The 57,671-nt window shown below is 62.6% G+C and carries 8 protein-coding genes (1 of these 8 running past the window's edge); all 8 read left to right on the top strand.

Annotation, left to right across the window (positions count from 1 at the left end):
• A protein-coding gene (locus VL688_11115) for a hypothetical protein (GenBank protein HTL48597.1) crosses the window boundary here: on the top strand, positions 1 to 39,259 show its 3' portion. The gene continues 32,621 nt to the left of window position 1, outside the view; 39,259 of the gene's 71,880 nt are visible here — the last part of the coding sequence; its start codon lies off the left edge, out of view; its stop codon occupies positions 39,257 to 39,259.
• 250 nt (positions 39,260 to 39,509) lie between these two features.
• Complete coding sequence (locus VL688_11110; GenBank protein HTL48596.1) at positions 39,510 to 52,730, top strand: hypothetical protein; 13,221 nt, start codon at positions 39,510 to 39,512, stop codon at positions 52,728 to 52,730.
• Between the two features lie 211 nt (positions 52,731 to 52,941).
• Positions 52,942 to 53,883: a GAF domain-containing protein gene (locus VL688_11105; GenBank protein ID HTL48595.1), complete on the top strand. Its 942-nt coding sequence runs from the start codon at positions 52,942 to 52,944 to the stop codon at positions 53,881 to 53,883.
• Positions 53,884 to 54,073: 190 nt separating this feature from the next.
• The gene (locus tag VL688_11100) at positions 54,074 to 54,466 is read left to right on the top strand and encodes a hypothetical protein (GenBank protein HTL48594.1); all 393 of its coding nucleotides are present in this window, start codon (positions 54,074 to 54,076) and stop codon (positions 54,464 to 54,466) included.
• Between the two features lie 27 nt (positions 54,467 to 54,493).
• Entirely contained in the window at positions 54,494 to 55,276 is a 783-nt protein-coding gene (locus tag VL688_11095) for an SDR family NAD(P)-dependent oxidoreductase (protein HTL48593.1), read from the top strand.
• Between the two features lie 12 nt (positions 55,277 to 55,288).
• Positions 55,289 to 55,960, top strand: coding sequence for an RluA family pseudouridine synthase (locus tag VL688_11090; protein HTL48592.1), 672 nt, complete (start codon positions 55,289 to 55,291; stop codon positions 55,958 to 55,960).
• A gap of 96 nt (positions 55,961 to 56,056) precedes the next feature.
• Entirely contained in the window at positions 56,057 to 57,172 is a 1,116-nt protein-coding gene (rfbB, locus tag VL688_11085) for a dTDP-glucose 4,6-dehydratase (GenBank protein ID HTL48591.1), read from the top strand.
• On the top strand, positions 57,169 to 57,671 hold a 503-nt coding region (locus tag VL688_11080), incomplete at its 3' end, for a sugar phosphate nucleotidyltransferase (GenBank protein HTL48590.1). The genes rfbB and VL688_11080, both read left to right, overlap by 4 nt.

The raw sequence follows: 57,671 nt of genomic DNA, 5'->3' as shown, positions 1-57,671 counted from the left end.
GGTGGAGCGCATCTACCGCCAGGTCTATAACCTGCCCCGCGACCCGCGGGAACGCCTGCCGCTTTATCACCGCTCGCGCATCACTGCTTTTTCGCAGCGCCTTTACGACACGTGGGGATTCACCGATCCCGATCAGCGCCAGCAGGTCGTCAACCGCCTGGGTTTCAGCGTGGACGCGGTCATCCTGCGCGACGTGCAGGACCTGCAGATCGTGCTCGACAGCGCGCGTCAGCTCCAGACCGCGCTCAACGAAGCCGGCTATCCGGTCACCGACGACCAGGCCTACCGGATGGCGGACAATACCCGCAACGCCGGCGTCAGGCTCGAGGATTTGCTGGCGTGGGTAAGGATGGCGCGCGAAATTCAGCAGCTCAGCACGCAGCGGCTGCGGCAGATCGCGCGGGACAACCATCAAACCGTTCCGATCCAGGTCATCAATGCCGAACGCACGCGCCTTCAGGCCGAAGTCACGCGTCTCACGCCGCTCGCGGCCGCGGACGCATCGCTGCGTCCCCAGCTCGAAGCGGCCCAGAGGGCGGTCACGGATTTCGAGCGCAATCCCGCGGATTTCATCATCCGGCAGGAACGCGCGAAGCGGGAAGCGGCCGTTACCCAGGCCATCGCGGTATCGCTCGTCGATCCGACGGTCGGCGGCGTCCTGCTTCAGCGGGCCCGCGCCGATCTCGCGGACTTCAACCGCGATCCCATTGTCGCCATGCACTGGTACGAATTCCCGATCGATCACGCGCTTTATCTCGCGGACGTGTGGCTGAAGATTGGTCTGGCCGAGCGGCCCGTGACTCCTTACGTGACCGACCGCGAACTGAACGAAATGGTGACCCAGCAGCTCACGCGCATCGTCAGCCAGCAGCTTTCGCGGCTGGATACCGAGAATCTCGGCCGCGCCCGCTACTGGCTCGGCGGCCGCTCGTTGACCGACCCGGCCATCGTGGCCGCGCTGGTCGACAGAATCCGCCGCGGCGAACTCCTGCCCAACGACATCCGGCTGCTTGTCGATGACGTGATGGAAGCGCACCAGCGTCTGCGCATCGTGAGCGCCCAGGCCCAGATCAACATTCTTTATCCGGGCCGTTACTTCCAGCAGGCGACCGATCCGACGACGGTTCCCGACTCGATTCCCGCGCTCACGCAGACCGAACTCCTGCTGCTGATGGACATCCGCGGCGACGTGCGCCGCAGGGTGGGTATCCTGCAGGTGCTGCGCGAGACCCGCGGCGACCTGCCTCCGGGCGAGGAAATGCGTTCGGACGCCGAAGAACTTTTCATTACGTATGCCGAGCGCAGCGTCAACAAAGCGCACCGGCAGGAGATCGAACGCCGCCTGCAGCGCTTCCTGCCCGAAGAAGAACGTTCGGGCGTCTGGGGCTTTTTCCGCAGCCTGTACGACCTGAACAAGCCGGGGACACTGGCCACGCATGCGCTGGTCATCCTGGGGCTTGTGCTCGCGCGCTTTGTGATGCAGCTCTTCAGCCTTTCCACGCTGCGCAAGCCGTTCTACCGCGTGGGCGTGGCCTGGCGCGAAGCCGCCAAAAATAATCCGTACGCGAACATCGGCAAGCGCCTTACGGTCATGGGCGTGCTCACCGGGCTCACACTGGGCCTCATCGGTTATTTCGCCGCGCAATTCCTGGTGCCGGCTGTCCTTCTGCTCGGAGGCCTGTTGTCCGCGGCCTTCCTGGCCTACCGGCTGCTTTCGGTCATCGACGCGGATTACCGGCCGCAGGTCGCGAAATTTTCGATCATCGGCATCACGGGCGCCGCGGTCCTGATCATTCAACTCCTGCTGCCCGCCTTCCTGCCGCTGGCCGCCATCGTGTATGGCCTGGCGATCCTGCTCGCGGGCGAAATGGTTTCCGCGGGATTTATCCCGACGCTTACCGGCGCGCTCATCGACCTGCTGGTCCCGCAGTCGATCTGGGGCAGGACCAACGACTTTCCGGGCCCGAACGTGGAAAGAAGGATCTCGATTTTCGGCTGGCACCTGTTCACGCTGCACGTCCCGGCCTCCGTGGGCAAGTTCGGCAAGGCCACGCTCTGGCAGCTCTTCCATTCCGGCATTCTCTTCGGCACGCTGTGGTACGTGTTCGGTTACATGTTCAGCCAGAACCCGCTCGTCATCGACACGGCGCTGACGCTGATCAAGGGCGGCATTTTCTCCGGCTACCTGATCCTGGGCGCCAACCTCTTTTCCGTGATCGCGACCTTCTATCTTCTGCGCATCATCATCACGCTGGGCTTCAGCCTCGTGACCTGGATGTTCTCGTTCGGCAGCATGGAGCGCGGGCTGCCTGAAGTCGGCAAAAAAGAAATCGACCAGAGCGCGATCACCTACGTCGCGCGCATCACCGAACTCGATATCGTGATGGACAGCGCGCGCAAGAGCATGCAGGGCATTCTCGACACCGCGGACCCGGACGATCCGGACCCGCTTCACAACATGCGCGTCATTTTCGACGGCGGTACTTCCGACGGCCAGTGGCCGCAGATCCAGCGCATCCTGGACGCGGGCTGGGCCGCGGCCAACGGCGACATGTCGCGCCTCCTCGCGCTCAGCGACCCGCGCGAGCAGCGCACGGCGCGCCTGGCCTACGAGTTGTGGCGCGATTTCGGCAAAGACAAGTTCTACGTGTTCCCGCGCCAGTCGCAGGTGAGAAAGCCGTGGTCGTATTACAACCTGAACCGCTACCTCACGCACGGCGACACGGGGCCGGACATGACCGGCCGCGATTACTTCCGCCGCAATGCCCACGGCCAGCTCTATTACGGCGAATACCGCGGCAATCCGCTGAACATCGGCGACCCGGTCAACAGCATCAAGAACCACCTGATCTCGGACAAAGACAACGTGTGGCCGCGCGATACGGCGCTGCGCACGGTGCAGAAGATGTCGCACTCGGAAAACAACGCGAAGTACAAAATGTACCAGCCGTGGATCGAGTACTCGAACTGGGGCGACGCGCAGTACACCTTCCTGAAGGGCGTGGCCCAGGCCACCCTGCGTTTCTTCCAGGTGGTCCTGTTCGCGACCGAAGGACGCGGCCGCGCGTTCGGTAAATTCGGCATGCGTTCCGACGTCATGGACGGCCTCATCCCGGAAATGATGAAAGACTATCCCGCGGACCCGGAAATCTGGGAATCGCACGACGAAAAAGAATCGTCCGCGAACATCTACGAAGCCGAGCCCGACACCGAGCGCAACGTCATGCTGCCGGTCGCGGCCACGCTGCTCACCGACGTTCCGATCACCGAAGGCACGCCCGCGCACTTCCCGGACGAACACAAACGCGAAGTCAGCATCTGGAAACGTTTCGACGTGACGAACGTGGCGCTGCGTTTCCTCGGCCACTGGAACACGAGTGAATACTCGCGCTACCCGAACAACCTCGTCATGCGCGGCATCATCGGCGAGCCGATCTGGAAGCGGCTGCTCTTCATCGGCTTCATCAGCGTCATGATCCCGGGCGTTTCCGAAGTCTTCTACGCCCTTTACGCCGTCACGATCTTCCTCCAGGTCATGATCACGCTCATTGCGCCGAAATTTGTCGCGCCGCTCTGGGAACGCCTCATGAACCAGTTCGTGGATGCGAACGCCGAAGACGCGCCGGCGCATATCCGGCTGCAGGACCAGGAAGAGATGCGTTCGGAAGCGGACCGGATTTTCGACCGCCGCTATGGCAGCCTCTACAACGGGCTCGGCATCATGTTCTCGATCGGCGGCATGATCGCCGCGCTCATCGTCGGATTTAAATTCCTGAGCGCGGCTACGCTGACGCTCGGCATCTTTGCTTCAGTCACGCTGCCGCTTCTGTTTTTCGCCCTGTTCTTCGGCGCCGCCATCTTCTTCTGGGCGGTGCGCAACGGCCCGCGGCCGATCACGGTGCGGCTCCCGTTCCTGAGGACGTTCCGGCTGCCCGGGTTCTTGAGATACCTGGCGCTCGCCGTGCCCATTCTCCTTGCCTTCGTGCCGTTTATGGGGCTGTCGCTCACCGCGCTCCTGTGGACCGCGCCGATCCTGGGCGTTGTCGCGACGCTCATCCTGATTTACCTGGGCATCCGCGATAGGACCTTCGGCATCCCGAAACACGTGTGGCGCGCGTTCGTCGCAATCCCGCTCGCGATCGGGCTTCTGCCCATCACGCCGGCCGTCTTCCTGCCGGCGCTCGCAGTACTCGTCGTCTCGACCGTGATGTTCCGCGAATGGCGCAATTACCTTTTCACGGACGTGCCCATCGAAGTGGCCGAGACCGTGATGTCCACGCTGATTTATCTGAACAAGTTGTTCCTCACCGAAGACGCGAATGCCGAAGGCTTCCGCCAGTTCTATGCCAACTATACGCTCGTGTCCCATTACAAGCAGCAGGCGCGCCTGGCCCGCATCCGCGGCGACCACGCCAACGCCGTGCGTTTCGAAATGCTGGCCGCGCAGGCCAAGCCGGTCTGGAAATCGACGGGCACGGAATCGCCGGAACTGCCGCTCGCGCATTACTTCGAAGAGTTCGGCACCTCGTTCGCGTTCGGCCTGGGTCTCTTCTCGGTCTTCCTCATCGGGCATTTCCTCCTCGGCTTCGGCGCGCTCGCGGTCTTCGGCGCCGCGCTGCTGACGGGCATTCTTTCCGCGATCCTGACCGGCTTCTGGGGCGCGCGCTATTTCCGCCACGAGATCGATCCCACGAAAGAAACCACGCCCGAAAAACAGGCGGAGACGATGATCGAGCGCGACACGAAAGTCCGGCAGGCGGCGCGGACCGGCTGGTACCGCCTCGTCCTTCACGCCATGCTCGGCATCCTGATGATCGGCGCCATTCCGGGCGTCTCGCAATGGATCGTCGCCAAAGTGGGCATGGCCGCGTTTTTCTCCACGGTCCTGCCGTTCGGATGGTTCATCGGCCTCGGGGTCGGCATTGTTTTCGTGGTGATGCGCGCGCTCATGGAATGGTACGGGCCGGAGCCTGTCTTGCGGGCCATGCACCTCATGTGGGCGGTGGACCTCTTACGCGGATTTTTCAGGCTCATTGATTTCCGGATCAACTTGTACTTTTTTACCATCCCCATTAGCCTGAGAGGACTGGCGGACAATTTCTTCGTGACGCGCGGCATCCGCGAAACCTACGACGAAGCCCTGCGCCTGACGCCGGGCCGCGCGGACCTGATCCGCCGCGACATTTCCCGCGAGCGGGGAAGGCTGCTCTGGTGGTCGGTCACGACCGCCTTCCGCATTGCCGCGGTCGGCGCTCTCGGGCCGATCCTGCCGCTGCTTCTCGACTATCACTGGTTCCTGTGGTTCTTCCCGATCGGCGTGGCCTTCATGATGGGCCCTCTCGCATCCTGGTTCTCGGGCATCCTGTGGAAAAATAAATCCTGGACCAAAGGCGTCAGCATCGCCATGGGCCTTATCACCATGGGCCTGACCGTCGTCTTCCTTATCTATGGCATCCCGCCGTTCGCGATGAGCCCGGTGGGATCCGCGATTTCCATCGGTGACGGCATGGTGACCGCGCTGCCGCCGCCCGGCTTTGCCTTTTCCAACGAAGTCCGCTTCCCGTGGTACTTCATGGCGTTCCATACCATGATGGTGGCGGGCACGCTGACCGTGCTTCTTTTTGTCCTGTCTGCAAAGGCTATCCGCTGGGCCGCCCGCCGTTACGCGCCCGCGACCACCGGCCTCACGCCGGAAGCGCTGCCGGAAGTCGAAGAAACGCCGGGCCTGGACGCCGACGCGGTCGGCGCCGTGCACGAAGTCATCGACGCCATGGACACCGCGCGCGAATTCGGCGACGAGGAAGACGAGACGCGCCGCGAATGGAGTTTCGCGCGCACGGAACTGCGCGTGCACGATCCCGCGGTGCTCCGCGACGATTTCTTTGGCAGCTATTTCAATCCGGGCACCCGGCGCTACGTGGACAATGTGGATCTTCTCATCGCCGCGCTCGCGGAAGTGCCTCCCACACCGGAAGCGGCGGACGCGCTTCTCAAGGAAGTGGACGAGGTCCTGGCCGCGCTCCTGAAAGAACAGACCGAACCGGCGACCGCCGCGGATTTTGCCGAAAAGCTGAAAGCCCTCGAAAGGGCCGGGCTCAACGGACGCGAAGCCTTGGTCACGGAAATCGCGAGCCGCCGCGGCCTTGCCGCCGGCGATACCGCCCGCCGCGCGGCCGCACTCATCGGCATCCGCAGGAGCAGCACGAAAGTCTGGTCGCTCGCGCCTTTTGTCGCGGATGAAGCCCAGCGCGGCCAAATCCTGGGAACGACGCTGCGCACGTATCTCGTGGGCGTTGCCGCCGAAGAAGAAGTGCCTGAAGTGGAAGCGCACGCGGCGCCGTCAGTGGTGCCGTCCCGTGACGAGATCATTCCCGTGGAAGTGAAGCTCGAAGAGCCAGTTGTCTACGCCTGGAAAAATTATCCCGGCTACAAGGTCACGGTCGCGCAGGTGGATGCCAAGACCGTCCGTGTGCGGTTCGAAACCTCTCCCAAGCACAAGCCGGCCGAGATCAAGGCCATCTTCCAGTTCGACCGCGGCCTCATCGGCCCGGACACGGACCTGGGCACGTACATGACCGACGGCTTCGACCAGCTCTTCCATAAGAGCGAAGAATACGCGGGCGTTCCGATCATCGGAGGCCTGCTGCGCAATTTCGGAAAAGGCGAGAAGTTCCCCGAGACGTTCCAGCGGTTTTACGAGGGTTTCGTGAAGAAGGTCCCGGCCGCGTCGAAACTCGAAAAGGTTCCGGAAAAAGCGCCCGCGGCGCCCGAACTGCCGCCGGTTTATGCGACGGTGCGCAAAATCCTGATCGCGGTGCAGGCAGCCCAGGACCGTGACTTGATGCGCGAACAAATGATCGAGAGCGTCCGCCGCGAGGCCAAAGACGTGCTCTTCCGCGAAGCCGTAATCGCGATCGTGGAAGAAGCCGGCCACTACGATCTGCCGCCGCGCATCGTGGCTGAATTGCTTAATCTCCATGTTCGCCGCATGCTTACCCGCCGGCCCATGCTGCTGAACGACAGGCTTGACAACGCCGTCACGAATTTCCGCCGCGTCTACGAAGAAGGCTCGCGCTACGGCAAGACGCCGCTCGAACGCGCGATCACGCGGATCTTCGACGCGGTGGCCGGCACCGGCTTTGGTGCGCCGGGGGACTTGGGCCCGGAGGTCCGCAGAGAACGCATCGAGGCCGTCGGAAAAGACCTGGGCGACGAAACCTATCACGCCGCGCTGGCCGCCATCCTTGCCGGCGACGCTTATTTCCGCGGCGCGCTGGACGCCATTCTCGAAGACCGGGTCAAGAGCTTTGCTCCCGTGCTGTACCAGAGGCTCGAAGAAGAACACCTGCGTCCCTTGCTTGCGCGGCGTCCCGATCTCGCGGACAAGCCCGTGCCGGCCGAGCTCACGGCCGAAACGCCGGACACGCATCTTGCCGCGGCCGCGAAAAAGCTGGCGGACGGCATCCGGGACCGCTCCTTTTATCCTGACTTTGAGTATGACGCGGCCTGGAAATTCGTGGATGATTTCCGCAAGGACATGGGCGACCTGGCCTTTATGCAGACGGTGCAGCTCATGCTCGAAGAGCCGCGGCTCCACAATCTTCCAGACGCGAAGCTGAGCTTCATCGTGAAACATCTGAAAAAACTGATCCAGAGCCGCCCGGAGCTCGGAAGCGAGAGGCTGACGCGGGCGCTGAAGCCGCTCCAAGATCGGGAAGCGTTCCGCGATGTGGTGTCGCGGATCGAAAGCGGCCTCACGCCTTTCTCGAGCCTCAGCACGGAAATTATTCCAGACGCGCCGGTGCAAAGCATCAACGACGTCCGCGCCGCCGTGGGCGACGCTTATTTCGCAAACGCGGCGCTTACGGTCGTGGAAGATGCCCTCAGCGGCGCGCGCCGGTTCAAGCCGGTCGCGCTCCGGGAACTCGGCATTTTCGTCCGCCATCACGTGGTTCCGCTTCTCCGTGACGCGCCCGAATTGAACAACCCGCGGCTGGCCGCGGCCGTGACGGCCGTGCAGCAAAGGGCGGAGCTTCGCGAGACTCTGGCCCCGAACCAGCTCACGCAGAACGGGGCGCTCCGCGCGTTCCTCGACGGGGTCAACAATCCCGCGGTCGTGGCGTTCGGCGGCATCGTGCGTAACGAGCTCGGAGGGCAGGAAAAGCGCAGCGACGAAGTCGACGTGCTGCTCCAGGTCCGCCTCGACGACGCAGCCGTCGCCCGGCTCAATGCCCGCGAGACGGAGCTGGCCTGGCTGAAAGAACTTCCGCAGGATGCCAAGCTCATCGGCGAGATCAAGCACGCCAATCACGTCGAGATCAAGGAAGACCAGCAGCGCCTGTACGAAAAAATCCTGGAAGAGTATCCGGACTACAAGCGTTACAAAGAAGCCTATGAAGCGGCCAAGGCCTCGGACCCGGCCTTCAATCTCAAGCTGCGCCGGCAGATCCGCGACGTCTACGAATCCCAGCGTCAGGCGAAGAGCCCGCTGACGCGCGAAGACGCGGACAAGATCGTGATGCTGGCCTTCCGCGCTTACCTCATCAACCAGTTCCGCGAGCGGCTGCTGTTTGACGCGGCCATGCCCGCGGCAGGCGTCCTGGCCCAGAAATTCAAGGGCCGCGCGCTCGACGGCACGATTTCGCAGGACCTCACCGCGCAGGAAGTGCTCGAAGGCCGCGCGGTCATGGTCCACACGGACGGGCGCCGGCTGCCCATCCACGTGACGGGCGTCATCGACGCCACGACGGGCCGCGTCCATGAAACGCCGCCCAACGTCGGGGCCCTTACCGAAGTGCCGGAACTGACCATCAACCGTCTTGCGCTGTGGAAAGAAGGAAGCGACTACATTATCCACGACAGCTTCTCGGGCCGCGAAGATCTCCGCGAAGGCGTCCTGCGGGTCAATTATCCGGATGCGGGCCATGCGGACCTGAACCCGCGCCTGGCGCTCAGAATCCTGCGCTTCATGCTGCAATTTGATTTCGAGATCGAAGGCGACCTCGGCAGGGGCGGGCGCAAACTCAAGACCTTCTTCGAAGGCGCCAAGCCCGCGGCCGGCCTCCGGCACCTGGTGGAAGACCTTTATCTTTACGCCGAATCGTTCGAAGCCGCGGACCGGCTTTTGGACAAGTACGGCGCGCGCCGTTTCCTGGCCAACAGCCAGATCAACCTGGATCAGATCAAGCGCGGCGTGCGCGCGATCCAGCTGCTGCGCGAAAAAGAACCGAATGCCAACTTGGGCGAGATCCGGTCCCTCGACGCGGTCGCTTACCAGGCGACGCTGGACCTGGCGGATGAAGTTTCCAGGCTGGGCTTCCTTCCTATTATAGAGAGGGAAGTCAGGGCGGGGGCCGCGAGAGCCGCGGCCGCCACTCCCGGTTACGGAGCGGCCACGTCCGAGCCGATAGAAGGCGCGCCTGTGGGCGGTTATGCCGCCGCAGGGGCACAGCCCCAGGCAGGCGGCCAGGCTGCCGCGCCCGGATACGGCGCGCCCCAGGCGGAAGGCGGGGCCCCGGCTGCGGCGGGCGGATACGGCGTTCAGGCCGCCGGAGGTTACGGCGCTCCTCAGGCCGCGACGGGCGGCGGGCAGCAAGTGGTCACGCGCGACCGCACCCTGGCCGAAGTCGTGCTGGACATGATGGATCTTTTCCTCGGCAACCTGGACAAAGTCGAGAGCGTGGACGCCCCGCATTACGAACCCGGAAACAGGACCCAGATGCTTCTGACGCAGGTGCCCGGAGACTATCGTCCCGGCGCGCCGATCACGGATTTTGTCACCGCCGACGCGAGAATGGACGATTTCCTCGACGCGGCTCTGGACGCGCGCGGCATCCAGAACGAAGCGACGCGCACTTACGTGAAAGATTTTGCCGCCCGCGTGCGCCAGTGGAAGCCGCCTTTCCTGGGCGGCCGTGAATTCCGCACCACGCTCAGCGCTCCGGAATACGTGACGCTGCACAACCGCATCGTGGAAATGGCGCTCAAAGAAGCCGGACATGACGAAGCCGCGAACGCGCAGGCGCAGGCGATCACCGCGGTGCTGGACGCGCCGGCTCCGGCGATCACGGCGATTCCGCAGCTTTCAAGCTTCGCCAAGGCGACTTTTGTTTTCGGAAACGTGAACCCGCGCGATCCTAAAGGCGTGCAGGACCTCCTCGCGGTGCAGAAATGGCTCGACGACAACCAGGGCCTGACGATTTTCGGCGTGGCCAAAGCCGTGCCCGTGGGCCGCGCCCTCACGGTCCGCGACATCGAGACCGCTCTCGAACATCCGGCGCTCGCGCACCTGCGCCGCCACAAGCTGGAAGGCCGCTTCGTGCTGTCCGATCACGGCCCGGCCACTTACGGCCTCGATCTCCGCAACATTTCCGGCACCGAGCGCCACGACGGGGACCGCGGTATCGCGGGCGACGTGGCCGATGCCTTCCTCAACTCCGAAATGATTCTCGTCCGCGGGCAGGAAAACTACGATACGCTGGGCTTGTGGGACGCGGCCGGCAACCGCCGTTATTCCGAATTGCCCCCGGTTTATTTCCTGGATGCCACGAAGCTGGAACAGCGCGAGACCTGGAGAACCGCCACCGAAATCAGCGACGATACGCCGATCATGACGACTTCCGAAGCGGCCATGGGGCAGCGCGACGGCGAACGCCTCATCGGGCAGCTGATCGAGCAGAACACACAGTTCGCGCTGGCCACCGTCGACATCGACTTCCTCACGCAGTACCACACGGCCTTCGAAGGCCGCACGTACAAGTTCGCCGGCATGGTGCGCATCGTCATGAACCGCGCGATCGACGACATCCTGAAAGAAGATGTTTTCCGCGACGCGGACGGTCCCAAGCTCGCGGCCCGCCAGATCCGCCGCGGCCCCGACGAATCCTGGCTGCTGATCACCGGCACGAATGACCGGCCGCTCGACAAGGCGCTTGCCGCCCGTTTCCTCGAAAGGCTGCGCGCCGAAATTTCGTTCGGCACGCACGGCCGTTTCGGCCTTGCCGAGAGCGCGCAGGATTTCCGCTCGCTCGACGACAAGACGCGTGACTTGATCAAGACCACCGTGGGTTATCCGATCGCGGTCAACCGCGGCCGCGCGCTCATCGTTTTCGACAAAGGCAAGAACGTGCCGCTCGCGGCCGCGCTCGCCCGCAAGCTGGAAGACTGGAACAGGGAACTCAAGGTGCAGGGAAGATACCTGCGCGCCGAGCCGCTGCAGAACATGCCGGAGTTCACGATTTCCGTGGGCGCCGCTTTCCGTACGGACCAGGATTTCCCGACGCTGCGGGGCCTGGCGTCCACCTCGCTCAAACAGGTCAAGACGCTGGACAACCGCAACGGCGTGCGCTGGGCCGATGGCACCAAGGGCGACAAGACGCGGGGAACCGTGCCGGCTCCGGCTCCCAAGCCCCTCAAGACCGAAGCCCCGTCGACGCTGCCGCTGCTTCTCGTCCTGAAAGGCGATTTGCCCTGGCCCGTGCGCAAACAGGTCCTCGACCAGGTGGAACTGCATTTCGACATCATTGCCGGACGCGTGACCGGCCACACGGACAGGGAAAATCCAAGCCCCGAATTCCAGAACGACGTCATGGCGATCTGGGGCAATTCGGGACTGCGCCTTCGCACCGAAATGCTGCGCGGCACCGGCATCCCGGTCGAGCCCGCGATCGAAGCGATCGACGAGCGTAACGGCCCCGCGTTCTACGAGTGGCTGACCGAAACGCTCCATGCCACGAACCGCCCGGCAGGCGAAGCCGGCCCGAGATATCCCGACGACCCGCGCCTGCGCGCGCTCGCATTCCTGTGGAACTACCTGAACGAAGGCCTGCAGCCCGTCGCGCTGCAGCTGAAACCCGGCGTCACGCGCGCTCAGATCGTGAGAGATTACGGCCTGTCCGACGAGCAGGCGAGAGCGCTGCTCGGCGGCCGCGATTACAACGCCGTGGGCATGCAGGAATTCCTGAGCACCATCGTCGTCGGCCCCGCGTCGACCGAAAAGGCGTACGGCACGCAGTACGGTTCGCTCCGCAGCCTGATCTATCGCGCGCTGATTTCCGGCAGTATGAGAAAGACGCTCGACCTCGGCCGTTCCTGGCAGTCGCCGGACCGCGCCACGTTCGCGGCCGCCAACGGCGTGCACGCGCCGAGCAGCCAGGAAGAACAGTTCGACAACTACCGCACGCTGCGCCGCGCCAATGCCGCGTTCGTGAACCAGGCCGCGGCCAAGAGATTCACGCGCCGCGGGCCTCCGGCGCAGGAGATCGATTTGTCCGGCCCCGTCCTGCGTCCCGAAATGCGCCTCAATGCCTTTTACAAGCCCACCGCTGAAGTTCAAGCCTACGATGCAAACGAAATCCTGAAAAAGCTCGATGAGAAAGCCGCGGAGCTCAAAGCTCAAATCGCGGGGACCGGCGCTTCCGAAGACGTCCGCCGCTACCTGCTGGATTCCAGGATCTCTTACCTGAAGAACGCGATCCGCGAGGCCTATGACCCGGCGAACAGGGGCAAGTACACCTTCTACCACGCCCTGGTGGCGATCAACCGCCTGCTGCCTTACGTCGTGGATCAGATCGACGACAAGAAGGTCAATGTTTATCTCGCCCGCGACGGCGCAAACTATTGGATCACGAAGCAGATGATGCAGGGCGCGGAATTCGACGAGTCGAAAAACGTCCTCATCCAGGTGTCGCGTGAAAAGCTCGGCAACGCGTACCCGGTCATGGAACGCATGGTGGGCGAAGTGCGCGGCCTCTTCCGCGAGGACGAGGAACGCGAGAATCGGGCGGGCACGGCGGACGCCGCGGTGCGCGAACGCCGCTTCTACGACGCGCTGCTGCCGTATTTCGAAGAACGCATGCGCACGGATCCGGAATTCAACCGGATCGCCGAGGGCATTTATGCGGAAGTCCTGGCCGCGGGCATCGATCCCAAGACCGACATCCGCTTCGTGGACAGCGTTTCCGGCGGTATCATCACCGGCTTCCTGAAAGCCCTCATGCTCAGCAAGACACGCGGCGCGGCCAAAGTCGAAGAATTTCTCGTGGCGTCCAAGACCGCCCCGTACAAAGGCGAAAGCCAGTTCCAGTGGTCGAAAACGCGCGGGCCCGTTCCCGCGGCTCCGGCTCCGGCGACGCCGGCGGCCGAAGGCGCTCCCGCTCCGGCCGCTCCTGTTGCCGGCCCGCTCACCGAAGACGACGTGAGGCGCTGGTTCGAAGAGGAAGGCCTGACGCCGCCTGAGCGGATCGTGTTCGACGAAGTCTCGGAAACCGCGCAGCCCGAACAAACCACGTTCGATCCGAACGCGCTTCTCCGCACCGCGATCGAAGGTATGGTGTACCACCTGCACTTCCCGTACAGCGAAGTCAACCTGGGCCATAAGACGGACTATGACGGCAGGACCAACCAGATCCGGCGCGCGAGCGAACCCAAGCTTCTCGGCTCTTACCTGCGCGAGCTTCTGATCGCCAACAGCATCTCGCGCCGCGCGGAAGACTTGTCCCGCACCGCGGAAGCGCCCGGGCCGATCACGATCACGCAGGCGGACCCCGCGATCCTCGACCGCCTTTACCAAGGCATGACCGCCAAGCAGCGCCAGCAATTCAACACCTTCCTCTTCCGCCACAACGAAGTGATTATCACGGGCTCGGACGTGCGCCTGGCGAGTTCCCTGATCACGCTCGCGGAATTCATCGTCAATGCCGGCGAGGCCGCGATCGACCGCGTGCTGGAAGCCGAACTTGCGGACGACCGCTACCGCTTCCAGGTCGAACGTTTCATCTACGAAATCAAGCAGATCGATCTCGACGACTTCCGCCGCGTGTACTCGGATTGGCTGAACGGCAAGCCGGGCGCGGAGCTTTTGGGCACGACCGAAGACGCGGAAGCGCCGGGCGGCCGCTACTACAACATCGAAAACGTGATCGCGCTCATGCGCGCCGTGCGCCGCGGCCCCGAACTTTACCAGCGCGTCGTGCGCGCGGTCGGCGACGAGCTGCGCCGCGGCATGGCGTTCCTGCGCTCGGCCGCTTACGGCCGCGACACGGTCAAGCTGTTCGAGCAGGCGGTGGGCGCGGCCGCGGTGAGCTACACCTCGAGCAACCAGGTTCCGGAAATGCTCGACGCCTCGTCGTTCGTGCGGTACTGGCAGAAAAACATCACGCGCATCCCGCCCGCGGATACGCCGGACGTGCTGGCGCTGTTCCCGCATTTCACGGACGCGCGCGGACGCGAATGGACCATGAAAACTACCAAGCTCGGACAGGAGCAGGCCGAAGCCGCGTTCCTGCCGTTCCAGCGCGCGATCCTTTACGCGCTGACGCAGTCCGGCCTCGTGCTTCAGCTGGAAAACCGGCCCGCGCTCGGGCTGCGCGGTTCCGTTACCGAGGCGCTTCTCGAGAATACGGTTTCCGACGACGACCTGGCTTACTATCTTGACCGGCTTTCGCTGCACCTCAAACTGATGACCACGCAGATCGCGATCCGCGGGCTCCTGCCGCGCCTCGAACGCGCGAGAGAAGCTTTCCGGGACGCCCAGGAAGCGCAGGGACGCGCCAAGGGCGAAGCCGCGCAGTCCACGGCCTCGATCGCCCTTCGCCGCGCCTCGACCGAACGGCGCCTTCTGCTCCGCCAGATGCGGCGCCTGATCGAGCAGATCAATCCGGAAGATTACGCAAGGGTGGTCACGCTTCCTTCGATGGCCAGCCTGACCAACATCTATGAGATTTACAAGACGCGCGGCCCGCTGGCGGAGAACATCGCCTCGGTCGCGGGCGTGATTCGGGATATCGAATACCGCGATCCTGAATATGTCGCCGGACTGCGGCCGCATGTCGAGGCGATCGCGGCCGCGGGCATGGCTTCGGTGAATTTCAGCGCTTTCGTGGTCCAGTCGCCGCGCACGGCGTTCGCCATCGAAGACCTGCACGATGGGCTTTTGAACGTGCCGGGACTTCCGTCCACCAAGGAATCCGCCGACGGCCACTTGATCGCTCGCGTTTCCGCCGCCGAAGTCCTGGAAGGCGCCGCGGCCAATCCCGAGATCGAACGCAGCATGAGACGCTTGAACGAACGTTCGCGCCGCGACGTGGTGCCCGGCCTCGGGCTCCGCCGCGAAGACGCGCTGGTGCGCAACCTGCAGCACGGCCCGCAAAGCGCCGAAGCCCGGCGCCAGGAACTGCTCGCCGATCTGGCCAGGATCGTCAAACGCGATCCGCCGAAGACCTCCGAAGAAGAACTCTCGGTTTATGCGAATTACCTGCGCTGGGCCGCGGACAACGGCCTGGGCGATTTCGCGGTGATGCCGGCCGAGGCCCTGAACCTCCGCGAAGTGACGCTGGAAGGCCTCGGGCAGCTGCTCACCCGCGCCGAATACGTTTTTCACACCGATTCCGGCGTTCTTCAGCGCCTGTCGCGCGCGATCCAGGTGCGGATCGGCGACCTGGCTCCGGGCGCGGTAACGCCGGAGATCTGGCGCCTTTCCCGCAAGGCCGAACGCTATGGCCGCGCCGAAATGCGCGTCCAGCCGCAGAACCTGCCCGCCGAAGTGAACGCGTTCCTCCAGCTCCTGCCGAAGGAAAAGCGCGACGCCGCGCTCGACCAGTGGGTCCAGATTCTGGAAACGCCCGAAGGCATCAATATCGCGGGTCCCGCGCAGGCCGGTAAATCGACAGCCGCCCGGGCTCTGGCCAGGGAATTCGGCTATCAGTTTTTCGACTCGGGCCCGATCTACCGCGCTTATGCCCGCCACATCTCGACGCTCCTGCGCAGCGGGCAGCTGGTGATTCCCGCGGCCGTCGACGAGAACAATCCCATCGTCATGGCCTACGCGTATCAGTTCCTGCGAGCCCTCGGGGAAGGGGAGATCGCGCTGCAGACCGACATCAACCGCGCGCTCCGCGGCCGCGCGCGCCTGACCGCGGAAGAGAACAACCGCATCCTCGCCGCGCTCGACAATACCGAAATCATTTTCCGCCAGGGCCGCATCTTCATGAACGGCCGGCTGCTCTCGTTCGACCGGATGCAGGAAGGGACGATGGACCGCATCGCGTCGGCCGCGTCGCTTCTCGCGCGGGTCCCGGCGCTGCGGGCCAAGCTCGTGGAAGCGCTCGTCGCGACCGGCCAGGTGGCCTTGTCCGATCAGTCCAAGTCCCAGATCGTGAGCGCGGCCCGCAAGTTCCAGGTCGATTACCGCATGGGCCAGATCTACGGAAACGGCGCCCTGATTCCCGAACGCGAACTGCGCACGCAGGGTATCGTGGACATGAACGCGATCCTGCGCAACATTCCCGCTTACCGCGCGCTGACGCTCGAGCGCGAACGCGAAATCCGCGACCGCCTTGCTTCGGAAGGGCCGCTGGTGATCGCGGGCCGCGGCTTTGTGGGACATTCCAATCGTCTCTACCAGTTTTACCTGCAGGCTTCCGCGCGCGTGCGCGCCCGCCGCGTGGTCGAAAACGACATTCTGAAACGCCCCCGCCGTCCGGAAGGGGAGCAGGACGACGAATTCACCCGCAACGTGAATACTCAGATGGCCCGGATCCAGGCGCGCGACCGCGAAGACCGGTCCGAAGAAGCGCTGCGCAATAATCCCGGGCTCTTCCATGTCATCACGATCGACAATTTGAGCCCGCAGCAGGTGCGTGAGCAGATCACGGCCCGCGTGCGGGAACAGCAGACCGAGCAGACCCGCGTGCGCCAGCTGAAGTCCCGCGCGCTCGACGCCGTGATCCGGCGCCGGAACGAGGAAGCGGTGGCGCTCTTTTCCGGCGGCGCGCTGGGCGGCCTGCATCCGGCCACGCACGAAGCGCTTTCGACGTGGCTCAGCGACCTTTTCGAAGTCCAGTGGGCGCGCCGGGAAACCCAGACGCCCAACGACGAAATCGACCGCTGGGGCTTGGGCGTATTCACGCCGCTCGTGGAGGCTCTGGTCAAGGAAAACGTGCCGGCTTCGGAAATCGAGACCGGGCGCGCGCTCCTTGCCGAACGCAACGGCTGGGAATTCCTGAGATGGACTGAACGCCTGCCGGCCACGCGCCATTCGAAGATGCTCAAATTCGCGGCGCGCCAGAATTACGGCGGCGTCCAGCTGGTGCGGCTCAAGCGCCGTGACGGCGTGACCCGCGCGGACATCGTGGAACGCCAGGACATTTCCCCGGAGCTCGTGACGCGGATCCTGAAAGAGACGGGCGCGGCCAATATCGACGCCATGAGCGAACAGGATTTCGTGAAATACTTCGTATTCGGCGACGAAAACATCTTCAAGGCGCATCCCGGCTCCGTGCATGCCCGTCTGGCCGCGGCGGTGCGCGCCGGCGAAATCACGCTTCCGGGCTTTACGAACGCGAAAGCCGCGGGGCTGACGGAAGAAGACGCGGGACGCTTCCTGCAGGGCATCGAAGCGCCGGCCTTTTCCGAGATGATCGCTTTCCTGGATTCCCTGCCCGTGATTTATCTGACCGACATCATCGAGAACCAGGCCGTGAGCCAGACGCCCGCCCTTGCCGGACGCGAGCGCCTGCGCGAGCAGGAAGTCGTGCAGGGCCAGGCGGCGAGCGTCCGGGCCTTGTACGAACAAGTCAACACCCTGGGCGGTTCGATCACCCGCACGGTCGGCGCCAATGCTTATTACCGCCTGAAGCGCGGCATCCTGAACGGAGAAATGAATCCCGCGGCCGCGCTCGAAAACTTCATCCGCGGCGGCGGCATGGCCAACATCCTGCCCGAGCTGTTCGAACTGGGCCAGGTCAGCTATCCGGACGGCGGCCACGGCGGCTACAACATGCTCGACCACATGCTCAATGCCGTGCGCCGGCTTTATTTCGTGCACGAAGCCAGCCGCATGATCGACGAAGAAGGAAAAGTCCAGCCGCGCTGGCAGGACGACTTCGTGGCGCTGAAGGACCGCTTCGTCGCGGAAGCGCCCGCGCTTGCCGGCCTCGGCGAAATCGACTTCCTTAGATATGTGAACGTTTACCGCCAGGCGCTCAACCTGACGCTGACGACGCGGCTGCGCCTGGGCGGGGATACGTCCGACGACCGCCGCCAGGACGCGCGTGTCCTCCTTTATCTGTCGCTCCTCATCCATGACGTGGGCAAGACCGTTTCGCTGCCGCAGCACATGACGATCGGCTACCCGCTGCTGGCGAACATGTTCCGCCGCCTCGGCTTCAACGACGGCGACGTCGAGCTGGCCACGTTCATGACCATGCAGCACAGCGCCTACACCCGCATCCAGTACGGCGACGAAACCTATTACCGCCTTGTGACTGAACTCGACCGGCTGCGCGGCCAGAACGATCTCGAGACGCTGCTCGCTTTCGTCGCGGTGCTCAACATCGCCGACTTCGCGGGCGCGACGCCGTCGCCGCTCAACCGCGAGACGATGCGCATGATGCTGGAAACGCTCGCGGACCTCGAATACGTGCAGCGCGGCGAACGCCGTGTCGTGCAGATCGGCCATGAGCGGCCGGGCGAACAGCCGCTGGCTCCGGGCCAGGGAGCGCGTGACCTCGGGCTGGAACTGGACCGCAGGCGCGTCCTCGACCGCCAGGTGGCCACGGTGTCGCAGCTGCTCCAGCTCGAAAGCGAAGACCTTCAGAAGCCGGCCGTGGAAAAAGCCCAGGCCGACATGGCCGCGCTGGCCGAGAAACTCTCGTTCCTGGATCCGAAATCTGAAATGCGTTTTGCCGACGCGCTGAAAGGACTTATCCAGGGCGAAGACATGCCGGCCATGCGCGCGAGCCAGGCGGCGATGATGCAGGAAACCGAACGCCGCATCGCCAAGCTGACGGACCCGCAGCTGCGCCAGATGGCCGCGACCAAGAAAGGCGTTCCGGACGGCATCCAGCAAATCCTCAGAGAGACGCTGGACGGAAACCGTACGGCCCTCCTTAATTACTACCGCGAGCAGCTCGAACCGGTGGACACGCCCACGGCGCTGATCGATTTCCTGGCGCCGATGCCGCCGCTTTTCACGAGCCAGACCGCCGCGCAGATCGCCGAATACCTGAACGCGATCCCGCAGGCCTCGCGCAGCCGCAGCGACGAAGCTCTGCTTGCCTTCGTGCAGGGCCTGCCGGGAGACATGCTCCTCCGCGACGCGGCCGCGGACGAAACGATTCCTTTCGAACAGCGCCGGGCCCTGGCCGAAGCCGGCCTGCGCAGGCATTACGCGAACGTGGCCATGGACACCGAAGCGCTGCGCGAGATGCGCCACTTCCTCAGGCATTACAGCCTCACGCAGATCCGGGCCGCGGTTCAGCCGTCGAAACTCCAGCGTGTGGTCGAGCTGATCGACATGATCGACGCCCGCCATCAGGGCGCTTTCAAAGATTTCCTGGCGAACCTGGCGTTCCACAGCACGCGGCCGCTCCTGCAGCACCTGAGCCCCGAAGCCATCGCCAATTTCCTTTATCTCGCGTTCCTGCACTTCCAGCAGGTGTCTCAGGGCCCCGAAGCCGCACAGGAATTCCAGCGCTACGCGGCCGCGCAGTCAGCGCGGTTCCGTCCCGGCACGGACGGCACGCTTGCCAATGCCGCCCGCCAGCTTGCGCCCGCGATTACGGCCGCGCTCGAACGCGCCGGATTCACGCAGGAGCTCTCTCGCTTTGCCGCGCAGGGCGTGCAGACGTCTCAGCCCACCGGAGAAACCGCGGGCCTTGAATCGCGGATCGCCGCCGGCCTCACGGGCCTTCTCAGGCCGCAGGCGGAACAAGCGGTCCAGAACGCGCAGTACGTGATGACGCCGATCGACGTGGAGCCCGTCCTGACTCCGGAATTCCGCGCGGCGCTCGAAAACGCTTTCAACCAGGCTATGGGACTTTTTACGCAGCCCGAAACGCTGGACCGCCTGCGCGCGGCCGTGGGAGACGCCCTGACGCTGGACATGCGCGCGGGCCTCACGCGTCTCGACGAAACGGAATTGAACGCGCTCATTGCCGCGGCCATTGCCGAAGCGCTCATCGGAATTTTTGAAAACGCGGCCCAGTCCAGCCTCGCGGGCGCGCGCCGGCAGTCGCTGGACGCGGCTTTCCGCGGCCTGCGCGGACGCCAGATCCCGCCGCGCCTCGAAGAACTTCTCCGCAACGCCCTTGACCCGGCCCTGCGTTCGCGCGCGAGCGAGCTCAGCCGCGCGGCCGCGCCCGGCGCCATGGCCACGGCCTTTGCCCAGGTGTTCGGCGAGCAGGCGTCTTCTTCGGTCAACGACGCGTGGACCGTCTTCGTCAACGACCAGGCGCCTTTGAGAAAGAGAATGATTTACGTGAGCGCGGAAAAAGCGCTTGCTCCCATGGACGTGGCCCCGCTCGATCACACGCTGCGGCACGTGCGGCTGTGGAGCCAGGACCTGGCCCTGGAAGAACTCGAGTTCGAGCCGCTCCGCCAGCTGGCGCTGCGCTACGGCCTCGAATTCAATACCGGCCCGGGCAATCTGTCGGAGCTCGACGTCAATCTCCCGGCGATCCAGCGCGCGCCGCAGCCGGAAACCAGCCCCGCCGTCAGGGAAGTGCTGCGCGGCGCACGCACGCTCGACCGCCTGCAGGACATCCCGCGGGCGCAGGCCCAGGTCGGGCACGATCAGATCCAGGCGCAGTACCGCGCGCTTCTCGACGCGAGCGGCATCGCGTACGATCCCGCGACCACGGTCATCACCGTCGTCAACACCCAGCAGAAACCGATGGAGCCGATGCTGGACCTTTTCGGCCGCGCACTGAACAGGAATGGAGCAAGGCTCGAAGGCCCGGTCACGATCAACCTCGATCTCGAGACGATCGAGTTCGGCCGCGCCGAAATGAGGTGGATTTATCTGAAAGTGAAGGGCGAGGTCGAAGCCGTTCCGGTTGACGAAGCGCTCGTCCGCAGCCTCTCGATGGGCCGGCCTTCCGACGCGGCCGTTGCCATCAAACAGAAGATCAAGGACCTCGGCGATGCGTACCGGTTCGGCCGCGCCGCGGCGCTCACCGCGCTTCTCCCCGCCGCGCACCGGGAAAAAGTGCTGGCAAGCCTGACCTTCTTCGACCGCTACAAGATGGACCCGTACCTGCGCGCCGTGGAACCGTCGCTCCGCAACCGCGTGGCCCTCGCTTCTTACACCGCGCAGACGCCGGCCTGGCCGGACAAGGCGACGGAATTCCTGTATCCCGCGAAGTTCCGCCTGAGCCGCATCAAGCGCGAGACGCTTCCCGCGGCGAACCAGGCGAACCTCACCGCGCATTTGACGGCCGCGGCCGAAGACATTGCCGAAGAAACCGGAGTGCTCGTCCAGCATCAGCACGCGGACCGTCCCGGCCAGGCGGCTGCGAGCTACCGCACGGACACGAAAACGCTGACGGTCGACAACGGCCTGGCGGCGATCGCTCCCGCGCTGGAAGCCGGCAATCCCGATTCCGAATCGTTCCAGGCCTTGATCCGCGACATGTTCCGCGCGGCCGTCGCTTACGAGCGCGCGGCGGTCATCACGCCCGAAGAAGTGCAGCGCCAGAGCTTCCTTTATTTCCGCGGCCAGCCGACAGAACTGCTGCAGATGCAGCGCGTGCTGAAGAAGCAGGGCCTCGAAGTCGCGAAATCGTTCACCGAAGGGCTCGAAGAATTCGCCCAGACCAGCTACCCGACGCAGTTCACGTACACCGCGGATCAGCGCCGTGCCACGGTTCCGGACCGCGAGCGTTTGAAGGGCGAGCGCCTGATCGAGCGCGCGGCGCAGCTGACGGGCGTGGATTTTGCTTTCGCGGACCGCCCGGGAATGCCGGCCGCGGTTTACGACACGGCCGCCCGGAAAATCCTGGTCGACCGCGCGATCCTCGCTTTCCTCGCCAGCCCCGCGCTGACCGACAGGGCCCGCGAGATTTTCGTCCGCGACCTCTTCGAGCAGCTCAAGCTGTACAGCATCGGGCATTCGAAGTGGGAGGTCTACGACAAGCGCTCGGCCTACTTCAAGGAAAACCCGGAAGAGTTCCTGATCCTGATGGACGTCCTTTCCAAAGGCGCCTACGAGATCCTGCCCTCGGGCCTGCCTCAGGAAATTCAGACGGGCCAGGATTACCTGGACCAGCTGAACGTCTCGGTCTCGCTCGGAAAATTCCGCCGTGAGAATCCCAACCACCCGTATTTCAACCGCTATAAGGAAGCCGCCTCGGGCGCGCATGCGTTCCCGGAAACGCTGTGGATCCTGAAGAAATCCGAAGTCAACGGCATCAAGACACAGGTCTTCGACGCGTCCTACGCCGCCGTGGAGCGCATCGACCGCGGTCTCAAGGCCGAGGGCAAGCGCCTGAAGATCGCCGTCATCTTCGCGATCCAGAAAGACGTGAAGACGCTCAGCCCGTTCGACGCCGTGACCAACCCGACCGGCCAGGACGCGCTGCGCGGCAAGATCAAGCAGCTCGAAGAACTCTTCGGCGGCACGAACATCGACTGGGAACTCGTGATCAGCTCGCCGGCCTCGTCGCCGGACCAGAGCGGCAAGGCTGCCGAAGACATCATCAAGCGCGATTTCCCGAACTATCACGTGGGACAGCGCGCGCGTTCGATCATCATCCAGGGCAAGGCGCCGGGCAAAGGCGGCAAGCTGAAAGCCGCGGCCGAAGACGCGCTGGAAAGCCGTCCGGAACACAAGCCCGCGGACATCGTGATGTATACCGACGTCGACCTCGCGGTCGACCTGCGTCAGACCGGCCTGGTCATCCAGGACATGGTGAACGACCACGGCGAAGTGCTGGACGTCGTCGGCGTGGGCTCGCGCCCGAACTTCGCGTTCCCGCCGCTGCCGCCGCACGACGTCGAAGGCGTGATCAACGCGGCCAACACGCAGCTGAGAAAATACTTTTTCACGCAGAGCCCGGTGCTCGCCGGCATCGCGGACACGCAGATGGCGCTGAAAGCCTTCCCGGGCAAGATGCTGGACGATTACATCGAAGATACCAAAGACCTGGACTGGTCGTTCGACACCGAATGGCTGCAGCTCGCGCAGGAAAGGGGAGCGGCGCTCAAGCGTTACTTCGTGTTCTGGACCAACTCGGAAGATTCCAGCACCAACCCGCGCATGCGCTGGGAAATGCTGAAGACCTGGGCGCAGCAGGACAAGAACATCGGCAAGGTGCAGACGATCGACGAAGAAGACCGTGAGATGCTGATCGCGCTGGCGACCGAGGCCATGGCCTCGCCGTTCCCGCGCATGGTGGAACTGGCCAATCAACTCAGCGACTGGTTCGCGGAATCCCGCGACCGGTATCTTTCGTACCCGGCCGACGCCGGCCCCGAGCCCGCGGATGTTGCGAGCGCTCAGGAAGCCAACCTGGAAAAATACTTCGCGGAAGTCCTGACCGGCGTGACCGGCGACAGATCCTATGCCTGGAAAGACCCGCGCGGCCAGACGGTCGTCGAGCTGGGCAAGCGCGGCTTCCCGAATTTCGGCTTTTACTTCGAGCCGCGCGCGGGCCGTCCGCTGGCCGCGTACAACCCGCAGACGCAGAAACTCGAAATCGACACCCGCCTGGCGCTGATCGCGCCGGACTTCACCGCGGCTTCAACCGAGCGCGATGAGTTCAAGGCCTTTGTCCGCGACGTGGTGCGCATGGGCATGCTGTTCGCGGGCGGCTACGTCAAGGCGAACGCGATCAAGCGCAATCTCGTGGAAGTACGCAAATCGGAACTGCGCGCGACCGAAGCGGGCTCGATCCGCAATGTGCTTGGAAAATTGAATGCCGGCAAAGATTACAAGGCAGGCCTCGCGGACGTGAAGCCGCCCGAATCGCTCAGCACGCTCGAAATCAAGGACCGCGAGCGCAGCTCCGTCACGCCGGAAGAGACGACGACTCTCAAAGGCTATCTCGACGCCTTGAAAGCGCGCACCGGCATCGACTACACGCTCGCCGACCGCAAAGGAAAATCCGTCGCGGCTTTCGATCTCAAGGCCGGGGCCAAGGGCGCCATCCAGTTCGACGTGGGCCTTGCGATCATCGCGCCCAAGCAGGAAAACACGCCGGCCAGCAAGGCGTTCATGGTCTTCCTGAACGACCTCTTCGAGCAGCAGGCGCTTTACCGCCAGGGCCTCAGCAAGTGGGACGTGTTCGACAAGCGCGTCGAATACTTCAAGGAACACGTGGAAGACTACCTGATGCTGATGGACATCATGATGTCCGGCAAGTACGACATTGTGCCCGGCGTCCCGAAAGGCATCACGACGAATGATCAGTACTGGAAATCTTTCGACGTGGGCGTGCCGCTCGGCGAATTCCAGGCCGCGCACCCGGATCATCCGTACTTCCAGCGTTACGCCAACGCGACGGTCGACGGGCACGCGTTTCCGGAAACTCTGTGGCTCCTGCCCAACGATACCGTGCAGGCGATCAACCGCGAAGTCTTCGCGCCGTCCTACGCGGCCATCAAGAGGATCGACGGGGCGCTGAAGGCCAAAGACAAGCGCATCAAAGTGTCGGTCCTCGTCGCCATCCAGAAAGACAAGAACACGCTCCTTCCGTTCGACGCGGAAAAGAATCCCACGGGCCAGGACGCGCTGCGCGGCAAGATCAAGCAGCTGGAAGAACTCTTCGGCGGCACGAACATCGACTGGGAACTGGTTTACGCGTCGCCGGTCAGCACGTTCGAGCAGAGCGCGCAGGTCGTGAAGGAAATCCTCGCGGAATCGTACCCGCAGTACCTCGCTTCCGGCCAGGTGCGCGCGCTTTCCATCCAGGGACGCGCTCCGGGCAAAGGCGGCAAGCTGCATCACGCGGCCATCGACGCCCTGGAAGACAGGCCCGGGCATACGCCGGCCGACCTTCTCGTTTACACGGACGTGGACCTTGCCGTCGATCTCCGCCAGATCGGTCTCATCATGCAGGACCAGGTCAATGACGAGGGCGAGATCCAGAACGTCATCGGCATTGGCTCGCGCCCGAAGTTCGCGTTCCCGGAACTGCCGCCCAACGACATCGAAGGCGCGATCAACCAGGCCGTTACCGGCATCCGCAAGCTCTTCTTCAACCAGGACATCATCCTGGAAGGCATCGCCGACACGCAGATGGCGCTGAAATCCTTCCCCGCGCGCACGGTCGCCGGCTTCATCGAGTCCGCGAAAGACAACAACTGGACCTTCGACACGGAATGGCTGACGCTCGCGCTCAAACAGCAGGCCAAGCTCAAACGCTACTTCGTGTTCTGGACCAACTCCGCGGAATCGAGCACGAACCCGAAGATGCGCTGGGAAATGCTGAAGACTTTTGTCGAGCAGTACCGCAGCACCGTGACGGTGAAGACGATCGACGAAGGGGACTTGGCCTATCTCGAACAGACCGCGATCAAGGCCATGGAATCGCCGCTGGAAAAGATGCTCGAGCTCGCCGATGAATTGAACGCCTGGCTCGCGCAGGCCCGCTTCAAATATCAGTCGTACCCGTCGCGCCTCGTGAACCTGGACCGCGCGCGCGTGCCGGCGGCGGACCGCCTCGCCGCGCTGAAGCAGTACCTGGACGCGGCCCTGCTGACCGAGACGGTGAAAAAGTCCGGGAAGTTCGGCGGCTACGAGATCGTGGACATGCCGGGCAAACCGGTCGCCGTCTACAATCCGAAAACCAAGAAAATGGACATCGACAGGGCGCTTGCGCTGACCGCGATCCCGGCCTTTGATCCTGCGAGCCCGGCGTCTCAGGCCTTCCAGTCGCTTATCAACGATATGCTGGAATTCGGCACGGAACTCCACGGCGGCGCCGTGAAGGCCTTTGCCTCGCTCCGCAACCTGCGCCGCCTGAACAAGCCGGAGCAGGCCGCGCATGTCAAACGCCTCGTCGCCATCCTCGAAGCCAGCACGTCGGTCCTCGCGACGGACGCAAGCTACCTCGCGGGCCTGAAGGCGATCAAAACCGAATTGCGCGAAGCCCCGGCCGTTTCGCTGGCCGAAGGCGTGGCCATGGCCCCGGCGGAAATCCAGGCGCCTGCCGCGCAGGTCTCCGCGGCCGGAGCGGCCAAGACCGAACTGCGTGTCATCGAAGAAAAGCCCGAAGTCCGGGCGCCGCAGGCCGTCACGGCCATCGCGGCCGGAGGCGCGCCGCCGTTCGGGCCCGAGCGTCCGGAAATGCGCGAATTCGATTCCGAGCGCGCGAAAAACGTGCTGGTCCGTTACGCCGAAGAAGTCATGGATCTGCCGCAGCCCACGCTGCGCCGCCTGCGCCAGGAAAAAACCGCGGCGGGCGTGTTCGATTACCTTGAAAATTACCTGAACGCGGAGGATGTCGCGCGCTTCGGCATCGTGCTCGATAACGGGGCGCGGGAAGCCGTCGACTACGTCGCGGGGCAGGGCGTTGCTTACATCATGACCGGCATCGACCGCGAGTTCATCCCCAAGCGCATCTATGGGGACATCATGCTGCCGATCGAGCAAAGCGGCGGCCAGGTCTGGGGCGCGCACGAAGTGCCGGACCCGGGCTATCCGCGTAATAAAATGGAAGGCATGAAGCGCCTGGCCGAAGAATACGGCGGCAAGCACATTCTGAGCATCGGCGACGGCATTGCCGAGGCCGAGGCCGCCAACGCCGTGGGCGCGAATTTCGTGCTCATCCGCCGGCCCGAGATGGCGGGAAAGAATCCCGCGGAACGCTATGCCACGCAGGTCGTCGACGGCCTGGGCAACTGGAACAACTGGCTGCGGCGGATCATCAAGCAGAACGACATCAAAGCTGTGGTCTTCGACTGGGACGGCACGCTGTCCAAAAGCGCGATCACGGCCGAGACCAATCAGGCCCGTCTCATCTATGCGCTCGCAAGCGGCCTGCGTGACAGCCCGCGCGGTCCGAAGCTCGACCTCGCGAGGATCGCGGCCATGCCGTTCGACACGCTGAAAGCGCAGCCGATCGTGCAGGACGCGCTGAAGATTGTCCTGGAAACCAACGGACTTTCGTCCTCGCGCCGTTTCGACAATTACTTTGTGCCGTACTTCGTCAGGCAGAACATCGGCTTGAAGGCCGAACTCAGGACCGTCGACGAAATCACGGCCGGAGTCACCGCCCGCATGGCCGGCGCCCGCAGCAATAACGAAGTCCGGTTCGAACAGGCGAATGCGCTCGTCCAGGAAGCCTGGACGCGGCTCACCGACGACCAGGGCAGCCTCGCTGATTCTTATCTGAATGCCGCGCACGCCCTTTATCAGGGCCTTGCGCGCGACGCGCGCTGGATCCCGGCCCGGCTGACCGGCCTGCTGGTCTGGGCCGCGGGCCGGATTTACCGCGCCATGGGCTGGCAATGGGCGGCCCGGCTGCATTTCGCGCTGGAGGCGCGCCAGAATCTGGGACTCTTCGAGCATCTTTTCCGCCGCGTGACCTGGGTCCTCGGAGGCACGCAGGTCGACGTCTATGATCCCGCGACCGGCCAGAAGACGGACCGCCGCATTTCCATGCAGGCCGCGCACCGTGACGGGGAAGTGCACACCTCGGTCTTCCTGATGGGCAAGCACCCGAACGGCAAGTGGATGCTCCAGAAGCGCGGCGACACGTTCGTTTTCCCGCGCACACGCACGATGACGGTGACCGGCGGCGTGGATCTCGATGACGTCGACGGCCTGGCCGCGATCAAGCGGGAAATCCACGAAGAATGGGGACTGCCGCTGGAAGCGATCGACGAGTCCCGCATCCGCAAGGTCGTCAAGTCGTCCGACCGGCCCTTTGACCACCCGATCTTTTTCGAGCTTGCGCGCTTCGACGCCCTGAACGCGGAACAATATAAGAAGCTGCTGAAATCCGCCGCAGAAATCCAGGCGCGGGAACAGCGCGCGCAGCCCGACGCCGCGCGGCGCACGCTCTTCCAGTTCGACGCCAAGACGCGTTCGGTGCTGGCTTACGTGCTTCATAAAGAAGACGTGGAAGCGCTGCACGAAGCCACGGGCAAGATCGCGCTGGACACCGGCCTTCCTGAAAGCGACCACTGGATCAACAACGAGCTCATCGCGCTTTACACGTATGATTTCAACGCGCAGGAAATCGCGGCCCTGCAGCCGGACACGAAAGTCGAAGGCATCCAGGGTTACGACCTCATGACGTCGGCCGAAATGGACCAGGATTTCCGCCGCAATCCCGCGGGCTATACCGACGCGGTGGCGCTGGCCGTCCTGGACGCGGAGGTCCGCCGGCAGCTCGACGACCGCGGCCTTCAGAAGCCGGTCAAATCGGAACTGCGCAAACTCTCCGACGACATTCTCGCGCTCGATTTCTCGAAGCCGGAAACGCTGGGCAAGGCGCAGGAGATCTACCTCGAGCATCAGCTGGACCTCGGGCAGGAAGTGGCGCTGCATCACATGACCCTGGAAGATGCGCTCTACGATCAATTGGACCAGATCCAGATCATCAGCGACGAGCTGCGCAAGCGCGGCCTGACCGACCCGGAAATCGTCCCGATCATGTACAACCCGCAAAATGCCGCGGACGGTTACCGCCGCGTCATCACGCCGGACAATTTCGTGATCCGCTACATCGCCAAGCGCGCACGCCGCCAGGGCGCGCCGCTCTCGGAACTGCAGCCGTACAAGAGCATCAATTATCCGTACGGCGTTTTCCCGGACCCGTTCAAAGATCTCGGAACGAAAGAGCCGCACAAGATCATCCATGAAATCTCGCGCCGCATCGGCGATGCGACCGTCAAGGCCTGGTTCATGTGGAATGCGTACCCGCATCAGGAGCACCAGGGCATGCTGGTCTACGAAAAGGCCGAGCGCCAGCGCATGGGCCGCAAGTTCCTGCGCCTTGTCCTGGACGCGGCGAAAGAGATGCCGGGCTCGACGTTCACGTTCAACTCGATCGGGGCCAATGCGTCGGTCGGACACCCGCACGTGCACTTCTTCCAGAACAAGGAACTGCCGTTCGACAACATCAAGACCGAATCACTGTTCGTGAGCGATTCCATCCGCGTGGAAAGCATCGTTACTTCCGATGCCATGCCGCTCAGCGGGTTTGCCCTGAAGCCCGATTCCACGATGCCGGAGACGCTCGACAACCTGGCCACGCTTGCCCAGGCCATGATGGAAAACCTGCACAACCGCAACATCCCGTACAACGTCATTTATAAGAAGAACGTCCTGTACATCATCCCGAGAGCCGTGCAGCCCGTGGGACGGTTCGGCCAGTCGTTCTCGGGCGTGGAAATCGTGGGCAATATCCTGTTCCAGAACGGCGAAGACCTCCTGGCCACGGCGTATGCCCGCAGCCAGGGCATCACGTCGGGCTGGTACCAGGAACGGGCGCTGGCCAAGCAGCGCGTCGAAGCCGGGACGGCCGTGAACGGTGATGCGGCGAAAGCCGCGGAGCTGGACGCGTTCGTCAAGTCTACGCTGGACAACGTGACGGCCGCCGACATCCGCGAGGCGTACCGCAACATTTCGCTGTACAAGCCGGTTTTCGAGACGCTCGTCCGCGAATTCCGCGTGATCGGCAAGGTCTTCGACTGGGCCAGCACGAGCCCGGCGCGGGAAAGCTCCAGTGACGCGCGCCTCATGATCCAGCGGCTGATCGACGAGCAGGAAATCTACGAAGGCAACAACCCGGACTTTTCGCTGGTGCTCGCCAAAGTCGTGGCGCCTTTCCAGGGCCGCTATGCGCTGAGCCAGGTTATCCAGCAGCTCCTCGACCGGCACCAGATCGGCTCCTCCCTGGATGAAGAAACGCTCGGCCTTTTCCTCGGAAGCCCGCAGAAGGCGCGTTCGCTGAAGGCCTCGATCGAGGCCGAGCTTAAGATGGGCGTCGACGACGAGACGTTCGTGAACGCCCAGGACCTCAAGCTCGACGAAAAGAGATGGCTGATGAGCATTCTGCGCCGCAACGAGAACCTGACCGCGTACCCGGCGGTCCTGAAAATCGCTCCGGCAAAAAGAAACGCGGTCGTCCAGAAGCGCGAACGCCAGAAAATCACGCCCGAGGAACAGCTGCTCAACACCTTCCTCGAGCAGGCGCGCCGCGACACGGGCATCAACTTCGAGCTGTCCAACCGGCCGAACCGCAGCGTGGCTTACTACCACGCGGGCAAGAAGAGCCTCATCATCGACCGCGGGCTCGCGGCGATCTTCGAAGGCTATACCGGCGACGAGGAACGCCACAACGCCTACCGCGTTTTCATCGACGATCTGTTCCGCCACGCGGCGCTGTATGCGAACGGGCTGAACACGTGGGAAGTCATCCGGCAGCGGACCCATGACCTGAGCTCGAAGCCCGCGGACGTGCTCACGCTGATCGACATCCTTTCCGGCGGCAAGCTCGGGCTGCTGCAGCCTTCGCCGCTCGCGGTCGAGGAGAGCAATTACACGGACACGTACGTGCGCGCGCTGCGCATGGCCACGCCGCTGGACGGCCTGCGCCAGGAACAGCCGCAGCATCCTTATTTCGCGCGGCTCGCGGCCTGGACGCCGCAGTCTCCGGGATGGCCGGAACGCTTCAAGGCCGAAGTCCTGAACAACTGGATTATCACGCAGGACCAGGTCGAGAAGGTCCGCGACCTTTTTATCGAGTCCGCGAAAAATGTGGATCAGATCGACGCCCAGCTCAAGCAGGAAGGCAAGCGCCTGAAAGTCGCGTACGTAATCGGCATCTACGGCGAAAAGGGACGGCTCAATCCCAAGAGCGCGGACAATCCTTACGGAGAAGACGCGCTGCGCGTCAAGCTCGAGCGCCTGAAAGAACTCTACGCAGGCACGAACATCGACTGGGAAGTCATTTACGTTTCGCGCAACGCAACCGACCCGGACCGCAGCGGGGACGTGGCGCGGCAGATCCTCGCTTCCGACGCGGCGCTTACGCCTTATCTGACTTCCGGCCAGGTTCGCATCGTCAACATGGAAAGCGCGGACCCGTCCGAAGGCAAAGGCTCGCAGATCGTGCACGGCATGAAGTACGCGATCAGCTCCGAAGCCGGAGGCCGCGCGCCCGCGGACCTCGTGTTCTACACCGACGCCGACAACACGATGGACCCGCGCTGGAGCGGCGTCGCGCTTGGGGCCACGGTGCTCACCGAGCAGGGGAATATCCGCTTCAATGCCGCCCAGAAATTCGAATCCCGGATCGTGGCGACCGGTTCGCGCTTCTCGAACCCGTCGGGACGCCAGCTTTACGACGAAGACGATTTCGAAGATTTCGCGCTGCCCATGGGCGTGGATCCGCTGCCCACGGCGGAAGCCGACCGCGTGAAAGTCGTCACGCGCGAATACTTCGCGAAGATTTACCTCTTCACGCCGCTCACGCACGACAGGCTCGTGGACTCGCAGGTCGGCATGAAGCTTTACCCGCGCAACATCCTCGAGGCGATCCTCCGCAAATCCGTGGAGAAGCGCTTCAGCTTCGACACCGAACTGCTCCTCCTGGCGCAGCAGGAAGGCGCCACTTTCGTGGAACGGCCGATGCTGTGGACGGATTCGCCGCGCTTCTCGACGCTGCAGACCGCGGCCGGCCGCTGGCAGAACTTCCTGGACTGGATCCGCCAGTACCGCCAGATGAACCGCCTCGAAACCCTTTCCAGCGCCGACCTGGTGAGCATCGAAGACATTGCCCGGGCCGGTAAAGCCGCCGCCGACGCGAATCAGAGCACGCTGAAGATCGCGCAGGAACTCAAGGACAAGGCCGTGGGACTGGCCGGAAAATACCTGGCGTATCCCGCGGTGCTGACCGTCCCGCGTTCGGCCGGGACCCTCAGCGACCGCCGCTCAAATCTGGAGCAGTACCTGGCCCCTTACAAGAACCAGTATCACATCGCGGATTCGAGCCGCCGGGGCGCCTTCGAAGAAGTGCCCGTGGCGTTCTTCAATCCCGTCCGCCGGAGAGTGGAACTGGATGACGCGCTGGCCCTTCTCGCGCCGGAATATTCGGCGGATTCGATCAAGAGCCGGCAGTTCCAGGAATTCATCGACGACATTTTCCGTGTGGTGACCGGATTGCCCGCCGTCTACACCAAGACCGACAGCCTGAGAGCCCTTGCCGGCGATTCTTCGCGGGCGATGGCGGTCATGGATTTCCTGGGCGAAGAAGTCAACCGCGTCCAACTCACCGACGACGCGTATTTCAGCCGCATCGACGACATCGCCCGCCACGCGGAGATGCGTTACGTGGAAGACGCCACGGCCACGAAAAAGGCGCCCGGCACGGAGCCGACGACGAACTTCGAATCGTACTTCCTCGCGCACCTGAGCAGCGCGCTGCGCGCCAAGGCCCGGGCCGACCAGCCCACCCAGAAATTTGCGAAGATCGAGGCCATTCCCGATGCCGTGACCGACCTGATCGCGGAAAGTTATCCCGTGAGCGGCGAAAGCCTGCGGCTCCTCGAAGCCAAGAAGCGCGAGCCGACCACGTTCCGCGGACGCCTGCTGCTTCTCCTGAAACAGGGCAAGATCAAGTTCATGATCGACGACATGAGCGCGACCGAGACGATCATGGAAGTCGCGAGCCGCGATCCGTATTATCAGCCCATCCTGAGCCGCCAGTCCCGCAAGTTCCAGGGCGAGATCGAAAAGCTCAAGGGAAACCTGGCGGAAATCGGGGAATCGGTCCCGCAGCGCGAGCCGCTGCTCGCCCTGCTGCGCCAGCTCGCTCAGCAGGCCAAGAAGATCGAGCCCAGCATGGACCTTTCCCTGGACGAAGCCATTACGCTGGCTAAAGCGCTTCCGACTTCCGAGCCTAAAAACAACCTGATCAAAGGATTGAACCGCCTGAAAGGGATGGCGCTCCTGCGTGAGAGGATGTACCCGCGCTTCGACGAACAGCGCAATCCCATGGGCGTCGTCAGCTTCATCAACGAAGGCAAGGACGACGAAGGCAAAGACACGATCTTCGTGCACCTGACCAAGCGCACCTGGGAAGAAATGAAAGGCAACGTCAACTTCCTCGCGCAAATCGTGATCCATGAAGCTTCCGAAGAACTGATCGGATCGCCGGAACTGCTCACGCCGCACGCCATGGGCGGGATTTTCGAATCCTTCCTCCTGAGCGAAGAGGCGCGCAAGGCGGGCATTTCGGACATCAACCTGTGGTTCCTCAGAAATGGCAACGAAGAATACCTCGAGATGCTGGCCCGCGACTACCTGCCGACCAAAGACCCGAGCATGTGGAATTTCCGCCAGGCGCTGGATCAGACCGCGCGCCGCAAGGGCGTGATCCTGCCCGGCAGGACGGATACGCCGGACTTCCGGCTTTCGGAGATCGACGTGAGAAAGGCCCCGAATACGCCGAACCTGGCGCGCGAAGACCGCCTCGTGCTCGAAGCCGAGTACCGCGGCAAAGGACGGCTGGAGCCGATCGAAGCCGACGTGCGGGAATGGATCGAACGGCACGGCATCGGGGAAAATTTCACCAACAAGTTCATGGAATCGCTGCAGCGCGTGGATTTCAAGATCGACGACGTCCGCGTCGCGGGCAAGCCGCAGGCCTTTTATCCGCGGCCCGACGCGGCGAAGCTTCCCGAGGGCACGCCCGGGATCCTGTTCTTCATGACGTACGCGGAACCGGACAAGCCGCAGGAATCCAAGCTCGAGCTGCACATGACCGAAGAGACGTGGCGGCAGGCCCAGGCCTCGCCGGCCTTCCTCGCGCAAGTTCTCGTCTACAACTACGTGCTCAACTACCTGCCCTGGGTCGAAGGCCTGTCGCGCAATGCATGGGCGGGTTTCCAGGCCCTGCATTTCGCGATGCCGGAGCACCGGAGCCACTGGGTCAACGATCTCGACCAGTACGTGATCCAGCACGAAGCGGCGGAGGGCAACATCCGGTACCTGTTCGACTTCCTGTGGAATTACCGCAGCAGCAAGGACGTGATCGGCAATTACAAGCGCTTCATCTACAAGATGTTCAACGACATCACCCGCGCCAAGCCGGACGCGCTCGCGCTGGCGGTCAGGTCCGGTGAAGACCTGCTGGTCTATTACGCTTACCTGTTCGAAGAACGCCTTATGGACATTCCGATGGACAAGAGGCTCCAGGCCCTGGCCCCGCTGCTCGAAGATGCCGCGGCCAAGAACCCGGCCATCGCCGAACATATTTCCGGTAAGAACCAGCGCTACCTGTATTCGCCGCCGGTCGACGAGCTCGAAGGCCTGAAAGTGTATGTGCCCGAAGGCATCGGCAGCATCATGGAAACCGAAGACGTCGAGCCCGAGCTGCAGCTGCGCGCGCTGAAAGAGGAAGAGCAGCGCAGAATCCAGAATGCCCGGGACAGCATGATCGACTTTAAGGCCCGGCGCGCCAAGCTTCTCGAGGAAAAGGCGGGGGTTGTCGCTGAAATCGCCGGCAAAAAAGCGGAACTCGGCAGGCTCGATGCGGGCGTTGCCGAAAACGCGGAACCCATTGCCGCGCTCAAGGATCAGATCCGCCAGCTCGACGAAGTCCGCCTCAAAGACCTCAACGAACTGATCAAGGGCGTGAACAAGCGCCTCGACACCGCGGCCAAAGAGATCGCGGAAACCTCAGGCCATCCGTTCATCGACTGGCTGCTCGCGCAGGCACGGGGAATGCGCATGGACCACAACATCCAGCCCTTCCTGCTCGCGCTTTACGGCATGAGCGGCACGGGCAAGACCACGCTGACCGACATCCTGCTGGAACACCTGGCCAAGGAGGAGGGCGACGTGGACCGTTCCAACGAGCCTCTCGGCAACCTGGTCAGCTACATCAGCTCCGACGCGAACCTGAAAGGGCCGATCCGCTACGAGCGCCTGCCGGACGGCGGACGTTTCACGATCATCGCCGAACAGCCCATTTACAACATCGCCGGCAGCGGCCGCGACCTGCTCAATCTCGTGAGCGGCCAGCCCATCCTGACAAAAGTGGACCCTCATGCGCCGCGTCCGAGCGGGCATTCGCATGACGACAAATTCCTGCAGGGCCAGCGCACGATCCGCGGTGACCGCCTGAAATGGCTGCTCATGGACCTCACGGTTTTTGGCTTGGACCAGTCCATCCTGAGAACCGTGAACGACAACGGCATGATCGTTCCCGTTGCGTTCGCGAAAGACGTCGTGCGCCTCCTGCGCCGCCTCGACCGCGACGCGCGCAAAAAAGAAGAAGGCGGCACGCGCGGCGACTCCAAGCTTTACATCCTCGGCGATTACACGATGAAGCAGATCCAGGAAGGTCTCTTCTATAAGAGGCACATGATCCTCGACATGGCGCGCCGGCACCGCGACGGCGCGGTCGTGTGGCTGCAGGACGAAAACAGGCTCGTGCGCGTGCCCAATCCGGATGAAAAGAAACCCGAGCTCCGCGCCCCGGAAGCGAAGCCGCGGACCGAAGTCAAACCCGCGGCCGAAGCGGCCGCCGTGCCCGCCGCCGCAGCCCGTGCGGAACTGCGCGAGTTCGATGAAACGTCCGAATCCGATCCGCGCGACATGATCCTGCAGTACCAGGTGTTCACCAAGAAGGCACCGGGCTCTTCCGACCTGACCAGTGAAGAAGAACGCTTCCTCATGGCTTTGAGCGACCGCCTGTACAACACGATGGACCCGGTGCGGCGCGCGTCGGTCATCGACATTCACGCGCATCCGACCGGCGAGGCCGTCATGGAAAGGATCCGGCGCGTGTTCCCGGTCGACGACGAGGCGCTGGCCACCATGCTCAAGGGCGGCGAAAATCTGCCGGAACCCGCGACGTTCGGCGAAAGGCTGCTGTTCCTCCTGAAGAAAGGCCGCATCCGGTTCATGGTGGACCGGCTCGGACCGGACGAGAGAGGCCCGGGCTCGGATTCGTTTGAAAAGATAATCAAACCTTTGGCAAAGCGCATGGGCTACGAGCATCTCGTGCACGACGAATTCCTGTACCCGCGCCTGGACCCCACGAAGAATCCCATGGGCATTCTCAGCTTCGTGACCTACGGCTACGAGAGGGCGCCGGGCGACATCGTGACCGACCTGACGCTCAACGAGAAAAAAGCCCAGCTCATCACGATGATCCGCAGGAGCCAGCGGGAAGAAGCGGCCGCGCTGGCGGCGGCGATCAGGGAGTACGAGAAAAATCCCATTCTGCTCGTGCACCTGCCGCAGGCGACCTGGCAGCAGCAGCAGAACAATCCGGATTTCCTCGCGCAGCTCATTGTCGCGGAAACCGCGGAACGTCTGCTCGGCTCGCCGGACCGCATCACGCGCCACAAGCAGTCCGTGCTCCTGGAAATGTACCTTACGCCGGACAAACGCAGCGGCATCAGCGACCTGAACCAGTGGTTCCTCGACCACGCCGTGGCCGAAGACCATCCGGGCCCGAACGGCAAATACAACGAGGGCTACAAGCAGTACCACCGGGATCATCTGAAACAGCATTACGAGCTCTACCTGCAGCGGCTCAACCGCGAATACGACCTGCGCGCGGACACCACCATGGGCAGCTTCTACCATCAGCTCTGGGAAGCCACGACGCGCGGCGAAGGCGCGGACATGGGCGCCCGCAAGCGCGTCATCCGGGCCGCGCCCGCGGAATTCGAACGGGAACTCTTCTTCAAGAAGGCGCCCAGCACGCCCAATCTCGATCCCGTGCGCTTCGGCCTGCTGGAAAAATACAAAGGCCGGGGAACCGACATCACGCATCACACCTACGAAGACGGCGTGGAAGGCGAACGCTACAGCGTGCCGCGCGAAGTCAAGGCCTGGATCGACAAGCGCAAGATCGGCAAGATCTACGACGGTCTCAGCCAGATGATGCAGCAGGAGAAGATCGTGTTCGTGGTCGACGACCTGAAGGGCAATTCCCTTTACCCGCGGCCCGACAGCGCGGAGTATCCCGGCATCCTGTTCTTCCCGACGCTCGCCGAAGACGGCACGTACGAAATCCACATGCCCAAGGAAGTGTGGCAGAAGAAATGGGTCGAAGCCGCGCCGGAAGACAAGCCCGCGTTCCTGGCCGAAATGCTCGTCTTCACCTACACGCAGAACGCCCGGCTGCTCGTGCAGGGCCTCGGCCTCCACGCCTTTGCCGGCATGATGTCCCAGCATTTCTCGGGACAGCAGGCCACCAACGAAGGCGTGACCGCGCTCGACCTGTTCTATCTGGATTGGGCCGCCGAGCATGAGAACATCAATTACCTGTACCGCGTCCTGTGGGATTACCGCAGCAGCATGGACCCGGTGGGCAGCTTCAAGCAGGCCATTTACCGGCGCATCGCGCGCATCGACAAAGCCAAGCTCGTCGCGTCCATCAATAACGGCCGTGACTTCCTGATGTACTACGCGTACCTCTTCGAATTCGAATACAAGAACGTGGCCTGGGGCACGCGCGGCGCGCGCATTGCCGAAGACCTGAAGAAATACCTGGCGGACCATCCCGCGCCGATCGCGGAGGGCATCCTCGCCGACGCGGCCCGGAAGCAGGCGGCCAATCTCGACGCCTCGCCGCAATATGTTTTCAATCTCGAATACACGGAAAAAGACGAGGGCGGCGCCGAGGTGCATCACGAAGTCCTCATGCCGCAGGACCTGGGCGCTTTCCTGCCGTTCCGGGAAATGCCGCAGGCGGAACAGCCCCGCGCCTTGAGAACCGAAGAACAGGAATCGCTCGACCGCATTGAGCGCGAGCTCGAGGCCTGGCAGGAAAAACTGCAGGACGCCCGGGCCCGGCTTGTCGTGCTGCGCGCGGCGCCTCCTTCGGCCGAAGGCGCTCAGCCGGATGCCCAGCCTCTTCTGGATGAAATCCGCGCCATCCATGCGCAGATGGGCGAGCTGACCTCGCAGAAAGCGGCCATTACCAACGAGCCTTACATCGAATGGCTCGTCGAACGGATTTTGTTGAAGCACCAGAGCAAGCTCGCGGCCTCCGGGCCTCATCTGCTGGTCGTGGGCCTGTACGGGCTCTCGTCCACGGGCAAATCCACGCTTACGCATCAGGTCGTCGAACGGCTCAGAAGAAGGCTCGGAACAAAACGCGTCGACCAGGACAGCTCGGACGCGTACCTGCATCCCAAAGGCATGCGCCTTGTCGACGGCGTGACCGCCATCCGCGGCCCCGCGATTTACGACCTCGAATCCCAGCGCCGGAACATCGAAAACCTGCGCGCGGGCCAGAAGGTCACGGTTCCCGCGGACAAGCACGCGACGCGCGAAGAAGAGCGCCACGGCTACCGCGAGATCGACGGCAGCGAAGTGAGCATCCTGGTGCTGGACCTGACCGCGTTCGGCGTGGACCGCCAGGTCCTGCGGCAGACGGACATGTTCGAAACGATTCTCATGCGCGACGGCCGGACGCGTTTCGACCGCCGGTTCCCGCGCGACACGCGCCCCAAGGAAGAAGGCGGCGAACGCGGCATGAAGCCGTCGGAAGTCGCCGAAGACGGCATCGAAAAGCAGTTCCAGGAAAACTACGCCAAGGTGCTCGAAGTGCTGCAGCTGGCCTGGGACGTGGACGTGAACAAGGACGACGACAAGAAAGTGATTTTCCTCCAGGACACGGGACGTCTGGTATGGCTGGATACGGACAAGATCAAGCGGCAGCTTCCGGCGCCGGTTTCCGCGTCGGCGACCATGCCCGCGGGACAGCTGCCCACGGAACTGAAGCCCGGCCCGGCCGAACTGCGTGAGGCTCCCGCGGCGCCGCGTCCGGAAGTCCAGGTTCCGCCGCAGCCCGTCGCCCAGGAAATCGTGAAGCCCGAAGCCCCGCGCGCGGAACTCAAAGAAGCGCCCGGAGTCCGCGAACAGATGGTGGAAGCCGTGGGCGCGCCTTCCGAAGCGCGCTTTGCCGCGCTCCTCGACAAGATTACCGCCGCCGATGCGACCGGCGTCGAGCACACGCTCGACCGCGTGCTCGGCGAAGCCATTGCTGATCTGGCCGCCTCCGTCGGCGTGACCGCGAAGGCCGGAGCCGCGGGCCGTTACATCGTGGAATACAAGGCGGGCTATGACAAGACGTTCATCGAAAGCATGCTGGCCAAACTCGGCCCGAACGTGAAACTGGTCATCTACGCGAATGCCGCGGTGGGCGCCGCCGAACGCGAAATGCTGACACAGCTCGATACCGCCAACGCGCAGCTCGAAGTGCCGCTGTACGCGGATGTGACTTCGCTCGATGCCTTCGTCGCCAAGGTCGTCCAGGCCGACGAGCTGACCCGCGAGTTCGGCAAAGTCACGCGCATCACGCAGCTCATCACGGGCGCGGTCACTGAGTCCGCGAACCTCAAGGCCGCGCTGCTCAGCGCTGCGCCGCTGTCGGAAGGCGAGATCGTGGTGGCCGGCGACGAGCAGGTGAGCGTGGCCAATGTGAACACGCAGGCGATCGACCTCATGGAAGCGGTCGAAACCGCGATCCGCGCCGAAGCGCGCGTGCTGGAATCGGCCTAATCGGGCACTTGGAGCCAGGTCTTCGGGCCTGTCTCCAAGTGTCTTTTTTTTGAGGGATTTACAAGAACTTTTCTAACGTGTTTATTAGCCCGAGTTCAGGGGTGTTAGTTCTTGCCATATCACAATTAGCAACAAATTGACAAGGGGTGAGGAGAGATATAAATTTTAAGCATCTTAAAAGGGCAGCCCTCTCTCTCCAAGCTTACTAAAAGTATTTAATGATTAAAAATCTATCGAAACGAGGATCTCTATGACGCCAAAGACGCCGTGGGTAACACCGAGCCTGACGAAAAAAATCAACCGCTGGACGAGCCTCGCGGTTGTTTTCTTCTTCAGCGCCACCACTGTGTCCGGAAACGGTCTGCTTTACGCGCAGTCGGTCGCGCTCCCGCAGGTCGGCAATCTCGAAGGCATCCGTGAGCTGCTCGACCCCGTTCAGATTCCCGCGGAACTCGGCAGCCTGAAAGATTATTACCAGCCCGCGGCCTCAGCAGAAAAGCCGTTCATCTTCCACATCCAGGACGCGCACGCCAATCCCGACGCGCAGCAGAAAATCAACGGGCTGCTCAACTGGATCGAGTCGCACCAGGCCGGCAAAGACGGCAAGATGCTGGTCTCGCTCGAAGGCAGCATCGACGAACTTCATCCCGAATACCTGGAATTTTTCCCGCAATATTCCGAAGTCAACGAGGCCATGGTTCAGGACCTCGTGCAAAAAGGCGAATTGAACGGCGTCGAACTTTTTGCGTGGGACCGTTACAAAAAGCAGAAACAGTCCGGCCTTGAAGCGCAGGAAGAGAAAGTCCAGATCCAGGGCGCCGAAGACGCGGACCTTTACCGCGAAAACCTGAAAACTTTCCGCGAGCTGATTTTCCTGCAGGACGAGATTCAGGCGCTTCTCAAACCCGTGGACGCGAATGCCGAGCTTGCCAAGTCCCGCATCTTTTCTCCGGAACTCCGCGAATTCATCAAGGAACGGCAGCGCCGCAAGTTCGGCGATTACGACAACGGCGAGTCTTCGCCCCAGCTGGCCGCGTACCTGCAATTCCTTTCCGGCCAGGTGAAGAACCAGCTCCAGATCGACCTCAACGACCGCTTCGAGCAGGTGCGCTTCCCGAACCTGGTGCGCCTCCTCGTGCTGGGCGACCTCGAAAAGGCGTTTGCCCCGAAAAAGGCGCGCGAGCAGAAAGAAAAGCTGATGCAGGCCCTGCGCAAGGCCGCGGGCAAGGACCAGGAAAAGAACCTCGTCGAAGTTTTCGCCAATCTCGAAAGCGGCATGCCCGCGCGCGGCATCGCGGAAAAAGTATGGGATTGGGCTGCAAGCCGCGGCATTTCCCTCAAAGATTATCCCGATTACCTGAAGCAGCTCGGCGCGGTCATCCTGCGCTCGGAAGTCGATTCCACGGAGCTCTTCTCGGAGCTCGACGTCCTGGAAGGCTGGCTCATCGAAAAGCTGGCGCGGACGCCGGAAGAACGCGAGCTCGTGCGCATGCTGGACGACGTGAGCCTGGTGGAAAAACTGCTCAGCCTCAAATGGACGGCGGACGACCAGGCGAAGTATCAGGAGCGCCAGAAAGAAATCCTGGATTCCGTTTTCGGAAAGCGCCTGCCGGAACTCGCGGGCAAAAGCGAAACGGAAACCGACCGCAAAGCCCTGCAGAAACGCATCGACCAGGCCCTGTCTTTCTATGAAGGCGCCCGCAAGCGCGACGAGATCCTCCTTCAGAACACGCTGAAGAACGCCTCGAACGGAGCCGCGGTGCTCGTCACCGGCGGTTTCCACACCGAAGGCCTGGTGCGCCTCATGAAGGAAAAGAACATCGGCTATGCCGTGATCCAGCCCAAGATTCTGAAGACCGACGGGGGAGAGCTCTACCACAAAGTCCTGCGCGAAGAAACGTCCGACGTGTCGTCTTATTTCGAAACGCCCACGCTGAACCGCCAGGAAGCGGTTTTCTTCAAGTCGCTCGTGGAATCCGGAGCGCCCAATCTTTGGGAAAAATATCAGATCCCGCACGCGGAGATCGGCGCAAAAGTGGCCGAAGCCGCCAACCGCCATCCCATTCTTTCCGGCGTGCTTTCCGCGCAGTCCGAAGTGACGGGGAATGCGTCGCGCATCCAGTTTAAAGTGAATCCTTCCCGCGGGGAATCCAAAGAAGGTCCGGCCGCTTTCGACGAGCAGGGCGTCATGATCGCGCCTGTCACGAGCACGGCACAGGACTTCAACCGGCTTTATGCCCCGGTCGCGGCATCTCGCCGTCCCGCTTCCGCGCGCGCGCAAACCGCCGCCGTCGTCGAAGTACGCCCGGCGGGCACTCAATTGGTTACCGGCACCCCCGCGGCCACTCCCTTTCCGCTGGACCGGCTTTTCAACCTGCGCGATCAGATTAATAAGGAAGCCGCGCTGATTTCCCAAACCGGCAATCCGACGCAGGCGGCGCAAAACCTTCTGAACGAAGCCGAGGGATTCATTCCGTCGGCCCGGGCCCTGATCGCCGACCGTCCGCTCGGCAAGAACCGCGAGGCTTTCCAGGCGGAACTGGACGAACTCATCCGGGCGCGCGACAAGCTGGCCACCATGATCAACCCGGAAGAACCCGTCGCGGCCGCGCCCGTCTCCGGACGCGCGGAATTGCGCACGCTCGAGCAGAACGTCGAATACATCCGCGAGCTTTTGAATCCGGCCTCGAATTTCTGGCCGTACGACATCGAAATCATCAGCAATACTTCCGAAGACGAACGCGCCCTGCGCGAAGAAGAAGTGAAGGCGCTCACGCGGGGCAAAGTGGGCCCCAGCGGAAAGCCCGTCCAGGTGCTTTCCATCATCGAACAGTGGAACAAGGTCAAGGAGCCCGGAAAGGGCGGCGCCGGCAACCTGCTCGGCACCATCAACATTTATAATGAAGCCAAGGCCGCGATCGGCATCGGCATCAACGCGGACGGAAAATTCACCGACAATACCGGCACGGTCGTCCGTATCCGCCACACGCTGAACGGCGGACGCGCCAAGCGCATGAACGGCCTCAACCAGACCGAGCATTCCTCGCGCGGTTCCTCCAGCGTTTTCGGCGACTTGTTGACTCGCACGGATACGGCCACGCCCGCGGCGCGGCCTTTGACGCTTTTCGCGCTCGTTCTGGCCACGCATGCCCCTCTCGGCATTTCCAACGACGGCAGCTACATCGACGACGTTTACGCGGGCCAGGTCATGGTCCCGTCGGCCGACGTTCTCCACCAGCAGGGCAACGGCGCGCTGCTCGTGAAGTTCGCCCAGGAACTCCAGGGCGACAACGCGGTCACCGAACGCAACCTCAAAGATCTCGGACTCTATGAAGCCGACGCGGCCGGCCGCATTCTGGTCAGCCTGCCCAAAGGCACTTTCAAGGCAGCGGGCGGAGCCACGGCCGTTGACGCGGCCAAGACCTGGCTCGGCAGCCATCGCGGCCTGTATTCGCTCGGATCCCATCGCGTGGCGGGAAAACTCGTGAATGCGCTCGCGGAATTTTACGCCTCGACGCTGAGCGGTCCGAAGAACATCAACCGCGAACCTCCGGAATTCATCAAGCCTATGGCGCTCCTTCTGCGCGGCATCGAAGCGGATACGACGGCAGCGTCGGAAATCGCGGCCATCAATCCCGCGGCGGTTTCCGAAGAGAACATCAGCCGCGTTTTCTCGCTCCTGCCGGGACTGCAGGCGGATTTGGACGCGGCGCTGCGCGAAGCGGAGAAGCTCGGCGACGCCGGCAAGATCCAGGACAAGAAAGAGGCGGAAACGGCCAAGTATCGCGAAGTAGTCCGTTTTTATCTCACTTACAACAAGCAGCTCGGCCCCAACTGGCTGGGCGTTTATGATTTCGGCGCGGATTCCTACTGGGACCGCTACCGCCGTCCGCTCGAATACGCGAATTCCAATTTCCTCCTGCTCGCGCGCTACGGCACGAAGATCGAACTGAACGACCAGGGCAGCCTTGTCGACGACAACGGCGCCGCCGTCACCGCGGCGCCCGCGGCCACGACCCGCCAGGTCGAGCAGGCGATCCATTACGCCACGCTCCGCAACATCGTGCATCCGATCACCAACACGTACATCGGCAAAGTCTACGTCGACAACGAAGGCCGCATCGCCGGTACCTTTGAAATCACGTTCGACGATGTCCAGAACGGCATCACGATCGACGGCGTTTACATCAAGGGCTCCATCATCCGCAACAGCCGGCTGTTTGGTTCGTCCCGCGTCATCAGCAGTCTCGTGCAGAACAGCTCCGCGGAACTTCAGGCGGAAAACTCCTTTGTCCATGGGTCTCTGGCCAAGACCTACACGGTCAAGAACGGCCTCGTTTACAATGCGCTTACCGACCAGGACGTCACGGTCGCGGCCGGCTATTCGTATCTGGGCATCCAGCGTCCGCAGCTTCCCGCGGACAAGGGGCATCAGATTGTCCTGAACATGCCGTTCACCTACAACGGCCAGGACCTCCATGCCGTGCCTTTCAACGACGCGAAGCACGGCCCGAATTTCGCGCCCGGCTATTCGGACACGCAGCTGGCGGGGATCACGTACGAAGAAATCAACCGCATGTCGGAGAATTCCTCCAAGTCCATCAACGAAGCCGCGCGCCAGAAGCTGTGGACCGAAATCGCCAGCCGCCTCGGACGGCCGGAACTGCGCGCGGAAGAGCCCGCGAAAAAGCCCGGCATCAAGACGGTCGACGAACTGGTCAAGGCCGTGGCCGCCGCGCTGAAATCCGCGACGCCTCCCTTGCTCACGCCGGAAGAAGAACCGGAATTTTTGAAGAATCCCGAAGCGTTTCTGCGCAGGAAGCCCGCGATTGCCGAGAAAATTTTCACCGTGCCCCTGCAGGTCGGGACTGATACCGTCAGGGTCCGGGACACGCTTCCGAATCTGATCGCGCGCTTGAAGTCTCCCTCCACCGCCGTGAAATCAACGCGCAGAACGTCTGCCGCCGCGGATGCGTCGGCGCTCACGCCAACGCCCAAGGGCAGCCGCACCCTCGCGGTCGTGCTTGCCGCCGGCTTCCTCATCGTGGTGACGGGCATCGTGGGGTATGTCGCTTTCCGCAGCCCGCGCGCTCCCGAAAAGGCTCCGGAGACAGGCATTGTCGAGACCGCCCCGGTGCAGCCGCCGAAGAAGGCGCAGGAAGACCGGGCCCGCGCTTTTGACGTGGCCAAGCAGAACCTGGGGACCTTGAAGAATTACATCAGCGATTATCTTGCGCAAATGGGTTATGCCATCGTGCAGCGCAAGTGGCTGGATGACTTCGCGCCTTATTACTTGTCGCCGTCCGTACCCGCGCCCGAGATTCCGGCGAATGCACGCACGCCCGTGGACCGTCCTCTCTGGGAATTCGAGAGGGAAGTCCGGGCTAATATCTCCCAATGGGTGAGGGAAGGTAAATTGCATCCCATCCCCGTCGAGGACATTGGCCGCCCGGTCATTCCAGCGCCCGAGCCGAGAATCGAATTGCCGGTGAAGCCCGCTGAGCCCGCCGTTAAAGCCGGCGACGAAAAGGCGAGAAAGGCCATTTCGACGGAATTTGCCCGCGCCCAGGCGCAGTTCTTCAAAGAAGGCGCCGGACTCGTGCGCGTGAATTTCCTTACCCTTGACAGCAAATTCGAAAACGCGCTGCTTCCCGTGGACCTCGTGGAACGGGGCGCGCAGCGCATGCATTCGCAGCCTCTGGCCGTCGCGGCGTGGGCGCAGATCCTCGCCGACATGTACGAAGGCGACATTCCGTCCACGGTCGAGAACCCGCTCGATGAGCTCGAAAAAGTCACGAAGTTCCGTCTGGCCTGGCAGAAGCTTCACGGCTCGGCCTGGTTCCAGATCACCCAGAACGACCGCAGGCATCTGGTCGCCCGGATCGACCCGGACCGCAAAGTCACGGGCATCGAAGACATCAACGCGGATTTCGGCATGACATTCCCGACCGTCGGCGCGCTTCTCGGCGGCAAGGCCAATCCGAAAAACAAGGGGACCGAAGCTCAGGCTGACCGCATCATCGCCATGAACATCAAGCTGATCCAGGGATTCCAGCCTATTTATAAGGAACTCCTCGTGCCGGCCACCGGCCGTCTCGCCGGAGATTACAACCCGCGCACGAAAAGGCAGGACAAGACCCGCCAGAAAGACCGCGCGGTCGAAGATTTCGAATACATGGCATTGGTCGTAGCCGCCGGTTACGCGCCTCCTTCCGCTTTCACGGGAGCCAAGCTCATGCACCGCGACTACACGGACAAAGCCGGCAATACCTACCGCGTGTGGCAGCCTTATGACGGGGGAGCTTTCCAGATCGGTTACAACAATACGATCGGCTTGTCGCACCGCTACCGTCCTTACCGGATCCTCATGGGCAATTCCGGCGCGGCTTTCATTGATTTGGCGAACCGCAATCCCCGCCAGAGTTATTTCCCGGGCGCCGCTTACATTGAAGTCGGGCGCTATGGCGGCAAACTCGGACATCCCGACCTTGCCGAAGCCACAGGCATCAATCCCCGGTACCTCGTGCCGGGCTATGCCGGCGGCTTCTTTAATTTCGGTTTTGTGGTGGAAGATTTTGGGACGCGCATCGTCCCGCTGAAGCTCGGCAACGAATCGCGCGGCGGCTTGTACAACGAAGCCTATCTCCTGGGTACGACGACGAACGAAATCCGCGTGGTCGACGTTTATTCCATGCCCGTCATCGCCCCGGGCGTGATCACGGCCGGCAACCGCTATGACATGGCGGACGACAAGACCAACGATACGCTCGCGGCGCTTCGGCTGCCCGCTCTGGGCATGCCGGATGCCATCAAGACCCTCGACACGCTTTTTGCGCCGGCTTCGTTGGGCATCGACGAAAATCCCGCGCAGTCGCCGCAGGTGAAAGGGGAGCTGGCCGAAACCCCGACGCCGGTGGTCCCTTCAAAAAAGACGCCCGAACCGAAGGTGAAAGAACCCGTTATCCGCGATCAGGACAACCTGGTCAAGCAGGCGAGCCGCGTCGGCATCTTCACGCAGGCCGACAGCTTTCCCGGCAACAAAGCGGAAAAAAATGAAACCAACGGCGTCCGTGTGCAGTACGCTGTCGGCGCCAAGAACGATTTCAGCGGCCTTGTGCTCGCATATAAAGGATTGGACATCAACGGAAGCAAATCGCTGACGCTGGCGTTCGGCACCGAAGGCATTGTTCCCGAAAAAGTCACGGTCCGCATCAAAGCCGGAGGTGTGACTTACGTTCTCAAAAGAACGGACACCGAAGACAACGGCGCCACGCCCGTGAAAACCGGCGGCGTCTACGAATTTCCGCTCGATACGACGTTCACGGCCGCCAAAAATGACCTCGTCACGGAAGTCACGGTTTCCATTACCGCGCCCGGCGCGGGAACCAAAACCGAAGGCGCTTTCGACGTCCGGCTTTATCTCACGCCCAAGTCCGAGCTGCGCGTGGACGAGGACCGTTCCCGCATTCTCTATTACGGCCTTGGAATCGCCGCTGTTCTGATCATGGGAGGCGTTGCGGCCTTTGTGGCGACCCGCGGCGTCAACGAAGCTCCGAAGAAGGCCGATCGTGAAACGGTCCGGCCCCGCATCGTCCAGCCGGAAAAACCGCTCGTCCAGCCGCAAGCGCCTGCGCCCGCGGACAAGGAAGAGGCCCTTTATAAGGAAGCCGCGGCAAAGAGTCCCGACGCCGTGCGCGACTACCTCCGCGGTTTTCTGCAGCGCAAGGGTTACGCGGTGGCGGACGAAGGCTGGCTCAACGGCATGGTGCCCTGGTATTTCGCCGCGCCCGTGCGTCCGTTCACGGACCTGACCACCGAGTTCTCCGATGAAAATCTCGCAAAGCTTGCCGCGCAGGGACGCTTGAGCCGGATCGCTGACAAGCCCCCGGTGGTGGAAGCGCCGAAAGGCGAAGAAAAACCCGTAACGCCCGCAGTCGTGGTGCCCGCGGAAAAAAAGCTGGTGGCCGCCGTGATTCCGCCGGGACAGATCAATCTCGTGGAACGTTCCGTCAACAAGGGGGAAGGTTTCACGGTGGACGTTCCCAATGCCGGAGCGAATGCCGTAACGCGTCAGGACGGCGTGGTCACGCTCAAATTCGACCTCGCCGGCGCGCCCGTCAAAAGTTTTTCGGGTGTGGTCCTGAAGTTCGACGGTGCTTTTAATCTGCCGGAGTCAAAATCCATCAGCCTGATTTTCGGCGGCGAAGAAGGACAGGTTTTTCCCAGCGCGGAAGACGTTCGCGTCAAGATCAAGGCCCCGGGCGAAGAGGCCGTCGTTCTCCGGACCGCCGCGCCCGCAATCACGGCGGGAGGCACCGTGGAATTCACGACGCCCGCGTCGGTCATTCCGGCCCGCCGCGGCATCTCTGAAATCACCATCGAAGTTGCCACCGTGCCCGGCATGCCCGTAGCCCAGGGGCAGTTCAACCTCGCAGGCATCGCGCTTGTTCCCAAGGGCGCGGGGACTGTTGCCGGAGTTCCGGCCCCTGCCGGCGGGATCGGTGTGTTCAAGGTCAATCTTCCCGCAGAATATCATCCTTATACGATCGACAAGGTCCTGTCTCCACGCGGTCCCATTTCGCGCGAGGCCGTGGACACTCTTCTCCAGACTCTCGAGCGCAGGTTCCGCGCGCAATTTCCGCAGGAAAGCCGTCTGAATCCCCGCGACCGCCGGTTCATCAAGGCTGTCGCCGACTTTTTCCGCCTGACGCAGGAAAGCCCGCTTCCGGCCGGCACGCGCGGACGCACGCCTGCGCTGACTTTTGACGACACGCTGAATTTCGAACGCATCGCCGAAGCGCTCGGCTCCCGCCGCCGCGACGTTTTTCTCTGGGGCATGGTCCGGTGGCTTGCGCGCGAACACGCCGAAGCGCTGGGACCGAACAATCTCAAGGTCGATGCCAAGGGAAAAGACATCGAAGCGGCGCAGCCTGTGACGCAGGGCGACCTCAGCAATTTCGCGGAGATCATCCGCTCCTTGATCGAAGGAAAACGCGTCATCATCAACGGCCGCCCGAGTGACCGCTACAAGACCCTGGCGGACTTTTTGGACGACAAGTTCCGCATGACCGCGACGCGCCCGATTCCGGCCGCGCCCGTCGTGCCCGCGGCGCCCAAGCCCGAATTGCGCGTGCAGGGCGACCGTCCCGGCATCCCGCATAATCTATCGGAAGGCCCGCTCGCGGTGACCGCGCTCGCGCGCGAATACCACCAGCTTGCGGCCAGCGCTCCGGGATCCGTGAATACCGTCACGGTCGTCGCGGAAGTCGACGGGCAGAAGAGAATCCTCAATATCCCCGTGGCCAAAGGCGAAAGCCCGGACGTTGTCCTCGAATATCTCAAAGCCAGTATTTTCAACGTGTTCGTGGTGACCGGCCCCGCGGCCATTCAGATTTACGGCCCGGCGGAGCTTGCCGCGCCGATCACCGCCGTGCGCGAAGCGCTTCTCAACACGCCCAAGGGTTATTCCGTGGTGCTGGACGTGCTGAAGAGCCTTCATAATATTCCCGCGGCGCAGACTTATCCGATCGAAGTGCTGATCGGCCAGCCCGTGCCCGCGGTTCCTCCCGTGGAGCCTGTCGTCGCGGGAGAGGCCTTGCGCGCGAAGCTCGCGTCGATCCAGTCCATTCAGGGACTGGCCGTGGGTTTTGACGTCGGCGGAACGGACGCGAAGATCGTGATCATGGATGAAACCAGCACGCAGCCGATCCTCACGAAAGTCTACGAATGGGAAACCAAGCCCGCGGACCTGACGGATGCGAGCGAATTCCCGCAAGTGTTTGTGAAGCTCATCGAATTCGCGGTCGCGGCCGCCAGTGTCCTGAAAAGCCCGGGCAACGACGGCTTGAAAGGGAAAGCGCAGCAGCTTCTCAAAAATCCGGAAGCGAAACTCGCGGAGTTGAACGCGTTCATCGAGGAAGCGAAAAAAACCGTGACGGTCCAGGCCCCGGCCTCGGTCGGCATCAGCTTTCCGGACGTGATCGCCAACAATGAAGTGCTCGGCGGCATGACGTCCAAGACCGCGGCGCTCCGGAAAAAATACGATCCGCAAGGCCGGGATTCCGCGGGCTACCGCCAGGAATTCAACGCCTACATCAAGCCGCTTGCGGCTCGCGTGAGCGAAGGCCTGCAAAGCACGTTCGGCTTGAAAGCTCCCGTGCCCACGGGCATCACCAACGACGGCAACGTCGGTTCGCTCTGGGCCGCGGCGCTCTTGCAGCAGGGCAGCATCTTCAATATCGCGGGAGGCACCAGTCTCGGCGGCGGTTACGTGGCCGCGAACGGCAGTTTCCCCACGCGCCTTTATGAGCTCGGCTACCTGGTCGCGTTCATCGGCGACACGGGGCACAAGCATCGCACGTACGACATTTTCGGAACGGGCCAGCAGCTCTTCTCGCAGGACGCCGTGTTCGAGCTCGCGATCCAGAAAGGTCTGGTCATCGAAGGCGTGCCTCTGACCCAGTATCCCAAAAACAAGGAAGCGGAAACGCTTCGCAAGATCCAGGCGATGTACGACGAAGCAGGCACGCCGGAACCGGAAAGAACCAAGATCCGCGAGATTTTCGAAACCATCGGCGAGTACCTGGCCATCATCGTCGCGACGAGCGGCGGCGGCAAGCTGGCCGACGAATTCCTGAAGCTTATCCTTTTCGGCCGTCCCGTCAGCGGCACCACGGGACAGATCGTGATGGACCGGGCGCGCGCCGTTCTGGCTACTTTTCCGGAATACGCGTCGCTCGACCTGAAACGCGCCTCCGAAGTGGCGCGCGAAGCGTCGCTTCCCGCCGACATCATCGCCGGCGCCGATAAACTGGCGCAGGCCATCGGCACGATTTACGTCGGCACCGCGGAACGCGTCCGCGCCGTCGAAGACATGCAAGGACGCCTTTCGCGCGCCGTGCAGGCTTATGTGACGACGCCCGGCAGCGAAACATTCCAGGCGCTCCATGAAATCATCGAAGCCTTTGCCGGGCTCTACGGCCCCGAGGCTGTTTTCGAAGCTGCGCGCGCGCGCAAGCTCGACGAACTCGGCGGTTTTGACCGGCGCATCGTGCAGCGCGCGGCGGTCAGCACCGAAGGCGCCGTGGAAAACTTTCCCGCGCCGCGGGCCGCGAGAAATAAAATCGCGGATATCATCACCGCCAACGTGACCGGCAATCCCGTATCTTTTCCGCAAGGCCTCGCAGGTTTTCCCGAAGCGCTTTTTTATACGGAAGCGAGCGCGGCGGAATTCGCGCGCCTTTTGGGAGTCCGGGCCCTCGAGCAGGACCTTCCGAAGGTCGTTGCCGCGGCCACCAATAAAGACATCACCGAGGCGCTCGTCGATCTGGCGGAAGCCATCGACGCGCACCGGGCGCTCCTCACGTCGCCCACCGTCACCCCGTATGAAGCCAAGCGCGCGGCCCTGGCCCTGCGCGGACTTCCGGGCATTTTTGAAAATTTCCCGAAATACGTGCAGGCGCTCAGCCTTTCGCCGCGGACGCCGGCCCAGCCCTCGGCGCAGACGGTGGACATCGGCCAGAGGATGCAGGACTTGGTCAGACGTTTCGGCCTCCGGATCGAAGGCACGCCGGAGTTTTACCGTTTTGCCGGCTTGGTCCAGCAGGCCCTGGAAGAAATCCGCAAAAGCGAACTGCGCACGGAGCTTCTCGAAAACGACCGCGTGGAAGCGCGTTTCGATCAGGCTCATGTCGCTTTGACGGTCAATACGATCGACACCGAGGAGCACCGGGTCACGCTGACCTTGGAAACTCTGGCGGAGCCGGTTGTGATTTACGACAACACCGACAATCTGGAGCTTCCGGTCGCGCGTCTCGAACCCGGCGTGCCGCAGCGAGTCACGGTCAACGAAGGCGTGACGCTTTACGTGAACGGCAAAGAGGAAACGCCTCTGGAAATCGGTTACATCCATGAAGCGAACCCGGGCTATCCGACCGTGGACGTCATCAGTCCTGCCGGACTTATCCGGAACGGCCGTGCCGAACTTCGCGTTACCGACGTCGTCAATCCGGACGAGGGATACCAGGAAATCATTGCCGATTTGATCCGCGCCGCTTTCTCCCGTCAGGATGAAGAGCTCGTGGTCAGCGGAGGCACGGCTTCCGAAGTCGCCGACTACCGCCTGAATCCAAACCGGAGGCTCGCGGTTGCCAAAGCCGAAACCCCGGTGCGCTTTCAGCAGGAGATCAATCGCCTGGTCGGAAGCGGCGGCCTTATTTCGACGACGACTTCCGTATCGGCCGTCAACGCGGGCAACATCGATACCTTTTTGACGCGGCCGGCCAAACTCCTGCTGGTGGAAATCGGCGGAGAACTGATTTATATCAACGGGCAGCGTGAACGCCTCGCGGCGGAGCTGGCATCCAGCCGCCACGAAAGTTCCGCGGAAATGACCGCTTACTATCAGGGAAAGGGTTTTCCTCCGACCGTTTACGGAATCGTGGCCCAGGCGTTGAAAGACGTCCTGCGCGGCGAACTCCGGTACGCGGAAGCGCGGCCCCGGACACCGGCCGTCGTGAACCAAAGCCCGGTGCGCCGGCTGTCGGACGTTCTTTTCAAAGGTCCGGAAGTCTCGACGCGCGCGGCGCAGCAAGCCGTGCGTCCCGTGATCCAGGACTACCGCAATCGTAACGAGAAACTGCCGGCTGCGGCCGCGGAAGTGGCGGAGAACGTCACGGAGACGATTTACGGCAAGGCCGAAGCGCTCAGCAAAGAACTCGGCATCGGCGTTGAGGAAGCCCTCGCGCTCGTCGTGGACCAGCTTGTCGTCGAAGACGTTACCAACGCCGCGAAGTTTGATCTCGCGATGCGTGCCGCGCGCGAAGAGCTCGGCCCGGATCTTGCGGACGACCTGTTCAAAACCGGACTTCAGCCGCTGCACCTTGCGCCGCGGGTAAGGACGGCCGCCGAATTGAAGGACGAGCAGAACCAGCTCCTGATCGCGTTCAAGATGATCCAGGCGCCTCAGGACAAGCTGACGGTTTACTACGCGCCGGCGAGTCCCGACAAAGCGGGCGAGGATCTCTCGCAGGCCGATCTCGATGCGATCAAGACTCAGATCGCCGGACAGGTCACGCGCCTGGGCGGCAATCCCAAGGCCGTGATCCAGAACCTCACGCTGAAGAAAGTCGACGACCAGACGAACCTGGGCGCGCTGCGCACGAGCATGATCAACACCGTGGTCAAGGGCCGTTATGCCAGCAACCAGCCCGCGGTACTCGATACGGACCCGCGCTTCCTCCAGGCCATTCCGGTCATCACGACCGGGGCAGGGCGTTACCTCGGCCGCATCATGCTGCGCGAGGAGCTCAATCTCAGCCGCGCGCTCATCCTGATGCCGGCCGTGGACATCGGACAGGACGTCGTGGACATGCTGACGTCGCTGGAAAGCAAAGGCTATTCCCGCGCCGACATCTCGAGCAGGCTCAGCCGTTTCGCACAGGTCCTGCAGAAGATCGCGGCCGCCGCCTAAGCAAAAAAAAGATTTGGGGACAGGTCTTCAAGACTGTCCCCATTACCTTTTGGAGGGGAGAATTTCTCCCCTCCTTTTTTTTGTTTTTTCATGTCACTTTTGTGATGTAACCGAGTTTTTTTCACGATTTAAGAAGTCTCTCCCGGGTTTTTTTAACCGTTCCCGCCTTGAATTGGCCCTCACGCGTGTTACTTTACCTTATAGGAAAGTCATGACCTATCAAACCCTCAACATTCCCAACACGAGTCCTAAACCGGCTCGCGCCGAAGCGATGAACGTCCTGCAAATGCTGCTGCCCGCGTTTGTCCTGATGGCCTCTTTCGCGGTGCTGTCGCTGGAGTTTTATTTTCACGACGCGCTGAATCTGAGCGGCGCCGTGCAAAGCGTTTTTTTCGCGGGGACGGGCGCCGTCTTTCTCGCGTCGTTCGTGTTTCTTCTCCGGTCGTTGAACAGCTACCGCACCTGGATCGATTCGATTCACGCACGCCACCGCGAGCAGGTCGACCGGCTCGAGCGGGAAATCCGGCGCAAGGAAAACGAGGCTGTGGAATTTCTCGAATCCTGTGTTTTGCTTTTCGAAAAATCCGAAATCAAAAAATTATCCGACAAAGTCATGGAAGTTTCCGAACGGGTGCTCGGCGCGGACCAGGGTTCGGTCATGCTGCTCGACGGCAGGGGAAAACTCAAAATCGTTTCCAGCCGCGGCATTGGCGACGACGTCGCGTCGAAAGTCCAGCTCAAGCTGGGCGAGCGCGTGGCCGGGCTTGCGGCGCTCGAAAAAACGGAATTCCTGCTGAATGGAACGCTCGACAATTATCCGCTTTTCAAAAACCTGGAAGGCAATCCCATCATCCGCTCGTCCATGATCTGCCCGATCAGCCATCAGGACAAAGTGCTCGGCATCCTGAACCTCAGCCGCACGAAAAGGGAAGACGCATTCACGTCGCAGGACCTGACGCGCGCCACGCTTCTCGCCAAGCAGATCGGCGCGGCACTTCACTACGGCCAGGTCTGCATGATGCTGAGAGAAAATGCGCAGCAGTTCAAGACGATGTACCGCCTTTACCGCCAGAGCCGCGAAGAACTCAGCGAAATCGAAAAGATGTCCCCGGTCACGGTCCCGTTCCTGAAAAAGCCCCGCTTGTCCGCATAATCATAAACCCTGTCTTATCTGGAAACGTTTTTATGCACGCCATAGGCCCTTTGCATTCGTTCCCATGGGGACAGGTCTAAAGACCTGTCCCCGTCCATACTCACGGCATTAAACCATGGCCCGCAGGCCATGAAAGCGCTATAATGCTCTATCAATTTCCCCGGCTTTTACGCCGATAACGGAAGACGCCATGATCCCGATCCGCCGAAAAACTTTTCTGGTTTTGCTGCTCGCCGCGGCCGTCCTGAACGTATCGCCCGCGACGCTCATCTGGGGGAACGATCTCAAGGATGAAGCCGTTGTGCGCCCCGCGGTCTGGCAGGACAAGAAAACGGGCGAGGAAACGGAACCGAAAACCGTGATCCCGCCGGCTCTTGTCTTCACGCCGGCCCGTCTTCCGGCGAACGTCATCCCGGCTAAGAAACCCGTTCTGTTTCCCCGCAATCAGAAAGTCAGGGTCATTCCTCCTCAGCCCATCCAGGTGATCCGGCCTCTGGCCAAGGTCTATCCGACGCCGTTCCAGGCGCCGGCAAAGGCCGTGTCCGTCGTGCAGGTCGTCAAACCCGCGGAAGAAAACCCGTAAATTTTCCCGCAGTCCAAAAGGAGAGCCATGCCGGCCCAAGCCCCCGCGCGCAAAGCAATCGTGATCGGCGCCAGCTCCGGCATCGGGCGCGCGCTGGCCAAGGCGCTCGCGGCCGAAGGCTACACGGTGGGACTTGCCGCGCGGCGGACCGAGCTGTTGGAAAGCCTTCAAAAGGAAATTGCCTCGCCCACGCTTCTCAAGCCCATGGATTTGCGGGACATCGAAGGTTCGCGCCGCCTTTTCAACGACCTGGTGCGGGAACTTGGCGGTGTGGATCTGGTCGTCCTCAATTCCGGGGTGAATCCCGAAAATCCGGACAAGGCCTGGGACCCGGAACATGAGATTCTCCAGGTGAACGTCGTGGGCTTCGCAGCCCTCGCCTCGGAAGCCGCGGATCATTTCGAACGCCAGGGGAGCGGGCACCTGGTCGGCATTTCGTCGATCGCGGGCCTGCGCGGCAGCCCCAAATGCCCGGCCTACAGCGCGTCCAAGAGTTTCGCCTCGCGTCTGCTCGAAGGCCTTCGGATGCGTTTGTCCTCACAGGGCATTGCAGTCACCGACATCCGTCCCGGCTTTGTGGACACGGCCATGATTGCCGGCAGCCGGGTCCGCTTTTGGGTCGCTTCCTGTGAAACCGCCGCGGCGCAGATCGTGGCCGCGATCCGCGCGCGCAAAAAAAAGGTCTATGTCACGCGCCGCTGGGCGCTCGTCGCTTTTGCGCTTCATCTCGTGCCCGAAGCCTTTCTCGCCTGGGGCAACAAAAAATTCCGCATGCAGCCCGTAGAAGCGAAAAAAATCGCCGCCGTGTGACCGCCCGCTCCGATGAAACTTTCCCTCAAGCCCGAAATCATTTTTGAAGATCAACACCTCATCGTCGTGTCCAAACCCGCCGGGCTTCTGAGCCAGGGCGAAGAAACCGACGCGCCCAATCTCGTGGACTGGCTTCGCGGTTATTTGGGGCGGCATTACGTGGGGCTTGTCCATCGCCTCGACCGCAACACGTCCGGGCTCATGGTGGTGGCCAAGAGGACCAAGTCCGCGGCGCGCCTGACCGCGTCGCTCCAGGAAGGGGCGCTTGTGCGGCATTACCTTGCCTGGCTGGTGGGAGATCTGAAAGCGCCGGCCGCATGGAAGCATCATCTCCTGAAAGACGAAAAGAAAAACGAAGTCCGCGTGGTTTCCGCGAAAACCGGCGGGGCCAAGCCCGCGCATTTGTCCATGACGCCGCGGCGCCGTGCGTCATGGAAAAACCGGACGCTCACGCTCGCGGAATTAAAACTGGAAACCGGGCGGTCGCATCAAATCCGCGTCCAGGCCGCGGCCGAAGGCTTTCCCGTGCTGGGGGACCGGAAGTACGGCCAATACTGCCGCGAGGCGTGGAACCTCGCGCTCGAACGGCCGGCGCTTCATTCTTCCTTTTTATCCTTTCCGCATCCCATGAGCGGCGAGGTCATGAAATTCGAGTCGCCGCTTCCGCCGGATCTCGACTTCTGAAGTCAGGAAAGGCCTGATTGCAGTTTAGGGGCGAGTCGGGTATAATTTTAAAAATTTGCAACACCATCATTTACAATCACTTATAAAGGGGGGCGAATGGACGGGACGGTGATCGTGACGGGCGGCGCGGGATTTATCGGCGCCAATTTCGTCCGTACCCTGCTCAAGCAGACCTCCTGGCGCATTTGCGTGGTCGACAAGCTGACCTACGCCGGCAATCTCGAAAGCCTGGAAGAGGTGGCCAAGGATCCCCGCTATTCATTCGTGCACGCGGACATCACCGACGGCGAGGCCATGGAAAAGCTTTTCCGGGAAACGCGGCCCGCAGGCGTCTTCAACTTCGCGGCCGAAAGCCATGTGGACCGGTCCATCGACAGCCCCGACGATTTTATCCAGACGAATGTCGTGGGCACGCACACGCTGCTGCGCGTGGCGCTTCATTATTACAAAGAGCTGACCGAGGCCGCGCAAAAAAATTTTCGCTTCCTCCACGTTTCCACCGACGAAGTTTATGGTTCTCTCGGAGCGACGGGGCTTTTCATGGAAACCACGCCGTACGCGCCCAATTCGCCGTATTCGGCTTCCAAGGCCGCGGCCGACCATCTGGTTCGCGCGTATTACGAGACCTATAAATTTCCCGGGCTCATTACCAACTGCTCGAACAATTACGGGCCTTTCCAGTTTCCCGAGAAACTCATTCCGCTGACCCTCTTGAACGCGCTGGAAGGAAAAAAACTGCCGATCTACGGCGACGGCAGCAACGTGCGCGACTGGCTCTACGTGGAGGATCACTGCGACGGCATCCTCCTGGCCTTTCAGAAAGGAAAGCTGGGCGAGAAATACAACATCGGCGGCAATAACGAACGCACGAACCTCCAGATCGTGGACCGCATCTGCGAAGTCCTGGAAAGCGTGCGGCCCGCGGCGAAAAACGCGGCGCTCGCGTCGCAGGGCATGAAGCGCTACGCGGACCTCAAGACCTTCGTCCGCGACAGGCCGGGCCATGACAAAAGGTACGCGATCGACGCGTCGAAAATTTCCAAAGAGCTGGGCTGGAAAGCCAAGCATCCGTTCGACAAGGGGATCGTCGAGACGATCCAGTGGTACCTGGCCAATGGCGCGTGGTGTGAAAAAGTACAGTCGGGCAAATACGGGCGTGAAAGATTGGGCGGGGAAGCGCCGAAAAAAGAATCCATGAAGAGGCATTCATGAAAGGCATCATCCTGGCGGGCGGTTCCGGCACGCGCCTTTACCCCGTGACCAAGGCCATCAGCAAGCAGCTGGTGCCGGTCTACGACAAGCCCATGATTTATTACCCTCTGTCCGTCCTCATGCTGGCCGGCATCCGCGACGTCCTCATCATCACGACCCCGCACGAGCAGGAGGCCTTCATCCGGCTGCTCGGTGATGGCAGCGGCTACGGCATTAGAATTTCTTACGAAGTCCAGCCCGAGCCGGGAGGCCTGGCGCAGGCCTTCCTCATCGGCCGCAACTTCGTGGGCAAGGACCGCGTCGCGCTGATTCTGGGGGACAACATCTTTTACGGCAACGGCCTGCGGACCGCGCTCCTGCGCGCGGCCGAGCGCGAAAAGGGCGCGACCGTCTTCGCCTATCAGGTCAAAGATCCCGAACGCTACGGCGTCGTGGAGTTCGACGAGCGCCTGCGTCCGAAGAGCATCGAGGAAAAGCCGAAAAATCCGCGCTCGAATTT

The sequence above is a fragment of the Verrucomicrobiia bacterium genome (assembly GCA_035495615.1).
GTDB lineage: Bacteria > Omnitrophota > Omnitrophia > Omnitrophales > Aquincolibacteriaceae > DATJFP01.
The sequence above is the reverse complement of the archived record's forward strand: the minus strand, read 5'-3'. Positions and strand labels throughout refer to the sequence as shown.

Coding starts and splice junctions, on each gene's coding strand:
- VL688_11095 (HTL48593.1), top strand. CDS start 54,494: ATGCCGGCCCAAGCCCCCGCGCGCAAAGCAATCGTGATCGGCGCCAGC.
- rfbB (HTL48591.1), top strand. CDS start 56,057: ATGGACGGGACGGTGATCGTGACGGGCGGCGCGGGATTTATCGGCGCC.
- VL688_11110 (HTL48596.1), top strand. CDS start 39,510: ATGACGCCAAAGACGCCGTGGGTAACACCGAGCCTGACGAAAAAAATC.
- VL688_11100 (HTL48594.1), top strand. CDS start 54,074: ATGATCCCGATCCGCCGAAAAACTTTTCTGGTTTTGCTGCTCGCCGCG.
- VL688_11105 (HTL48595.1), top strand. CDS start 52,942: ATGACCTATCAAACCCTCAACATTCCCAACACGAGTCCTAAACCGGCT.
- VL688_11090 (HTL48592.1), top strand. CDS start 55,289: ATGAAACTTTCCCTCAAGCCCGAAATCATTTTTGAAGATCAACACCTC.